General features: G+C 40.7%; 51 protein-coding genes (1 of these 51 cut by a window edge). 30 read left to right on the forward strand and 21 right to left on the reverse strand.

Features of this window, described 5'->3' with window-relative positions; genetic code table 11:
* On the reverse strand, nt 1-693 hold the 5' portion of the coding sequence (locus CH365_RS08165) for a bile acid:sodium symporter family protein (protein ID WP_100768087.1). The gene continues 189 nt to the left of window position 1, outside the view; the window shows 693 of its 882 coding nt (coding positions 1-693); the start codon lies at nt 691-693; its stop codon lies beyond the left edge, outside the window.
* A 259-nt stretch (nt 694-952) separates the two neighbouring features.
* A complete protein-coding gene (locus CH365_RS08175; protein WP_208861187.1) occupies nt 953-2,773 on the reverse strand; it encodes a sodium:solute symporter family protein in 1,821 nt (606 codons plus the stop codon).
* Nucleotides 2,774-2,912: 139 nt separating this feature from the next.
* On the opposite strand from CH365_RS08175, the gene CH365_RS08180 reads away from it, so the two are divergent.
* From CH365_RS08180 to CH365_RS08195, 4 genes are read left to right on the forward strand one after another with little or no spacing between them, the layout of a single operon-like run.
* Entirely contained in the window at nt 2,913-4,136 is a 1,224-nt protein-coding gene (locus CH365_RS08180) for an aspartate kinase (protein WP_100768089.1), read from the forward strand.
* A 40-nt stretch (nt 4,137-4,176) separates the two neighbouring features.
* Complete coding sequence (locus tag CH365_RS08185) at nt 4,177-5,223, forward strand: putative peptidyl-prolyl cis-trans isomerase (RefSeq protein WP_425268546.1); 1,047 nt, start codon at nt 4,177-4,179, stop codon at nt 5,221-5,223.
* A 38-nt stretch (nt 5,224-5,261) separates the two neighbouring features.
* Nucleotides 5,262-6,821: a spiro-SPASM protein gene (locus tag CH365_RS08190; protein WP_100768091.1), complete on the forward strand. Its 1,560-nt coding sequence runs from the start codon at nt 5,262-5,264 to the stop codon at nt 6,819-6,821.
* Complete coding sequence (locus tag CH365_RS08195; protein WP_100768092.1) at nt 6,796-8,445, forward strand: cytidylyltransferase domain-containing protein; 1,650 nt, start codon at nt 6,796-6,798, stop codon at nt 8,443-8,445. The genes CH365_RS08190 and CH365_RS08195 overlap by 26 nt, the downstream gene beginning before the upstream one ends.
* A gap of 48 nt (nt 8,446-8,493) precedes the next feature.
* Here CH365_RS08195 and CH365_RS08200 read toward each other — a convergent pair whose 3' ends face one another.
* Entirely contained in the window at nt 8,494-10,854 is a 2,361-nt protein-coding gene (locus CH365_RS08200; RefSeq protein ID WP_125226302.1) for a S8 family serine peptidase, read from the reverse strand.
* Between the two features lie 557 nt (nt 10,855-11,411).
* On the opposite strand from CH365_RS08200, the gene CH365_RS08205 reads away from it, so the two are divergent.
* From CH365_RS08205 to prfB, 6 genes are all read left to right on the forward strand, one after another.
* Entirely contained in the window at nt 11,412-12,149 is a 738-nt protein-coding gene (locus tag CH365_RS08205; protein ID WP_100768093.1) for a TetR/AcrR family transcriptional regulator, read from the forward strand.
* A 31-nt stretch (nt 12,150-12,180) separates the two neighbouring features.
* Nucleotides 12,181-12,561, forward strand: coding sequence for an iron chaperone (locus tag CH365_RS08210; RefSeq protein WP_100768094.1), 381 nt, complete (start codon nt 12,181-12,183; stop codon nt 12,559-12,561).
* 161 nt (nt 12,562-12,722) lie between these two features.
* Nucleotides 12,723-15,371, forward strand: a complete 2,649-nt coding sequence (locus CH365_RS08215; RefSeq protein WP_100768095.1) for a valine--tRNA ligase — start codon at nt 12,723-12,725, stop codon at nt 15,369-15,371.
* Nucleotides 15,372-15,402: 31 nt separating this feature from the next.
* On the forward strand, nt 15,403-16,674 hold the full coding sequence (gene purD / locus CH365_RS08220) for a phosphoribosylamine--glycine ligase (RefSeq protein WP_100768096.1): 1,272 nt from the start codon (nt 15,403-15,405) through the stop codon (nt 16,672-16,674).
* A 2-nt stretch (nt 16,675-16,676) separates the two neighbouring features.
* Nucleotides 16,677-17,522 (forward strand): hypothetical protein, encoded by an 846-nt coding sequence (locus CH365_RS08225; RefSeq protein WP_100768097.1) that lies wholly within the window; start codon nt 16,677-16,679, stop codon nt 17,520-17,522.
* 166 nt (nt 17,523-17,688) lie between these two features.
* A complete protein-coding gene (prfB, locus tag CH365_RS08230) occupies nt 17,689-18,792 on the forward strand; it encodes a peptide chain release factor 2 (protein WP_100768098.1) in 1,104 nt (367 codons plus the stop codon).
* On the opposite strand, the gene CH365_RS08235 is transcribed toward prfB, so the two are convergent.
* From CH365_RS08235 to CH365_RS08250, 4 genes are read right to left on the reverse strand one after another with little or no spacing between them, the layout of a single operon-like run.
* A complete protein-coding gene (locus tag CH365_RS08235; protein WP_100768099.1) occupies nt 18,789-19,352 on the reverse strand; it encodes a TetR/AcrR family transcriptional regulator in 564 nt (187 codons plus the stop codon). The two genes, prfB and CH365_RS08235, sit on opposite strands and share 4 nt — an antisense overlap.
* Nucleotides 19,349-20,023: an ABC transporter ATP-binding protein gene (locus CH365_RS08240; RefSeq protein ID WP_100768100.1), complete on the reverse strand. Its 675-nt coding sequence runs from the start codon at nt 20,021-20,023 to the stop codon at nt 19,349-19,351. The genes CH365_RS08235 and CH365_RS08240 overlap by 4 nt, the downstream gene beginning before the upstream one ends.
* Nucleotides 20,023-21,270 (reverse strand): ABC transporter permease, encoded by a 1,248-nt coding sequence (locus CH365_RS08245; protein WP_100768101.1) that lies wholly within the window; start codon nt 21,268-21,270, stop codon nt 20,023-20,025. The genes CH365_RS08240 and CH365_RS08245 overlap by 1 nt, the downstream gene beginning before the upstream one ends.
* Nucleotides 21,271-22,089, reverse strand: a complete 819-nt coding sequence (locus tag CH365_RS08250; protein ID WP_100768102.1) for an efflux RND transporter periplasmic adaptor subunit — start codon at nt 22,087-22,089, stop codon at nt 21,271-21,273.
* A 265-nt stretch (nt 22,090-22,354) separates the two neighbouring features.
* Here CH365_RS08250 and CH365_RS08255 point away from each other — a divergent pair, with 265 nt between their 5' ends.
* Nucleotides 22,355-22,726, forward strand: a complete 372-nt coding sequence (locus tag CH365_RS08255) for a DoxX family protein (protein ID WP_100768103.1) — start codon at nt 22,355-22,357, stop codon at nt 22,724-22,726.
* Between the two features lie 492 nt (nt 22,727-23,218).
* On the opposite strand, the gene CH365_RS08265 is transcribed toward CH365_RS08255, so the two are convergent.
* From CH365_RS08265 to add, 3 genes are all read right to left on the reverse strand, one after another.
* On the reverse strand, nt 23,219-24,577 hold the full coding sequence (locus tag CH365_RS08265; protein ID WP_100768105.1) for an adenylate/guanylate cyclase domain-containing protein: 1,359 nt from the start codon (nt 24,575-24,577) through the stop codon (nt 23,219-23,221).
* A gap of 40 nt (nt 24,578-24,617) precedes the next feature.
* Nucleotides 24,618-25,166, reverse strand: a complete 549-nt coding sequence (locus CH365_RS08270; protein WP_165782589.1) for a GyrI-like domain-containing protein — start codon at nt 25,164-25,166, stop codon at nt 24,618-24,620.
* A 114-nt stretch (nt 25,167-25,280) separates the two neighbouring features.
* Nucleotides 25,281-26,615, reverse strand: a complete 1,335-nt coding sequence (add, locus tag CH365_RS08275; protein WP_100768107.1) for an adenosine deaminase — start codon at nt 26,613-26,615, stop codon at nt 25,281-25,283.
* A gap of 119 nt (nt 26,616-26,734) precedes the next feature.
* On the opposite strand from add, the gene CH365_RS08280 reads away from it, so the two are divergent.
* Nucleotides 26,735-27,931, forward strand: coding sequence for a DegT/DnrJ/EryC1/StrS family aminotransferase (locus CH365_RS08280; protein WP_100768108.1), 1,197 nt, complete (start codon nt 26,735-26,737; stop codon nt 27,929-27,931).
* 28 nt (nt 27,932-27,959) lie between these two features.
* Nucleotides 27,960-28,193: a DUF2442 domain-containing protein gene (locus tag CH365_RS08285; RefSeq protein ID WP_279627751.1), complete on the forward strand. Its 234-nt coding sequence runs from the start codon at nt 27,960-27,962 to the stop codon at nt 28,191-28,193.
* Here the strand turns inward: CH365_RS08285 and CH365_RS08290 are convergent.
* Entirely contained in the window at nt 28,186-28,785 is a 600-nt protein-coding gene (locus tag CH365_RS08290; protein ID WP_100768110.1) for a hypothetical protein, read from the reverse strand. The two genes, CH365_RS08285 and CH365_RS08290, sit on opposite strands and share 8 nt — an antisense overlap.
* Before the next feature lie 95 nt (nt 28,786-28,880).
* Here CH365_RS08290 and CH365_RS08295 point away from each other — a divergent pair, with 95 nt between their 5' ends.
* Nucleotides 28,881-29,696, forward strand: a complete 816-nt coding sequence (locus CH365_RS08295) for a carbon-nitrogen hydrolase family protein (protein WP_100768111.1) — start codon at nt 28,881-28,883, stop codon at nt 29,694-29,696.
* Between the two features lie 74 nt (nt 29,697-29,770).
* Here CH365_RS08295 and CH365_RS08300 read toward each other — a convergent pair whose 3' ends face one another.
* The 3 genes from CH365_RS08300 to CH365_RS08310 form a co-directional block, all read right to left on the reverse strand.
* On the reverse strand, nt 29,771-30,736 hold the full coding sequence (locus CH365_RS08300) for an MBL fold metallo-hydrolase (protein ID WP_100768112.1): 966 nt from the start codon (nt 30,734-30,736) through the stop codon (nt 29,771-29,773).
* A gap of 2 nt (nt 30,737-30,738) precedes the next feature.
* Nucleotides 30,739-31,269 (reverse strand): TetR/AcrR family transcriptional regulator, encoded by a 531-nt coding sequence (locus CH365_RS08305; protein ID WP_244283049.1) that lies wholly within the window; start codon nt 31,267-31,269, stop codon nt 30,739-30,741.
* A gap of 170 nt (nt 31,270-31,439) precedes the next feature.
* A complete protein-coding gene (locus tag CH365_RS08310) occupies nt 31,440-33,029 on the reverse strand; it encodes an exonuclease (protein ID WP_208861178.1) in 1,590 nt (529 codons plus the stop codon).
* A 352-nt stretch (nt 33,030-33,381) separates the two neighbouring features.
* Here CH365_RS08310 and CH365_RS08315 point away from each other — a divergent pair, with 352 nt between their 5' ends.
* Nucleotides 33,382-33,918, forward strand: a complete 537-nt coding sequence (locus CH365_RS08315; RefSeq protein WP_208861188.1) for an inorganic diphosphatase — start codon at nt 33,382-33,384, stop codon at nt 33,916-33,918.
* A gap of 2 nt (nt 33,919-33,920) precedes the next feature.
* Here the strand turns inward: CH365_RS08315 and CH365_RS08320 are convergent, their stop codons facing one another.
* Entirely contained in the window at nt 33,921-35,828 is a 1,908-nt protein-coding gene (locus tag CH365_RS08320; protein ID WP_100768116.1) for an adenylate/guanylate cyclase domain-containing protein, read from the reverse strand.
* A 239-nt stretch (nt 35,829-36,067) separates the two neighbouring features.
* Nucleotides 36,068-36,889: an alpha/beta fold hydrolase gene (locus tag CH365_RS08325; protein ID WP_100768117.1), complete on the reverse strand. Its 822-nt coding sequence runs from the start codon at nt 36,887-36,889 to the stop codon at nt 36,068-36,070.
* 64 nt (nt 36,890-36,953) lie between these two features.
* On the opposite strand from CH365_RS08325, the gene CH365_RS08330 reads away from it, so the two are divergent.
* From CH365_RS08330 to CH365_RS08340, 3 genes are all read left to right on the forward strand, one after another.
* Nucleotides 36,954-37,904 carry a helix-turn-helix transcriptional regulator gene (locus tag CH365_RS08330; RefSeq protein WP_100768118.1) on the forward strand — a complete coding sequence of 317 codons (951 nt, stop codon included), beginning with the start codon at nt 36,954-36,956 and terminating at the stop codon, nt 37,902-37,904.
* A gap of 87 nt (nt 37,905-37,991) precedes the next feature.
* A complete protein-coding gene (locus tag CH365_RS08335) occupies nt 37,992-38,834 on the forward strand; it encodes a GGDEF domain-containing protein (protein WP_100768119.1) in 843 nt (280 codons plus the stop codon).
* Nucleotides 38,835-39,506: a class I SAM-dependent methyltransferase gene (locus CH365_RS08340; RefSeq protein ID WP_100768120.1), complete on the forward strand. Its 672-nt coding sequence runs from the start codon at nt 38,835-38,837 to the stop codon at nt 39,504-39,506.
* A 12-nt stretch (nt 39,507-39,518) separates the two neighbouring features.
* On the opposite strand, the gene CH365_RS08345 is transcribed toward CH365_RS08340, so the two are convergent.
* Nucleotides 39,519-40,058: a DUF4442 domain-containing protein gene (locus CH365_RS08345; RefSeq protein WP_100768121.1), complete on the reverse strand. Its 540-nt coding sequence runs from the start codon at nt 40,056-40,058 to the stop codon at nt 39,519-39,521.
* 284 nt (nt 40,059-40,342) lie between these two features.
* On the opposite strand from CH365_RS08345, the gene CH365_RS08350 reads away from it, so the two are divergent.
* A complete protein-coding gene (locus CH365_RS08350; protein ID WP_208861179.1) occupies nt 40,343-42,274 on the forward strand; it encodes a ricin-type beta-trefoil lectin domain protein in 1,932 nt (643 codons plus the stop codon).
* An 18-nt stretch (nt 42,275-42,292) separates the two neighbouring features.
* On the opposite strand, the gene CH365_RS08355 is transcribed toward CH365_RS08350, so the two are convergent.
* Together CH365_RS08355 and CH365_RS19975 are read right to left on the reverse strand one after the other, a co-directional pair.
* A complete protein-coding gene (locus CH365_RS08355; protein ID WP_100768123.1) occupies nt 42,293-43,498 on the reverse strand; it encodes an FAD-dependent oxidoreductase in 1,206 nt (401 codons plus the stop codon).
* A 1-nt stretch (nt 43,499) separates the two neighbouring features.
* Nucleotides 43,500-43,664 (reverse strand): hypothetical protein, encoded by a 165-nt coding sequence (locus CH365_RS19975; RefSeq protein WP_165782584.1) that lies wholly within the window; start codon nt 43,662-43,664, stop codon nt 43,500-43,502.
* Between the two features lie 125 nt (nt 43,665-43,789).
* Here CH365_RS19975 and CH365_RS08360 point away from each other — a divergent pair, with 125 nt between their 5' ends.
* The 5 genes from CH365_RS08360 to CH365_RS08380 all read left to right on the forward strand — a co-directional run bounded on the left by CH365_RS08360 (nt 43,790) and on the right by CH365_RS08380 (nt 48,899).
* Nucleotides 43,790-44,233, forward strand: a complete 444-nt coding sequence (locus CH365_RS08360; protein ID WP_244283050.1) for a MarR family winged helix-turn-helix transcriptional regulator — start codon at nt 43,790-43,792, stop codon at nt 44,231-44,233.
* Between the two features lie 135 nt (nt 44,234-44,368).
* Nucleotides 44,369-45,109 carry an SDR family NAD(P)-dependent oxidoreductase gene (locus tag CH365_RS08365; protein ID WP_100768125.1) on the forward strand — a complete coding sequence of 247 codons (741 nt, stop codon included), beginning with the start codon at nt 44,369-44,371 and terminating at the stop codon, nt 45,107-45,109.
* A 7-nt stretch (nt 45,110-45,116) separates the two neighbouring features.
* Nucleotides 45,117-45,836, forward strand: a complete 720-nt coding sequence (locus tag CH365_RS08370) for an MIP/aquaporin family protein (RefSeq protein WP_100768126.1) — start codon at nt 45,117-45,119, stop codon at nt 45,834-45,836.
* A 33-nt stretch (nt 45,837-45,869) separates the two neighbouring features.
* On the forward strand, nt 45,870-46,826 hold the full coding sequence (locus tag CH365_RS08375; RefSeq protein WP_100768127.1) for a glycerophosphodiester phosphodiesterase: 957 nt from the start codon (nt 45,870-45,872) through the stop codon (nt 46,824-46,826).
* Between the two features lie 33 nt (nt 46,827-46,859).
* Nucleotides 46,860-48,899 (forward strand): PP2C family protein-serine/threonine phosphatase, encoded by a 2,040-nt coding sequence (locus CH365_RS08380; RefSeq protein ID WP_100768128.1) that lies wholly within the window; start codon nt 46,860-46,862, stop codon nt 48,897-48,899.
* 3 nt (nt 48,900-48,902) lie between these two features.
* Here CH365_RS08380 and CH365_RS08385 read toward each other — a convergent pair whose 3' ends face one another.
* A complete protein-coding gene (locus CH365_RS08385; protein WP_100768129.1) occupies nt 48,903-49,364 on the reverse strand; it encodes a GNAT family N-acetyltransferase in 462 nt (153 codons plus the stop codon).
* Between the two features lie 126 nt (nt 49,365-49,490).
* Between CH365_RS08385 and CH365_RS08390 the strand changes: the two genes are divergently transcribed.
* Nucleotides 49,491-50,732 carry a TCR/Tet family MFS transporter gene (locus CH365_RS08390; RefSeq protein ID WP_100768130.1) on the forward strand — a complete coding sequence of 414 codons (1,242 nt, stop codon included), beginning with the start codon at nt 49,491-49,493 and terminating at the stop codon, nt 50,730-50,732.
* A gap of 1 nt (nt 50,733) precedes the next feature.
* On the opposite strand, the gene CH365_RS08395 is transcribed toward CH365_RS08390, so the two are convergent.
* Entirely contained in the window at nt 50,734-51,381 is a 648-nt protein-coding gene (locus CH365_RS08395) for a hypothetical protein (RefSeq protein ID WP_100768131.1), read from the reverse strand.
* A gap of 112 nt (nt 51,382-51,493) precedes the next feature.
* Between CH365_RS08395 and CH365_RS08400 the strand changes: the two genes are divergently transcribed.
* The 5 genes from CH365_RS08400 to CH365_RS08425 all read left to right on the forward strand — a co-directional run bounded on the left by CH365_RS08400 (nt 51,494) and on the right by CH365_RS08425 (nt 57,562).
* Entirely contained in the window at nt 51,494-52,495 is a 1,002-nt protein-coding gene (locus CH365_RS08400; protein WP_100768132.1) for a hypothetical protein, read from the forward strand.
* A gap of 334 nt (nt 52,496-52,829) precedes the next feature.
* A complete protein-coding gene (locus CH365_RS08410) occupies nt 52,830-54,113 on the forward strand; it encodes an imelysin family protein (protein WP_100768134.1) in 1,284 nt (427 codons plus the stop codon).
* 64 nt (nt 54,114-54,177) lie between these two features.
* The gene (locus CH365_RS08415) at nt 54,178-55,761 is read left to right on the forward strand and encodes a di-heme oxidoreductase family protein (RefSeq protein ID WP_100768281.1); all 1,584 of its coding nucleotides are present in this window, start codon (nt 54,178-54,180) and stop codon (nt 55,759-55,761) included.
* Between the two features lie 11 nt (nt 55,762-55,772).
* The gene (locus CH365_RS08420) at nt 55,773-57,026 is read left to right on the forward strand and encodes an imelysin family protein (RefSeq protein WP_244283055.1); all 1,254 of its coding nucleotides are present in this window, start codon (nt 55,773-55,775) and stop codon (nt 57,024-57,026) included.
* Nucleotides 57,027-57,145: 119 nt separating this feature from the next.
* Nucleotides 57,146-57,562, forward strand: a complete 417-nt coding sequence (locus CH365_RS08425) for an MAPEG family protein (protein ID WP_100768135.1) — start codon at nt 57,146-57,148, stop codon at nt 57,560-57,562.
* The last annotated feature ends 109 nt before the right edge of the window (nt 57,563-57,671 follow it).

Below are 57,671 nucleotides of genomic sequence, written 5' to 3' on the forward strand. Positions count from 1 at the left end.
CTGCTTCTCCGCAATCCCAAGTACCTTAGGAAAAAGATAACCTGCTATAAATCCGAATGTATTATGAAGAATGACCGCAAGTCCTACTAAAAGAACCATTTCTATAAAATTGTCTCTGTTCTTATACGTTACAAAAGCAACTACGAAAACCAAGAAGAGAATCGAGAAAATTTTATAAGGAGTTTCAATCTTCTGAGCAATATTAGGAAACTTATGTTTTACTGCCATACCTATGGAAATCGGAAGCACTATAATCACTACAACAGTTTTGAGCATCTCCACAAAAGAGATCTGCATTACACTTGCGCCGGTTGGGTCCAATAAGGAACCGAAAAATGTAACAATCACCGGAGTAAGCAATGGACAAAGAAGTGTAGAGAGTGCAGTGATCACAACTGCAAGAGCAACATCTCCCTTTGCCAAATAATTAACCAAATTAGAAGTAGTTCCGCTAGGGCAAGATCCCACAAGAATAACGCCTAACGCGAGTTCGTATTCCAAACCTAAGATCAATACAACTGCGTAAGCAGCCAAAGGCATAATCACAAAATGACCCAAGGTACCGACCAAGGTTTGGAGAGGAGTTGTAAAAATCCGCCTAAAGTCTCCGATTGCCAGCCCGAAACCCATTCCGAGCATTACGATTGCTAAAAGAGCCGGAAGTAGCCCCTTTTCGACTGCACCTAATTGCATGTTTCTCTCCTTAACATAACACCTGTTTTATTATTTTTATCTCCGAGAAGAATCTCGGATTTTCTTTCCGGAAACGTATCTTACTGACCGGAAAGCCCTGGTATGAAAAGCTTTTTTTCTCATCGATCCAAAGAGGTTTCTAATCCCAAAGCCCTAGAGTTTTAATCAAATTGTCAAAAGAAAACAACTCGGATCTATTTTATAGAAGTATTAGATCCGGATGGGCAGAAAATTGCGATCGTCAAAAAGACAATTTATATTAGGAAACTGAATCCTTCTTTCCCCATAACTTCAAAACTATAAGTCCCGAAATTACTCCGAATATAAGGAAGATACCGCCTAATGAATATTTCAATTGTAGAATATAGCCTATACCAAAAAGCCAAGCATATAAGGAGAAGATTGCTAATAACCAGATCCGAATTCGGGAATAGAATTTTTTACGAGCAGAAACTCCACCCCATTTTCCCCAGAAACCGAAAGGGTGTAACTTAGCCACAAATGCATCTAACACCTGATCCGGAACGGGAGCAGTCAAGAAGGTCACTAAAATAGAAACGATCACACTTCCTAATGCAGTGAAGAATAAAAGATAATCTGCGTTTACATCCGGATATACTTTATATAAAATTAATGAAAGAACGAGAGCAGTTCCCATTCCGGATAATTCTGTCCATGCGTTTGGTCTCCACCAGATCCATCTTAAGATTTGAGGTAAACCTAAACCGGAGGCCATTGCCAAGAAAAACTTCCAAGCAGATGCAATAGAGTTCATCTGAGTTGCAACTAAGATAGCAATCCCTGCCATGAGAACTACTGCGATCCTTCCTGCAATGACTGTTTCTTTATTTCCTGCATTCGGTTTTAAAAATCTTAAATATAGATCGTTCACTAGATAGCTGGCACCCCAGTTAATATGAGTGTCCGCAGTGGACATGAACGCGGCCATCAAACTCACGAACACCAATCCCAAACAACCTGCAGGTAAAACGATTTTCATAAGCACTGGATACGCGATCTCTCTATCGGATTGAACAACCACACCTTCCGGTTGAAATAGATCCGCATCTTGTAAAGGAAATACTACCAAACATACCAACCCAGTCAGTACCCAAGGCCAGGTGCGTAAAATAAAGTTTGCGATATTAAACCAAAGAGAACCTAGTTCCGCATCCTTAGGAGTTTTTGCAGTATGTAATCTTTGAGCTAAATATCCGGATCCGTCTGAATGATATTGGATCCACCATTGCACACCGATGAATATTAGAAAAACTTGAAGAGGAAGTCCATGCTCTTCTTCCCCTATCCTTGGCCAAAATGAAACGATAGATTCTGATTTTCCTGGATATAATATTTCTAATTTGGAATATAGACCTTCTAAGCCGCCCACGTATTGGATCGCAAAAATCGCAAATACGATTGCACCGCCTATTCCCAAAGCAAACTGGAATAAGTCAGTCAGGATTACTCCTTGGATCCCACCCATACTGCTATAAAACACTACAACTGAGAAAAGAATAAGAACTGTGAGTGTAGTATTCAAATCTCCTAATATTAGAAAGTTCGGCCAGGCTTCCGAGATGGATCCGAAAACTTCTGCACCGAGTAATACGTTCCAATCCAAGAAGGGAGCAGTGATCTTGGACATTGCCTTAAAGACCCAGCCCAATATGATGGAATTAAAAAGAATACTTAAGAAGAAAGCCTTGGAGGCCCTGAGTATCGCGGCACCCGTTCCGGAGTATCGTAATTCTACGAATTCTACATCCGTAAGAACTTCTGCCTTTCTCCAAGAAGCTGCAAAGAATACCGTAATAATCAAATAACCGATTGCCCAGCTCCACCAAAGCCAGTTCCCGCCAACCCCGTCCATGGCCACCATTCCTGTGATGACCAAAGGAGTGTCCGCAGCAAATGTGGTCGCCACCATAGAAGTTCCGAGCCACCACCAAGGAAGTTTTCTGTCTGCGACGAAGTAGGAGCTCAAACTTTCTCCGGCCTTAGAGGAAAGAAGAAGCCCAGCCGAAAAAGCGAAAATGATATAGGCTAAGATTAGATACCAATCGATAGGAGAAAAAATGGGGCCCCCCTTCTCCCGAAGAAGGGAGAACTCTCCATAAAGATCGGCCGACTTTCCCTGAAAACAAGGATTCTTTCCCTTCCTTCTTATTTGATTTCTCTTGATCCCCGCTCCGAGCCCAAAAAGATGGTAGGCAGCGATGGCAAACATAATCGTTCAAAAGTACGGGGGAACATCTGTAGGATCTCCTGATCGCATCCGGAACGTAGCCGGAAGAATTAAACGTTATCATGAAGAAGGCAACCATGTTGTCGTAGTCGTTTCCGCAATGGGGCATACTACGGACGAGCTAGTGGATCTTGCCGATAAGATCACCAAAAATCCTCCGAAGAGAGAGATGGACATGTTATTGTCTACCGGAGAGCAGGTTTCGATCGCTCTTCTTGCAATGGCTCTTTGGGAAGCTGGAGTTCCTGCAAAATCATTCACAGGTTCTCAGATCAAGATGATCACTGATGGGAACTTCTCCAATGCAAAGATCCAAGGAGTGGATCGTTCTAGAATAGATGCGGCGTTAAACGAAGGGAACGTCGTGATCGTAGCAGGCTTCCAAGGGATAGATCAAAACGAAAATATCACTACCTTGGGAAGAGGTGGCTCGGATACTTCTGCGGTAGCGTTAGCTGCTGTGCTTGGCGCAAAAGAATGTGAAATTTATACAGATGTGGACGGAGTTTATACTGCGGACCCAAGAGTGGTTCCCCAAGCCACGAAACATTCTCAAATCACTTATGAGGAAATGTTGGAACTCGCAAGCTTAGGCGCAGGCGTTCTTCATTCCAGAAGTGTGGAATTAGGAATGAACTATGACGTGGTAATTCATGTACGTTCCAGCTTTAATAATAATCCGGGGACTTTGGTTGTAAACGAGGACAAAATTATGGAAAAATTGAAAGTAAGCGGAGTTACCGCAAAGAACGACCAAGCCAGAATTACAATCGCGGATGTTCCAGATAAACCTGGACTTGCCGCAGTTCTATTCGGAGACTTAAGCTCTAAAGACATTCTTGTAGATGTGATCGTTCAATCTTCTCCTTATAATGGAAGAAACACAATTTCTTTCACAGTTCCTAAAAAAGACCTAGGCCAAGCTCTTCCTATTTTGGAATCCTTCTCTAATTCTCAAGGAGCCAAAAAGCCTGAGATTAACGAGGAGATTTCTATCGTTTCTGCAGTAGGCATAGGCATGAAATCCCATGTAGGTGTGGCTGCTCAAATGTTCAAAGCTTTGGCGGAAAAAGAGATCAATATTGAAATGATCTCCACTTCTGAGATTAAAATCTCCTGTGTAATACCAAGAATTCATGCAGAAATTGCCGTAAACAAGATCCACGAGACCTTCGGGCTGTCGAAAAACGGTTGAACAGGAGAGGATCGGGAACATCCTTTTCCCTGTGTTAGGAATTTTTCCCGGATCCTCAGCTTCATTTTCGCGTAAATTCGCCTTATTCTCCGGTATAGTTTCTCTAAGTGTATTCACTTCAGAGATACGGCCTGCTGAATCCTTGAATAGGATTATCGCAACCGTCGGAAACCAGTCCATCAGCGAATTGGATTTTGACGACGCCCAAGATAAATACCAAAGGCTTACCAAGTACCTCAAAAACGAGGACATGAGAAAATCTCTCCGCACTAGAATCATAGATTTCTTGATAGATAGAGCTGTAGTGGATTCTATTTCCGAAGACGAATCCATTCAGGTGAACGAAAAAAGATTAGAGAGCGAGATCGAAAAAAGAATGGAGTTTATGGGGATCACTTCTCGTAAACAATTCGAAAAGGCGGTCGAATCCAGCTCCGGAATGTCTTATGAATTATGGTATACGGAACTTCCATACCAAATCAAAAAAACTCAGCTCATGCAGTACAAGGTGCCAAACCACCCTCCTTCCGATAAAGATATCCGTGCATGGTATGCTCAGAATAGAGAAAAAGTAGGATTCGAAGTACAATACAGACAGATCGCAATCTCTCCTAATAATGATTCCATTACGGAAGAATCCAGAATCCACAAAGAAGCAACCGAGATTAAAAAAAGCGTTTTATCCGATCCCGCGTCCTTCGGCTTGATCGCAGGTTCTCCCAGAAATACCGATGCAGGCTTAAGAGCCAGAAAAGGACTTATCGATTGGATCTCTTCTTTCGAATTATATAAAACAAACCGTTCCGTTGCTGTGGCATTATCCTCAGTACCTGTCGGTTCCGTTTCAGAAGTATTCAGAGACGAAAGAAAACGTTATTGTATCGTTAAAGTAGAAGGTAAAAGACCTACACCTTTGGAAAACGTACGCCAAGGAATTGTAAATCTTCTCAGCCGTGAAAAAGAAGATGAAAATTTTATAAAATGGGTAAGAGAATCCAGGTCAACTGTGCCGATACAGATCTTCGACGAAGCGTATAAAAAAGAGAATAAGATCCCGGACCAACAAGAACATTTCAACTTGGATTAAGTTCGGAAATTCGAAGCGAAACGGATCTCGAACAAAATATGAAATATCCTCCCCAAGCAGTCGTATTTTATCGTCCCGAAGATCTTATTTCCGTAAAGGGAAATATAGATCAGCAGACATCTCTTCTGTATTTAGAACTTACTCTTAAGAAATTATCCTCCGTCTTAAAAAATATCCCAGTATATTCTAATCGAAAATTCGGGGCAATTGATGAAGTTAAAAAGATCTGCAGCAAATTAGAATATTCTGATTTTATAATTTTAGAATCCGGATCGGAAACCGAATTTTTCTCTAAAATCTGTGAAGCGCTCCCCGCCTCCAGGACTGGAGATCCGGAATGGGATGAGACCTGCTTTTTGGTTTTCGACGGATTTGCGCCTATATTGGACCATACTCTTACGGAAGAATTGATACTTCGTCATGAAAAATATCTGGCACAGTATTCTTATTCGGAAAATCTTCCTCCAGGTATTGTGCCTAGAATTCTTTCCAGAGAATTTGTAAGAAGTCTTCCGACAGGTTATGCAGGCGGAACCCAGGACTTTTTAGCCAAGAATATCAATCAATTCGATACAGAAATTTTTTATACATCTCCTGATATCCGACAATGGAGATTAGACTTCTCCTCAAATAATCCTAGATCGTTCAGACTTTTATCTTCTTTTTTAAAGGAGAAGGAAAACTGGAAGTATGATGAAATCCAATCCTTTCTGATCTCCCGTCCTGAAATATTTCGCTCCGCTCCTAGTTATTACGAAATAGAATTGTATAGAGGCTGCGAATACGAATGTAATTTTTGCCCTAGACAAAATCTAAAACCGGAAGAAGATAATATCACTTTAGATCCTCGGATCTTAGACAAACTTTTATCCCAAGCGGAAACTTTAGGACTCCCTTATAGTGTATGTTTCGGTGGATTGGGAGAACCTAGTCTCCATCCGAATTTTTCAGAGTTAGTCCAAAAGTCTCTGACCTCTCCGAATCTAAAAGAACTGTTTATCGAATCCGCTTTGTATGGTGATCTCTCCGATTTTATTAAAATGCTTTCTTCTTTAAAAGAAGAAGAAAAGAAGAAGATCGCGTTGATCGTAAATCTAACCACCAGAGACAAAAAAGTTTATTCCGGACTTTATGGGAAAGACAACCTTGACAAGGTTTTACAAAATCTGACGGCAATTTCTCAGGTCTTACCTAAATCTTCTATCCATTTGCAATTCCTAAAAATCCAAGAAATAGATACGGAATTGGATTCCTGGTATGAACAGGCCCAAAAAGAAGGATACGAGATCATTTTACAAAAATATAATTCTTACTCGGATATTCTTCCTCAAAGGAGAGCCTCGGATCTTACACCTTTAGGTAGAGATTTTTGCTGGCATATCTCCAGAGATCTATATTTAAATGCGGACGGCCAAGTTTCTATCTGCAAACAAACTCCCGGTTCCAAAAAACATTCTATCGGAAATTTAAATCAAGACTCCTTGGAACAGATTTGGGCAAAAGGAAATCCATTTTTCACTTCTTCTGCAAAAGGAGAACATGAAACCATTCCTGCCCCTTGTATTTCCTGCGATGAGTGGTATACATTTAACGCCTAAACCTAAGGTCCGTTCTTTATTCGCTTTTATACAGGCGAGGACCGGATCCACAAGATTTCCTAAAAAAGTAATCCGTCCAATTCCTCCCAATTCGGACAAAACGATCTTGGATCATATTCATTCCAGGGTTCTAAAGATCTTACCGAATTCCAGGATCATATACCTAATCCCGGAAGGAGATTTAGAACTGGAGTCTTTTTTAGAGAAGAACGGAATGCACCACTTCTTCGGGCCTTTGGAAGATGTACGACAAAGGTATATTCTTGCTTCCGAAAAATTCAATGCGGATGCAATCCTTAGGCTAACTGGGGACAATCCATTTTATGACACGACTCATTTAGATTTACTCATCCAAACGTTCATAGAATCTGATTCTGATCTGGCCTATTTTAAAGGATTACCTCTTGGAACCGGAGGAGAAGTTTTTAGGACTTCTACACTTCTAAATCTTTCAAACTCACAACAAGAAGAAAGACATAAAGAACATGTAAGCCTTCATATAAAAGAAGATCCGAATTTATACAAAATTACCGCTATCCCTAGTCTACTGACAAAAGAAGAAGTTTCCAGGCTGGCAAATTTCAGACTAACTGTGGATACTCCTGAAGACTTTGAAACCGTCTCTGACTTACTTACTCAGAAATCGTTCGAGTCTATTGGCAATTTTAATACGAAAGAATTTTTAGAATGGGAAAAAGAATCACCTTCTTTATTCCAAAAGAACCTGGATGTTCCTCAGGTAAAATTCGCTCTTCCTTCTCCGAACCAAACATATAAAGGAAAAGTCGCAGTATTGGTCGCTCCCGCAAAGGAATTCGGTTCAGGACATTTTTCTAGGACTTCTCTTCTGTATTCTTTCTTACCGTATAGAGGCTGGGAGCCTGAATGGCTTTCTACATTTCCGAAAGACGGAGAATATAATATTCTTCTAATAGATTATAGGGATATTAAGATCCCGATCTCTTATCAAAAAACGAAAGTTTTACTCTTAGATCATTTCGGAGAAGATAGGAGCTTGTTGGCTCCCGAAGCCCGTGACTTGGTATTGGCCGATAACATAAACTTTAAAACGGACTATAAACGGAAATACGATTTTTGGGACCTTCTTCCCCATCCAGGGAACGATCGTAATTTTAACTGGGAGCAAATCCTAATCCCTCCGAATCTGATCTCAGCCGCAACAAACGAAGAAAAAAGTTCTCATAAAGAGTATGAAATCTTTTGTTACGCGGGAAACCTAGGAAAGGAAGAATCTGAAAATATAGATAGCTTCCTTGTCCAAAATTCCTCTAAAAAAAAGATCCGGATCGGAGGAACTCCTCCTCAAACAAACGAGATACAATATTATTCTAGACTTTCAAGAGTCCAATACTTGCAAACATTGAGATCTTCCGAAAAATTCTTGGGATATTTCGGCCAAAGTCTGTTCGAGGCCCTGTTCTTAAAAATCCCTTCTGCAACCTTCTCCATTTCGCCTATTCATAGGGAACTTTCTCATATTTTAGAAAAATATAATATTCCATTTACGGACTTGAGGCAAAAAGTCGAATTCTCTTTAGGAGCAAAGACGGTCGGAGAGAATGGATATAAAGTTTTGTTAGATAAAATAGATTCTATTATTTAAACTACTTAATCTAACAAAACTGTTAACTAAAATATTCTGACAAAAGATCTACAAAGTAGATATGAAGTAGAAACTTCTGATATCCGAATTACCTCTTGCATCGGTCACTTTCATTTCAAAAGTCCAACCTGGTCCCCACCAGAAAGTCGCAGGCCCCCACATATAACCGGTGTTAGTATTGTACTGTGTAGATCCAGCAGCTCCGGGAAGCCTTCCGCTCACTACAGACCATGTATATGGCGGAAGGCCATCGGTTGCAGTAAACTGATGTGACCAAGGAGCTAAATACATTCCCGCCCAACAAGCCGGCTGCCCAGGTGCTCCACAATTCGACGTAATTTGAGGAGGAGGAAATTCCGAATTCATTGTAATCAGAGTATTTCCGACATTAAGCCTGCCACACCCGTATTTCTCAATAGCAGCTGCAGTTGTTCCTAAACTAGTCGCATTATTGCAGATTTTTTCTTTTACAATACTCGGATGTAACTCGGGTCTTAAACTTAAAACAAGCCCTGCAAGAGCCGAAACCATTGGAGCCGCCATGGAAGTTCCGGCTGCATAAATATATGAATTTTGTAATGTAGTAGAGTATATGAGATCTCCTGGTGCAGCTACATCCACTTTTCCATAATTAGAAAAATACGTTAATTGGTTATAACTCCAACCGTAACTTAAAGCACTAACCGAAATCACTTCCGGAAAACTAGCAGGATAAGCACCTGGTGCCTCTGCAGTTCCAGGAAAAGGAGAAATTTTCTTGGTTTCATTTCCTGCGGAAGCAACTAAAACAATCCGCTTGGCATACGCATAAGCAACTGCATCCTTTTCAGTTTGGTGCGAGAAAATAGTGCGTAAACAACCCAACTGGCATATAAAAAAACCTTCGCCCCCCAAACTCATATTAATCACTTTTGCGCCACGTCTTGCCGCTTCCAAGATACCAGTTCCGACCTGAAGATCAGTAGTTCTTAAATCGTTTTCAGAAGCCCAATAATCAAAAACTGGAATAGAAAGGATTTTACTATTCCAATTTAACCCCACTCCTCCTAGACTATTATTAGCAGTTGCGCCTATAATTCCTGCAACGTGAGTCCCATGAAAAGAAGAGTAATATAAAGGAAGTTTTGGAATAAAACTCGGACCCAATACGGTCTTTAAATAAGGAACGACTAAAATAGTCTTATCCCATACTAAGAATAACGTGTCCGTCACCAATCGAATGGAAGGGCCTTGGATTACTCGTCCCGCCAAATCAGGATGCCCATCGTCAATACCGGTATCTATAACTGCAATTGTGATATCTGGACTACCTTTGGTAATGTCCCAGCCATCATATGCACGAATCGGATCCAAATATTTTACCTGCTCTCTTCCGAATCCGCCGTATTTGTTTGCAGCCGGATCATTTGGAACAGTTTCGCTGGAATCCACAAAATTATTTAAACTAACCGATTCTACATTCGGATCCGCAGAAAGTTCAAATAATGCTTCGAGAATATCACGATCCTCCTTGAAGACCAAAAGATACGTTCGATCTAATCCGACAGCGGAACTTGCTTCCGTGTCCAGCTCTCCTAAGGAATCCGAAATTGGAAATATCTCACCGCATTCATATTTTTTCAGGATTAGGTCCGTGGATTCCAAACCGACAACTGCATATCCTTCCTCGCTAAAACTTTTCGTTATTACCGTTTTGAATTTTACGATAGCTAAGCCTTGCACGAAAGGGAGTGAAAGATTCGATTCTTTAAGACTAATTTGGGGAGTAAATGTGTATCCCTGACCGTCTATAAAAATAAGAGAACTAAAATCCGTTTCCAACATCAGATTTGTAGAAAGTCCGGTAACCAATTCAAAGGGAGAAGTTTGTTTTATGATAATTTCTTCGTTACCCGAAATAGTGACGGTGTATTCCTGACCGGACTTAACCGCCTTTCCTTCTAAATCCGATAATCTTAATTTAATTTGTTTATAAAAACCGGAGCCTATTGTTAATTTTTTTAAAAGTAACGCCGGATTTGCTTGGGCTTGTATCAAGTCGACAGACAATGCACTTGTAGCTTGAATCGTACTCTCGCCGGAAGAAGAAACGACTTCGATTTCCTTTAAATCAATCCATAATTGATCAGGCAAAGCTGAAGAACTTTCTGTAGAAACACCCATACTTACGGAAAGTCTAGAAGTTTGAGGGGCTCCCGGATTAATTTGGTAAGCTCCGGATCGGATCTTGTCCGCATACATATTAACTACTTCTTCAGAAGCGTTTACATTTCCGGAATTCTTTTGGCCTACGGATAAATTAAACGAAAAAATAGAATTAAGCCAATCGCCCTGGCTAATAGGCTTATTACAAGAAACCGCAAATAAAACGATACATACAAGCGCTGGTTTCAAAAATCTTTTCGTCATATTTTCACCTTTAACATTCGGTTAAACTTACTTTCAATTAACCGAAGTTGAACCCTTCAATTACCTTATCCGTCACAATTCCAACTAAGGCAAATATGTCTAAAAAAAAGCAGAATTTCGTTTTTTTAAATGCGTCTGATAGATGACATAGCAAACACGTTAGGCAAAAACCTACCCCTTTTGGGATAAATCATAAGGATTGAAATGTAAGCCGACGAACTATTCAAAAACATTAAAAAAATATTATATTCTAAAAATCTATCCTCCTAATTAATCGATTAAGTCAATTTCGCCTAACGTTAAAAACCGAGGGCAGCGTATTCTTTGAAAACGACTTGGAATTTAGATTCCGCCCTTCTCAAGACTAAATATTTCAAACTCGACCGACCGCCGGTTTTTCCGCCAGAAAGTCAGGAAACATTTTTCATTTTATTTGTTTCCTTTGTTGATTTTTTTGACCGTTGTTTTGAAATATGTTTGACCGACGCATAGTCGGATGTATTGTCAAAACCGACTAACGGTCTATACCGACCGTCGGTTTAGCAGGAGGAACCACGATGATCCCAGCAAAAATCTCCACAAAAGAAAGAATTCTCAACGAATCTAGACGGCTATTCTTCGAAAAAGGGTACGAAACCACATCCATTCAGGACATTCTATCCGCTTTAGATATAGCTAAAGGAACCTTTTACCACCATTTTCAATCCAAAGAAGAACTTTTAGAAGAGATCGCAGTTCAATTCGCAAAAGAAGCGCATGCAGCAATGCAAGCAGAGATTGGAGATTTGGGATTAGAAGGAACCGGCCTAGATAAACTCCGCCGAGCACTCATAGTTGCAAGAAACTGGAAAAAAGGTAAGGCAGAAGAAGTCCGCTTCCTCTTAGAATCCCTTTTCTCCGCCAGCAATCTTCAATTGAGAGATAAAATCAGACGCAAATCCGTGGACTTAAGTTTTCCGTTGTTTGCTTCTTTAATCGTAGAAGGCCAGCAGGACGAATCACTCAAAAGTGCATTAAGAGCGGATCACCTGACTTCCATTATTTTCGACCTAAGCGATGCTTTGGGTGAAAAAGTTGCTTTCTATCTTTTAGGAAGAAGTAAAGAATCCGAAGCCGATATCTACGACTTGATGCTTTCTTATCATAAAACGATAGAAGATCTGCTCGGCTGCCCGGAAGGCGGATTAGATTATTTTAGCAGAGAAGATTGGAGCGAGCTCGCTCAACTTTTCAAAGGTGGTGCGGTTTCTGCTCCAAGCTTGGAACCTTTACCATTGGTTGCGAACGCAGGTTAAGTGAAATAGGGTCCTGCCCCTAGGACAAAATATGTTACTTTATGCTTTAGTTCCTACACTCCCCAGATTGGATTCAAATTCAAATCCGGACGTAGAGGATTATTTAGAAAAAACTCCTTCCATAAGGAGTGAAAAATTAAAGGATTTGGTGGATTCGATCCGGGAAGAATTTTCGGATCTGAGAGAAAGTCTGAAATATGGAATGCCTACTTTCGAAAGGAATGGGCGATGGGTCGCATTCTCGAACCATAAAAACCATCTTTCAGTCTATTTCTGCGAAGAATCTTTTGTAAGGGCATTTCGTGCCAAGTTTCCAAAATCGGAAAACGGCAAGAACTGTGTGTTGATCAAGGACAAGGAGAAGTTCCCTTCTTCTTATCTGAAAACATTGCTCAAAAAGACCTTACAATAAGGAAAGATCAGTTCTCTAACTATCTCACTAATAAAATAGGTCTTTAGGTTTGCAAGGCCCTAGAATTCATCTAGGGCCTTTTTAATGTATTCTCACTTAATTACGGAGTCAGTACGACTTGACCTCTTCCTTCTACGGAAAATTCTATCCGAACGAAGGCTATGAAGAAACAAATCAGCGATCGTTACGAACCTACCAGCGTAGAACCGAAATGGATCTCTCTCTGGGAGAAGGAAAAAAGTTTTGAGCCCAACCTCAAAGCAGGGGAATCTTTTACAATCGTCCTTCCTCCTCCAAACGTGACCGGAAGCCTTCATATTGGTCACGCACTCAATCATACCATCCAAGATATTCTCACCCGTATTGAACGTAAAAAAGGGAAATCCGCTCTTTGGGTTCCGGGCACAGACCATGCTGGGATCGCTACTCAAGTAGTTGTAGAAAGAGAACTCGCCAAAGAAGGCAAAAAGAGAACAGATTTTACTAGAGAGGAATTCGAAAAGAAAGTTTGGGAATGGAAAGAACACTCAGGTGGAATGATCCAAAACCAACAAAAACTTTTAGGAGAATCAGTAGATTGGTCTCGTTCCAGATTTACTATGGACGAAGGATTGTCCAAAGCTGTATTCAAAGTTTTCAAAACACTATATGACGAAGGTTTAATATATAGAGGAGAAAGGATCATCAATTGGTGTCCTAAAACTCTGACTGCTATTTCGGATCTAGAAGTCGAACATAGAGAAGTAAAAGGTAAACTTTATCATCTACGTTATCCCATCGTTGGTCAGGCTGGCAAATATCTGATTGTTGCCACCACAAGACCTGAGACTATGTTTGGAGACGTTGCAGTGGCTGCGCATCCGGACGACGAAAGATATAAATCGTTAAAAGGTGCGGAGTTGGAACTCCCACTTACTGGTAGAAAAATTCCACTATTATTCGATTCCTTCGTAGATAAAGAATTCGGATCCGGTTTAGTTAAGATCACACCTGCTCACGACCCGAACGACTTCGAAGCTGGCCAAAGACTTGGACTCAAGCCATTACTCGTGATGAATCCAAATGCAACTCTGAATGAGAATGCAGGGAAATACGCGGGATTAGAAAGATTCGTAGCTCGTAAAAAAGTAATCGATGATCTGCAAACTTTAGGCCTCGTAGAGAAGATAGAAGAACATACTCATTCTATCGGCCATAACTCCAGAGGTGGAGAAATTATAGAACCGTACTTATCTACTCAATGGTTCTGCAAAATGAAACCTTTGGCTGAACTCGCTATCCAAGCAGTTCAATCCGGAGAAACTGAATTTGTTCCTAAACTTTGGGAGAAAACTTTCTACGAGTGGATGAACAATATTAGAGATTGGTGCATCTCTCGTCAGTTATGGTGGGGACATCGTATCCCTGCATATCATTGTAAAAATTGCAAACATATAGAAGTTTCCGAAACCAAAGTTGATAACTGCCCTAAATGTAATTCCACAGAAGTGGAACAAGACACTGATGTTTTAGATACTTGGTTCTCTTCCCAACTTTGGCCATTCTCCACTTTAGGTTGGCCGGAGAATACAGAAGATCTGAAAAAATTCTATCCTACATCCGTACTAGTAACCGGTTTCGATATTATATTCTTCTGGGTAGCCAGAATGATCATGATGGGTAAGAAGTTTTTAGGTAAGGCTCCTTTCCAAAAAGTTATTATTCACGGATTAGTAAGAGATAAAGAAGGTAAGAAGTTTTCCAAATCCATAGGTAATGTTATCGATCCTTTGGATATGATGAATAAGTACGGAACTGATTCTTTCCGTTTCTTCTTGGCCGCAACTTTACCTGAAGCAAAAGACGTTCTTTTTGACGAAAGCAGGTTAGACGGTTATCGTTCCTTCTGTAATAAGATCTGGAACTCAAGTCGTTTCATCCTGATGAATATGGATGCGGATTGGAAGTTAGAAGATCTGGAATCCAAATACAGTTCCAAATTAGAACCGATGGATAAATGGATCCTCCATAGGTTCAATGAAACTCTTGCTAATTACGAAAAAGCATATTCCAAATTTCTATTTTTCGAAATGGCTTCTCAAATTTATGATTTCGTTTGGGGAGATTTTTGCGATTGGTATATCGAGTTAGTTAAGCCCAGAATTTACGGCAAACTGGGCGAAGAATCCAAAGAAGTCGCAAAACAAGTACTTGCAAGTATTCTAATTAAGGCTTTAGGACTTCTTCATCCTTTTATGCCGTTCTTAACCGAAGAAATTTACGAAGTATTCAGCGATGGGGACTTCTTGATCCAAACTCCTTTCCCAGGCTCCTATAATGTTTCTGCAGAAGACGAAGGTGTTTTGAAAACTATTATTCTACAAGATGTAGTGACCCAAATCCGTGTTCAAAGAGCAGAGAATGGTGTCCCTTTGGATAAAAAATGTAAGGTGATCCTGAAATCTTCAGAGCCTTTAGTTGCTTCTGCAGTAAAAGACTTCGAGTTCTCTATCATACAATTAGCTCGTCTAGAAAGTATAGAAGTGAATGCAAACTATACTGGAGAAAAAACGGACTCAGTTGGTGCGTTCCGTTTCGGAGAAGTGATACTTCCTTTAGCTGGAATGATAGACTTCGAAAAAGAAAGAGCACGCTTAAATAAAGAATTACAGAAATTGATCCAAGAAGAAGAGAAACTCGCTTCTAAATTAGGAAATGAGAATTTCGTTGCAAAAGCGAATCCGGATGTGATCGAAAAAGAAAAAGAAAAACTGAAAAACGTCCGTGAGAAAAAAGAAGTTCTCCAAAAAGGTTTGGAAAAACTAGGTTAATTTTTCGGACTCTATAACCGCGGTAAATATTATGTCTAAGATCCTTTTAATCGGCTCCGGAGGTCGCGAAAGTGCTATTGCTTATAAACTTCGCCAGTCCCCTAAACTCAGCCAATTGTATGTTTTCCCGGGGAACGGAGGCTTTCCTGATTCAGAAGTTTTAGCCCCCAATTCTTTCGATCTAAAGAACAAATCCTCAGTCCAAAGCTTTATTCAAAAAAATGAATATGATTTAGTAGTGGTCGGCCCCGAAGATCCATTAGTTGACGGCATAGTAGATTGGCTGGCAGAGATTGGAGTCCCGGTTTTCGGACCTTCTGCTTATTGCGCTCAGATCGAAGGCTCCAAAGAATTTGCAAAAGCATTGATGATAGAAGCTGGAGTCCCCACCGCTAAGTATGCATCTTTCGAAGATTATGAATCCGCATATTCTTATGTTCAAAAAGAAGGAGCACCTATCGTAATCAAGGCGGATGGTCTTGCTGCAGGTAAGGGTGTAACTGTTTGCACTGAACTCTCTCAGGCTACACAAGCACTAAAAGAGATCTTTTTAGATAATAAATTCGGAAAAAGTGGATCCAAAGTTGTTATAGAAGAGTTCATGGAAGGACAAGAAGCTTCTATCTTTGCGATAAGTGATGGAAATACTTATTTTACTCTTCCAGCAGCCCAGGATCATAAAAGAGCGTATGACGGAGACGAAGGACCAAACACAGGTGGAATGGGTGCCTACTGTCCGGCCCCAATCGTCACGAAAGAAACATTAGAAAAAGTAAATACACTGGTCTTTCAACCTGTATTCGAAATCTTCCGTAAGAAAGGAAATCCTTATAAAGGCCTTCTATATGCCGGATTGATGATAGATGCAAAAGGAAATCCGAGAGTTGTAGAGTTCAATTGTAGATTTGGTGACCCAGAGACACAATGTGTCTTACCCATGTTAGAAGGTGACTTATTGGAAATTTTCCAGGCATCTGCCAAAGGGGCACTCGGAGATGTAAAAATAAGTTTGAGACCAGGAGCATCTACCGTAGTCGTTTTGGCCGCAGAAGGTTACCCCGATTCTTATGAAAAGAATATTCCTCTGAATTTACCGGAAACGAATAGTAAAGATCTTGTAGTTTTTCATGCGGGCACTTCAAAAAAGGATGGAAACTTAATATCGACGGGTGGAAGAATTCTAGGAATCTCTTCCTACGGTAAGGACTTAAAAGAATCTGTGGATAAGGTTTATTCTTATCTCGGCGGTTTCAAAATTTCCAAAACCTTCTTCCGTAAGGACATAGCGAGTAAAGCTCTTTAATTATGCCCTTTCTAGTTTCTGGAAATATCGATTTAGTCGAAAGGTCTAACCTTCGCAAATTAGAAAAACATCTCGGGATCATTCTATCTCCGCATCAATATCCTTTAGAGCAGTATAATTTAATTCGTGCTTCCTTAAAACAAAAACTAGATTCGGATACTCTGATCCGTTCCATGACGCGCAGAGAACTATTATCTTTTATTTATATACTTACTCAATTCGGTGATGTAGTCCAAAAGGAAACTCCTGACGAATATCTAGATGTAGAGAATGTTCCGATAGTAATAGAATGGCAGGCAGGCCATTACATGATCCCATACGAGGTTTTGGATTTTCTGGCACAATCTAGAGTATTCAGAAATCAAAACTATCTATTCGCATTAATACCTGCACTTCCTAGCAAAGAAAAGAAAGCATGGTTAGAATGGATTGGTGCAGGTTACGGCCGGACCTTTCCGAGAGAGATCAATCACGAACTATATTTCCAATGCAGACATCTGCAAAAACCTTTCCAGGGCAAAAGTTTGGTACAAGAGGAGTCCATCAGATTAGAGCAACTTTGGGCTCCAGGCAAAAACGAGACCGTAGATTGGTTTTATAAAGGGATCATGCCTTTTTATTCTTCTATGAAGGAACTACAACGTTCCGAAAGGGATCCATTCCTACTTCATGTTTTGGATCTGATCCGTTCCGGAAAACTTGTCCTAAAACGCCTTCCGGAAGAATTTGGCAGAAAGGAAGAATATCAATTGGTCTCCACGGTGGAAGGAAACACTCCCCAACTCAGAGACACGGTATTTAGCTGGGAAGAAGCCAGAGAAGAAAGAGAAGATTCCCTTTTTCGATAAGAATCTGCCTAATAGGGCGGACTCCTGAAGCCCAAGATTAGATATGTATAGGTAAACTTAGTTTTGTGACGGACTATAGACACTTTCTCCTTTTACAATAAGATCTCGGGTCGCAATCCCGGAAATTTGCAAATTAGATTAATATTATATATTTTATTGGACCGAAATGGAAGTTAAGAACGCCAAGGAACTGAAGCGCCTTTCTAAAGAGCTTCAAGAGAATTTTTTAAATCGATGGAAACTTCTGAACCTGGACAAAGACCAGGATCAACTTAAATCCTTTAATGATCGTATCGCGGAACCTAGTTTTTGGGACAACCCGGACCAAGCAAAATCGATCAGCCAAAAAAAGACAGAATTAGAAAGAAAATTAGACCCTTGGATCAATATCAGAAGGGATATATTAGATTTTCCTGATTTAGTAGAACTAACTTTCGACGAAAAAGGAGAAGAGGGAGTAGACGAACTCAGCTCCGAATACCAAAGATTAAAGACCGAATTCGAAAGATTGGAACTTTTAGGAGCCTTAAACGAGCCGGAAGATATGAAACCTGCATTCTTAAATATCCATCCTGGTGCAGGCGGAACAGAAAGCCAAGACTGGGCAGAAATGCTTTTTAGAATGTATCTGAAATATTTCGATAAAAAAGGATACCAATATAGCGTTGTAGACTTCCAAGAGGGAGACGGTGCCGGGATAAAGAATGCCACCATACACGTGATAGGCGATTTTGCATACGGATTTATGAAATGCGAGAATGGAGTACATCGTTTGGTGAGGATCTCTCCTTTCGACGCGAATAAACGTAGACATACTTCCTTTGTTTCTGTTCACGTTAGTCCAGAGTTGGACGACGATATAGATATCAAAATTGAAGATAAAGATATCAGAGTCGATGTGTATCGCTCTTCAGGCGCAGGTGGACAGCACGTTAACACGACTGACTCTGCGGTTCGTATCACACATATTCCGAGCGGAATCGTAGTCGCTTGCCAGAACGAAAGGTCCCAGATCAAAAACAGAGACACCGCTTTTAAAATGTTAAAAGCAAGACTTTACGAACAGGAACAAGAAAGATTAAAAGACGATCTGGAAAAAAAATCGGGAGAAAAAAAGGACATCGCTTGGGGAAGCCAAATCCGCTCCTATGTATTCCATCCTTATAATATGGTAAAAGACCACCGCACGGATCACGAAACCGGAAACATTCAGGCGGTAATGGACGGAGATATAGAGCCGTTTATCATGGCGTATTTAAAAACTCTTTAATGTTTCTCCTGTACACCTTCTAAGAAGATGGTAACGATCGCGTCGAATGCCATTGTATTCGAGTAAGGGCTTTGGAATAAGTAAGTCGGATTTAATATCCCGTCTACCGCAGCTAATAAAATGTCGATCGTCAGCTCAGGTGTAACGTCTTTTCTAATCTGTCCTGCTTTTTGCCCTTCCCGGAGAAGGTCCGCTAAACTCAATATCCTTTGTTTCCGGAAATCTCTCATGGTAATGAATAAATCCGGGCGTACGGTTTCTATATCCTTTGCAAATGTTTTGGATATTTTAGAACCCAAATCGGAAATAAAGAATAGAATCTCCTTTAGACGATCGATAGGATCCTTAGTCTTATCCTGCAAAACCTTGTCAAATTTTGCCTGGACCTTAGATCTCATAAGTTCAAAAACGGAATCGATGAGCTTATCTTTGGTATCATAATATTTATATAATGTTCTTTTACTTATACCGATATGTTTTGCGATCTGATCCGTATTCGTTTTTGCAAAACCGGAGGATAAAAATAGGAGAAAGGTTCTTTCCAAAATTCTTTCTATCATTTTTCCCCCTTCCCGTTGGAGATCATACCATCCACAAGTTTGATCTGTCTCTTAGCTGATTTAGCAAAATCAGGGTCGTGAGTGACCATGATGACTGTTGTCCCCTCCGTTTTATTGATATCCCTAAAGATATCCATAACGATCTTAGCGTTCACAGAATCCAGGGCGCCAGTAGGCTCATCCGCAAAAAGATATCTCGGCTTCATTACCAAAGCTCTTGCAATAGAAACCCTTTGCATCTGTCCTCCTGAAAGTTTAGAAGGAATATGATCCAATTTATCTCCCAAATCGAATCGTTTCAAAAGACGGATTGCATCCTCTCTTTTCTCTTTGAGTTTTCCCGCTTTTAAGGCAGGCATCAGAACATTCTCTAAAGCGGTAAATTCAGGGAGAAGATAATGAAATTGAAATACGAATCCCATATGAAGATTTCTAAAAGAATGCAGATCTGTTTGAGACAAGGAGCTGATCTTTCTTCCATCTATGCTGATGTTACCTTGGGAAGGATCATCCAGGCTACTGATCAAATATAAAAGAGTACTTTTACCGGAACCGGATTTTCCAGTTAAAGAAACAAACTCGCCCTCTTGGATATCCAAGCTGATATCCTTGATCACTTCCGTCGGAGGCTTTCCGAAACTCTTTTTAACGTTTTCTAATATGATTCCCATTATTCCCCCCGAATAATCTCGATTGGAGAGAGTTTACTCGCCGATCGAGCAGGAAAAATACTCGCAATCAGAGTTGCAATGAACGCGAGTAAAAACGCCTGAAAATAAATAGAAGGTGCAAAAGATACCATCATCATACCTGACTTAGTTTGCATAAGAGGATTGGAAAAAGACACATGTTCCAGTCGTCTGCAAATCAGGTTTCCCAGAAACATTCCTAAAACTCCGCCGGCAACTCCCAATATTAGTCCTTGGATCAGAAATATTTTCAAGATGTCATTCGCTTCATATCCGATTGATCGAAGAATTGCAATTTCCCTTCTTTTCTGTCCGATCACAATGTTTAGAATATTATAAATTCCGAATCCTGCTACGAGAAGAATAGTTCCTACCAAAGCATAACGAATCGCATCCTGCATTTTAAATAAGGAAATAAATGTAGCGTTTACGTCTTCCCAGCTTTGCACTTTTACATCTCCGGATTCGGCCCATTCTCTTGCTTTTAAAGTCGCTTTAGAAACATCCTTAAGACGAACTGCAATATCGCTGATGCGGTTAGGAGTCTGGCCTAAATTTTGGACATCTCCCAAATTTGCAAACGTTGTGGTTTCATCGATTGCCTTGTTTCCCATTTGAAAAGAAGCAGCTATTTTAAAAGGAATCGGTTCCGATTTTCCAGTGCTGACATAAACAGTGTCTGAAACTCTGGCGCCGAGTAATAATCTCAGTCCCTCCCCTATTACAAGTTTGTTCCCGCTTTCTTTGATTTCTAAAAAATCACCTTGGATGATATTCTCTTTGATCCTGGCAACCTTGGATTGAAATTCAGGTTTGACTCCTATGATCCTTCCTGCCTCGGCAATCTTTCCTCTTCTATATATTACTTTTATCTGAAGTTGGGGGGAACTTGCCTCTACATCCGGGTCGGAAGCGACTTTCTTTTGCCACCCTGCCTGATTCTCGATCTGTTCGGTATCCCTTCTTCCTGAAGGAGGAACTGACCAAAAAGGAATTTCCTTTGAACGGAAAAGCACCTGATCCAAATCCTTCTCGCCGATAATTTTTACCTGAGAAGAAATTCTTATATGAGCATCGTTATTCACAAGCTGGTCAATCAGATACTCTCTTAACCCCAACATAATCCCGGAGATGACTATATAAGCGGTTGCGCCTAAGATAATTCCGAGCAAGGTTAAAACGGTTTGTTTTTTTCGAGCAGACATCTGCCTAAGAGCGATAAACAACATCTACTTATCCTCCTGGACAAGCACCTTATCTCCTAACTGTACATCCCCAGAAACAAGTTCGGCATACTCTCCGTTCATTAGTCCGGTCTCGATCTCTTTGATAAGAATTTTACCGTTTTCTAATACTTTAATTTTTCCGGACTTGATACCTTTAATCGGCACCAATATCACGTTTTCCTTACTCGAAGTCTCTATCGCAATATCTGCAGTCATGCCTGGAAGGATCTCAGGCGGAATTCCGATCGGAATGATATGCACTTGGAATTGTCCATCTGCAGGATATACAGACTTCACTTCTCCCTCGAAGTTTTTATCTCCCAATGCTTCAAAACGTATGCGAACTTTTTGTCCCTTTTTGACCCGTACGGCCCCCTTCTCTTCCAAAGAAACAGTCAGATATCTTTTTTTAAGATCCATTACTGTGACCACCGGCGTTTGAGGAACCACAGTTTCCTTGGTCTCATAAGCAACGTTAGTCACAATTCCTGAGAAAGGAGCTCTCATAGTCCCGAAACTATCAAACTCTACGAGAGGAGTTCCTTCTTGGACCTGATCCCCTTCTTCCACATAAATTTTTCGGATGGCAGAAGGAATAGCAACTCTGAGATGATACACCTCCGAAGAACTAACAGTCGCAAGACCATATACAGATTCTATGATGGAACCCTGAATAATCTCGGAAGTGTCCGTGTTGGAATTCCGACTTCTCCAAATAAAAAGAATCAAAAGTAAGGTTGCTGGAAGAATCCACCAAACAAGAAGTTTAGGCCTTTCCTTGAACTGAAGGATCCAACGATCGAATGGAAGAGAAATTTTCATGGCTTTATCCTAATACCACTAGGACGAAACAAGACCAGAAAAGTAAACTATTTTATTGCATTTTAGTTTACACATAAAGATGCCAAATTGTCATTATCAGCTATCTTTGACTTTTTTTAAAAATCGAGTCTTCTTAGAACTAGGTTGTTGAACCGCAGTGTAAGAACTCCAACGGCAGATGAGCGATCAACATTCTAGTTCGATTTATATTTACAATTGAATATGAATTTATAACTATATCGAATCTCGAAATCAGAGGATCTATATGAACAAAACTGTTATAAAAGTTTTATATTGGGCCACCACAGGTCTTATCGCTGTTGGAAATTTGTTCGGAGCCTACGCCTACACAAGCCAGAGCCCGCAAGTTTTAGAAGGACTCGCTCATCTCGGTTATCCTGCATATGTAGCTTTAATTTTAGGACCTGCAAAGGGCTTAAGTGCACTCGCTCTTCTTTATCCTAAATTTCCAAGACTGAAAGAATGGGCTTATGCGGGAATCACCTTTAACGTATTAGGTGCCGGACTATCTCATCTTTTCTCAAAAGATCCGAACTTCGCGACTCCATTCATTTTCTTGGCACTGGTTGCAGTTTCCTACATCACTTGGAGAAAATTAGAAGCTGAGAAAGCGTAAGGGCGGCCCTTTCGCAGCGGCTATAGGGAGCGAGAAAACGACCGCGTATGCGAGTCGGTGGCCAAGGGTTATATAAAACCGCTGCTCGGGTCGCGCTGCTTCGATTTCGCTAACGCTCATCCGGACGCCTTGCGTCCGGACTAAAGATCTGCGCATCGCTGCCGCGGTTACTAAAACAAGAATATAAAGTTCAAGAAAAATTCGAATGTAGGAATTCCAACACGAGCTGCAAAATTCAGTTGCCGGAATTAGAAATTTCTGATATGCGAAGGGCAGGTCTCCCACAAGCCACTCCCCCCAATCCCAACGCAGGGTGGGGGCCATTCTGATTCATGTTGTAGGAGCTCCTACAACATGAATTTACTTGCACAATGATTACTTTCTCCATTTCCCGCGAGGGATCGAGCCGTGGTCAAAAAATTGCGAAGGCAGTTTTTTGACCGGAGGTGAGAGCCCGGCCCGAGCAAAGCGAGCGGCGCGGCCAAAATATTTTTAGTATGAAATAATCGGCTCTCTTCTTCCGAATTGTTTTCCGTATTCTTCCCAAAATTTTCCGTTCGGGTTTCGAGGATTTTTTCTGTCTCTGAATTCCGGCTTTAATCCTAATAGAAAATACATTGCTGTTTTTTCTTTGTTCTTCACCGGAAGTTTTCCGCGGGATTTAAATTGGAAGTATTCATCGGTTAGATCCACGATGGATTGAGTTACGTTTACTTTGCCGGGTTCACTATTGGATTCCATTCGGCTCGCGAGATTGACTGTGTCTCCCCAAACATCGTAGGAAAATTTTCGTGCGCCGATCACTCCTGCGACCAGGGGGCCCGAGTGGATTCCTATTCTTGCCTTCCAGTTAGGGCCTTTTTTCAATTTGGATAATTCTTCTAAACGTTCCAACATTTCTAATGCAGCAAGCAAACTGTCAACTGCATGAGAAGATCGATAAGAAGGAACGCCGGCTACACACATATATGCATCTCCGATCGTTTTCAATTTTTCTAATCTATGAGTTTCGGTTACCGAATCGAAATGTCTAAAACAAAAATCTAATTCTTTTACAAGATCGTTAGGGGTAAGTTTTTCCGCGATAGAAGTGAATCCGTAAAAATCCGTGAATAACACGGTGGCTTGGGTGATTAGCCTTGGTTCGGAACTTCCCGTTTTTTTGAGTTCTTCCGCTGTTTCTCTGGGAAGTATATTCAATAGAAGTAATTCTGTTTTTGCTTTTTCTTCTTTGAGAGAACGGTCGGCCTCCCAGGCAGCCTGTGCCAATTCTTTTCCGATAAAGGAAAACCATGCTACCACAAGGATCAAACTGGTAAAATAAAAGTAACTTCCGTATTTGGGATCCAAACTAAGTATTGGATCGAAAAAATAAGGAATAATATGTACGGAAACGAACAACAGAGCAAGCGCAGTTTCCATCATATAAATGTATTTCTTTTCTTCTGGGGGGAAGATATAAAATGGAAATGCAAAACTTGCAAGAATGTATAGATCCAATCCTGCTTCCTGAGGTAAGATCCTTGAGATCATCAAAAGTTGCATTGTCCCCACAAATGCCAACAGTAATCTTGCTGCCTTATGAGAACGTATAAAATTCAGGAAGAGCACGAATGCATATCCGAATATATTTACTGTCCAAAGCAGATATAACCAGATCGGGAATAATAATCCAAAACTAGTAAAGATAATATAATACACTAATGTAAATAGTGCGGTGATCAATACTACCGCGTTAGTGGCTACTATATATCTTGCTCCGGGCGCGTCTTCCACTCCAATCGATAATAGTCTTTTCCAAATCCTTTCCGGGATCCGGCAATATTCGAACCAGGTTTTAAAAACGCTCATAGGCGACTATTTCGCCGAAATTTTCGGATATTGAAAATACTTATTTATCCAATGGTAATAGATATTTCGTCTGTTTTTCTATAATCGGTTCGTAAATCTCCATGGAAGGTTGATGGTCTAAATCGCATCCTCTTTGTTTACATGCCTCGAATAACACCGGATATACTTTAAAAATTCCGAGAAAGATTGAGATAAAACTTCTGAGGGGAAAATCTACAGTTAAGTATTTTTTTCTTTCGATTGTTTTAGATGTCAATTGGATAGAAAGTCCGACAGGGATCTCTGTGACAGGTTCCGAAAACAAGGCCCCTACTTCGCATCTTAATTTTTCTTCCGGAATTTTATTCGGATCATCCTTATAGATCGCAAAAAGTTTATAATTTTTAACTCCCTTCTCAGGAAATTCTTTCTGGATAGCTTCGAAAGTTTCTCCTACTTTTCTATAATTCCCCACCCTATCATGTGATAGGATATAGAACGGTCCTAAAGTTTCTTCTTTTACTTGGACCGTATCGAATGCACCCAAATAATAAAAATACCCGATCCCCGAAACGATTAAGACAAGAAGTACGCCTAAGAAAATTTTCAATTTCATTATAAACTCCGGAAGGGAAGTCTAAACGAAATATGATAACGATTGCAAGAAAGATTTTGACTGAATTTGAATCTGTATCGGATCGATTTAAGCGATTAGGAGTAGAATTTATCGGACGCTAGGTTCGAAAAGACCGTATTTCTCTTTTACTTTTTTGATCTGCACTTCCATATCCTTCCAAAGTGTTTCTTTTTGAGGATGGAAAGTGGCATATACACCTTGTCGGATCAGATCCACAATCTCATCCAAGGAGAAGTCCAAAAATCTCCAAAGTTTAAAATATTCATAAGTCAAATTGACATTAAATATTTCAGGGTCATCCGTATTGATACAAAGCGGAAGGCCTTGGTCATAATAATAACGAACAGGATGGTTCTGTTCTTTACGCACATATTTTCCGGTAAACACGTTAGACGTAACACAAATCTCTATCGGGATCTTATTTTCTCTTAGATAATTTACCAGTTCAGGATCTTGGATGGCAGAAGTCCCGTGACCGATACGCTCCGCCTTACAAAGTTCTACAGCTTCCCAAATCGCCCAAGGACCGTCGTCTTCTCCGGAGTGAGCAACTGTTCTCAGTCCTGCTTCTTTAGCTTTTTTGAATACTTCTGCGTAATCTCTGGCAGGTCCCATGAGCTCAGCTCCACCTAAACCGATACCGATTACTTCCTTATGTTTGAGCTTCAGCACCCTATTCAAGTTGTTCATCGCATTTTCAGGACCGAAAGATCTAGAAACGTCCACAAGAAGTCGGATCTCAATGCCATCCTTCTCCTTTTCTTCTCTAATACCTTCCACAAGTTGGCTTACCATTTCGTCGAAGTCCAGACCGTTTTGGATAAACTTAGAAGGCGCAAAGAATACTTCGGTGTATAAAATTCTGTTTGCCCTCATATACTCCGCGAGGCTTCCCACGAAATGATAAAGGTCAGCAGGCTCTTTCACCAAACTTTGGATAAAGAAGAATACTTGAATAAAACCGTTTAGATCTTTGAAATTAAACTTAGCTTCGAACTCTTCGTCGCTGAGTTGGATCCCGTTTTTAGCCATGAGTTTTTTCATGGTATCCTTATTGACGCAAGCTTCCAAGTGAAGATGGATCTCCGTCTTGGGCAATTCTCGGATCAGGTTGATAACATCCTGGTCTTGTAATTTTTTGGAGGAAAGGTCCGCAGGTTCCAAAAACGCGGAAGCTGTTCTTTGCCCGGAATCGTAAGCGTCCGTGTCTCCTAAAAGCCAACGAGGCGGATCTGAAATTTCCAAATCCAAAAGTCGGATCCTTTCGTTCAGAAGATTATTGATCTGTTTATCGAAAGAAATTTGAAGAGAAGAAGAATAAGGTCTATCTGCGGGGAGTCTGCTTTTCAGACGGTTCAATTCGGAGACATCCCGGTCTAAGATCCGGATTCTTTCCAAAATTTCTGAGAAGGTCACGCCCACGGGAGCAGGGTAAGTAAAACCCCGTCGGATTTCAATTCGGAAAAAGATTCCGAAGGTTTTCCCCTTATCTTTTCTGAAAATCTTCCGATCCTAAAAGAAGCGCCGGAGGATTTTGTCTCATGATCACAGCAAGAAAAACGTTTTTACCTTTCGCACTCCCCTCGATTTCCGAAAAGGCAATCGAAGAAGTAGCGGCAGTACTTCGCTCCGGCTGGATCACCTCAGGACCAAAAGTAAAAGAATTCGAAGAAGAATTTGCCAAATATACCGGAGCAGATTTTGCTCTGGCCATGAATTCGGCAACAGCCGGGCTGCATCTCGCATTGGAATCCATAGGACTTTGTTCCGAGGACGCAGTGCTTGTTCCTACAGTAACATTTACCGCGACCGCTGAGACAGTCTGCTATTTTGGCGCCGAACCAATCCTGACTGACGTGGACCCAATCTTCAACCTGATGACTGAGGCTACCTTAAGGGAAACCATCCAAAGAGAATGTGTATTTTCCAAAGGGAATCTGGTTCATAAAAAAACCGGAAAGACGGTACGTGCAGTAATGCCGGTGCATCTTGCAGGTGCAGTCTGCGATATGGATTCCATCAATTCACTCGCAAAAGAATATCATCTTTATGTAATTGAAGATTCTGCCCATGCCTTCCCCGCAGTTCATAAGGGAGAAAGGATCGGGACTCACGGTGATTTTACGGTATTCAGTTTTTATGCAACTAAAGGAATCACCACCGGAGAAGGTGGAATGGTCACCACTCGTCATGCTCACTTTGCAGAAAGAATGAAACTGATGAGACTTCATGGAATCAACAGGGAAACTTACGGACGTCCCGGTTGGTACTACGAAGTGGTTTCTCCAGGTTATAAATATAATATGAGTGATATCGCTGCCGCCCTAGGGATTGTGCAGCTTGCAGAGGCGGAGGACCTTTGGAGAAGAAGGATCCAAATCGCTGAAATCTACCGCTCTGAATTTGCAGACTTGCCTTTTTTACATCTACCTCTTCCAGCGATTGACGGAGAACATTCTTGGCATCTATTCAGAGTCGAAGTAGATACTGTTCCAGGAAAGATAAACAGAGACATTCTTTGTTCTGAATTACAAAAAAGAAATATAGGTTCCAGCCTACATTTTATTCCTTTATACGAACATCCATTCTACCAAAGATTCGGATACGAAAGAAAAAATTATCCTAATTCAGACGCGATGTATAAAAGAACTCTTTCTCTTCCTCTATTCGCTGGGATGACAGATGGAGACATCGAAGATGTTGTTACTGCGGTGAAAGATATTTTTACAAATCTGTAAGAGTAGAATTTACGTTAGAACCGCCGGAATCAAGGTCTGGGTAGAGAATCGAATGATCTATTTAGAGTTGAGCGACGGTAGAATTTTAGGCTTCCCCGCTGATAGATTCAAATTATTAAAAGCTGCCTCGGATTCACAACTCCAAGAAGTTAAATTAGAATTAAAAGGCCATGCACTTCGTTGGGAAAACTTGGACGAAGATCTAACCGTCCAAGGAATTTTAGAAGGGAAATTTCAACTTCCCTTAGAACCTTCTACTTAAAGAAAATATAAAATAAGAACACCTTCACAAAAAGGACGAGAAAACCGTCTTCCAAGTCGGAAGCTTCTTCTGCTTTTTCGAAAGAAGAAAGCGCGATGATCCATTCCTCCACTTCTTCCGCGATATCGGAATCGTCAAAGGCAGAAAGATCTATCTTTTTATAACCCGCTTTCGGGATCTCAACTCCACATACCAAACAAAGATCTGAAATAATATCCAAAGACTCTTCTCGGACCAGTTCGGAAAATTCTCCCATTTCTTTGGTTTCTATTAAAACCGATTGTCCGAGCTCCAACACATCTTCCATTACGGATTCGGAACCTTCTTCATCCGCTAAATCTCTCCAAGAACGTAATGCTTCCAGAAGAAGGTCCGCAAGTTCCAAAACTTTTTCGGACGCTTCTTTCTTGTCTTCTTCCGACAAATTCTCAGGAAGGCCCTGTAACCAGGACGTTTGGACTGCTTGGATAGCCCCTTCTCCGCTACTTAAATATCGTAGGAGTAAATAGACGAGGGCCCAAACATTCTCCTTATGTTTTTTTTCGGAGTAAAAGTTTTGGATAGATTTGAATTCTTTCAGGGCGAATGCCATAACTTCTCCTAAATTTTGCCGGGAAGGAGCTTAGACAAGCAGAATGTAAAGAATATCATTTTGCATTTTGTCCGAGGATCTGGAATACTGAGTCTATGCACCGTTTTCTTTTAGGACTGATCCAATTAAATAGCGGACCGGATATAGATCTGAATCTGCAAAAATGCGAGAACTTTATTCGTGAGGCTGCTTCGGAAGGTGCAAAACTTATCGGTCTTCCCGAAAATTTTCCTTTTTTAGGATCCGAAAAAGAGAAATTAGAACGAGCAAATGAGATCGCCACTAAAACCGTAAACCTTCTTTCTGATATTTCAAAAAAACTGAATATAACTATTCTTGCCGGCGGATTTCCGAATCCTGCTCCGAACGGAAAAGTTTTTAATACCTCCATCATCTTCGGGCCGGACGGAAAAGAAAAATTCGAATATCATAAGATCCATTTATTCGATACCGATCCTGGAGACGGGATAGAATACAGAGAATCCAGAACTGTGGAGTCCGGCCAAATCGTCCCGGAAACATACAAAAGCCCGGAGCTTGGAAATATTTCCTCGGTGATCTGTTACGATTTGCGCTTTCCTGAATTGTTCCGAGAGATCATAAAGAAAGATACAGAAATGATCTTTGTTCCTTCTGCTTTCACCAAGATCACAGGACAGGCTCATTGGGAAATTCTACTGAGAGCAAGGGCAATCGAAAACCAATGTTTTATATTTGCACCGGCCCAAACCGGAACTCATCTAAAAGGAAGAGAAACTTACGGACATTCTTTAGTGGTAGATCCCTGGGGGAACATTCTCGGAGACGCAGAAGAAGGAGAAAAAGTTCTATTAACAGAAATAGATCTGGAAGAAGTGCAGAAGGTCCGTAAAAAAATACCCGCACTAAAACATCGACGTATTCATGAATAATGCTGTGCCTCCAGATATTTCCGGAGGCGACTCAAACAATTTTAAAGAATAGATTCGATTTTATTTGAGAGAACTCATTCTGTCCAATGAGGATACAATCCCAAACGATCGATCACTTCTCCATCGTGAGCAGGAATAACTTCTAAATTCGGATATACTTTTAAAAGAGAATGTACTCTATAGATTTCCTTTCCGACTAATTCCTGGTCTCTGTCTACGATAGATCTCAATAGCCTGGTCCTATGTGAAGGAATTTCAAAACCTTCTTTTGCCCAGGTTATATCCCCAGTAAAAAAGAATCTTTTTCCAGAAGGTAGATTCAAAAACATCCCTATATCTCCTGCAGTATGTCCTTCCATAGGAACAAATACAACTGACCCATCTCCGAACCAATCCAGGCTCTTGGAATAGTTCTCATAAGGTTTAGAAGAAAACCCAAGATTCTTCCATATTATATTTTCTGAATCTAATTGTTTCGGTAAGTATCCTTTCTGAACTCCAAACTCTTGTAGATGTCTTCTGCCTTCTTCCGTGGACCAAATCCTTGCCTTAGGAAAATCTTCTACTCCGCCCGCATGGTCCCAATGTAAATGAGAAAGAACGATATCTCCTATCTTGTCCGAGTCAATCCCGTTCGCTTTTAATTGAGAAACCAATGGATTCGGATTTTGATAAGCAACCATAGGTTTTACATAAAATCTATGGTCCTTGTATTGTTCCTGGATCTGGGTCCCGAGCCCCGAATCGAATAAAAAAGTTCCTTTGGGATGTTCAACAAAAACAACACTATGATAGATCTGTTTTCTGTGAAATAAAGGTCCGCCTTCGAATATGAATGCGGAAGAGGCCTTCTTCTCCCCTGTTTTAAAGATCGTAAATTTGAGTTTGGATAATCCGGAAGGATTTTCCAATCTGGGGTCCTTGGATAATTTTTCCAATTCAGGGATTTCTGAAACTGCTAATTTAGGAATTCCTAATGCAGTACAAAATACTAAAAGTAAAACGGCGAGTATCGCCGAAAATGTGATTTTAAGTTTCATAATTATTTCTCCGAAACGAGAAGTTTTGCCGTTTTAGAAGCGGAGCGTATCGCGTTCGTATTTCGGCTAGTCCTGGAAATCAGAATGGCTCCTTCCAATAAGGAAAGGATACTTACTGCGAGTTCAGAAGATCTGTTCTCCTCGAATCCGTTCTTCCGGAAAAACGAATCCAATATGGAGATCCAATCTTGAAAAACCGCAGAGCAGGTTGAGTTCACTAAGGAAGGTTCCGAGGCTGTCTCGGAAGCCGTGGTCATAATTGGGCAACCCTTGGAAAAATCGGAAGACACGAGCCTATATTCTAAGGCTGAAAATATCCTTTGGATTCCTGAAGGAACCGATTTGGCAGAATCCAAAACCGCCTTCAATTCCTTGGCCAATTCGTTGCCGGATACCAGAAGAGCTAAAGAAGCCAATTCTTCCTTTCCACCAGGAAAATGGAAATAGATAGATCCTTTGGGGGCCTTTGCATCTTCTACGATATCGTTTAACCCAGTTCCCGCATATCCCCCGATTTCCAAACGTTCCGCCATGGCGCGGACCATCTTTTCCTTAGCGATTTCTCCCTTCTGACCCATAGGATCTTTAGATCAGATAAAAATAGACCGGTCAACATATTTTTAGAAAAAAAAGCAAATCTTAAACCAAGGGCCTAAAATGGATTTCGGCTCGGGTCCTTCTATTTTTTAACGAATAAAGATTTTTAGGATTTGCCTTCTAGAATTCCGGCCATCTGCTCACGGACTTCTACGATCAATTCTTCTTTGAGCTTTTGTCTGATAGCACTAATCTTCTCTTCGAATTTCAGTTTTTCGCCCATTTGGTGATATTGGATATCTCCCAACTCTCGGAAAACATCGGTTAGCATGTTTCCTTTAAATCCTAAAAAGAAAGCCAGTCTTCGATACCAAGGAAATGTATGGGCAAGGCAGCTATACCCTACGTTCCTAAAATCTTCCGCAGCGGATTCATCGGAGAGTAAAGGAAGAAGTTTGTCCTTATTTTTGAAAAGCATCAACAGGAAGCTCAGGCTGGTCATATTATTAAATGCGAATCTTTCGGACAATTCTCGGAGCATATTTTTGATCAAAACCTTGTCCCAAGGGCAAATGAACAACTCCGGACCTTCCTGGCTGTAATATATACAGCTCAATAAACTAGAATCATGTTGTACGGATTTAATAACTTCCGAATCAAACGGGACGTCCCTTCCGATTGATAAAGACATATAACGTGCCATAGCGCCTTTTCCGCTCAGCACCACTTTTTTGAGCCCGTTCTCCACACTCTTTTCCCTGGCTCCTTTCAAAAACATATCACTTTCCAGAGATTTTTGAGTGATCACTCTGGATAAACGGAAGAAGTCGGAGTAAGCTCCTTTGTTTCCCGAAAGTTGGGTCAGTTTTGCAAACTCTTCCGAGTAAATTGATTTTCGGATCAATAATGGATCGTCGTTCAGTAGACCGGATTCGTCGGAAAGAATGGTTTCTCGAATTGAGATCAATTGTTCCGCTAATTTAGGATTTTCTGTAACTAATTTAGGGATCACTCTCTTTTCGTATAATTCGGATACCTGCGTGAATAATGTATCAGCATCCTGATCCGGAACATGAATATAACCGCAGGTAGAAGTCCTGGTCAGGATCCCCTCTTCCTGGATAAAGGAATGGATCAGCTTATAATAATCATCTATCAAATCCTTATGCATTATGTTTTTATGATATATTTTCCCTAATAATTCTTTGGCTTTGTCCGCGTAAACGTATTTAAAATGAGGAGTATTTCCATCCGCTAAAGAATACAACACTTCGTTCAAAACGATCTCTCTATCGTTTTGCGAGGTGATCTCGAAATTTCGGATCGTTCCAGCGGATTTTCGAGCGATCTGGAAAAATATATCCCTTACTGTCTCAGGACTTCCTTTTTTGGAAGATTTAGCTCCTAATACATGAAGAAGTATCTCCAACTCACCCGTGTTCTTTTTTGCATAGATCCTCGGAACTACTAATAATAGACCTTTAGAGATCAGTTCGCTGATCTCCTCCACGAACTTGTAATCCAATTCAGTGGCAGCAGGATATGCCGGGAGCTTGCCGGAGTTTAAACCTTCGCTATTCGTAGACTCTCCAGCGAGTAACAAAAGCCTTTCCATATCAGGACTGAAATAAGGCCTTTCATCATTAGGGTATGAGTCTTTGGATTTGATCTGTAAATATATAGGTCTAAAAGATGCGAATTTTCCAAACTCAGTCGTTGGTTGGTTTTGTCGATCAGGTGTTATCATTGTTTCCATTTGAACATCCCGAAAAGAAATCAATAAATTTCTTCCTAAAGTAGGAAGACGATGAGAACGTAGAAATTATTCGGAATTTTAAGATAATATAATAAATTAAAAAATTATTTATGTTAAGTAAAATTTTATAAACGTTCCAAAATTAGTTCATAGTCATTATTTTATTTATAAAATATGTCTTATTATATTTTTCGAATAGATAGAGTATACTTACCGAAATGGAAACTATAAAGATCGTTCGTTTTAAAATCCTTCTGCGAGTTTTGACTTTATCCCCGATGTTGGAATTCCTACAAAATTGTAGCAGGAATATGCTTGCTATACATCCATTCGGTTCCAAGATCTCCGCATGATACAACATCCTTGGCACGAGGCCAGTCCCGGCCCAAATCCTCCTCACGAAGTTCATGCACTTGTGGAAATTCCTTCCGGAAGTAAGGCCAAGTTCGAAGTAGATAAGGACTCCGGGCTAATCAAGCTAGATCGTGTACTTTTTGCTTCCGCTCACTATCCTGCTCATTACGGTTTTATTCCCCAAACCTTGGGAGATGATAAGGATCCTTTGGATATCCTAGTACTTTGCTCGGAAGAAGTTCCCCCACTTTGTTTGGTACCTGCCAGAGTGGTCGGGGTCATGAGAATGATTGATAGAGGAGAAGGTGACGAAAAGATCCTGGCTGTCGCTTCAGGAGATAGAAGTTTTGACGGCGTAGAACATGTCTCTCAACTTCCGAATTCTTTTAGAGCAGAGTTGACCCACTTCTTCTCCGTTTATAAACAATTAGAAAAAAAAGAAGTCAGGGTAGAAGAACCAGAAGGCCCAGAGGTAGCAAAAGAGCTAATCCTCAGAGCATTAGATTTTTATAAACAGAAGTTCCCTAAAAAGTGAGGTCAGCCCAAGACCTCGTATACTTCGCTGGACTTGGATTTTCCCTTCACTTTTACTTTGCCTAATTTTTTGAAGGAATACTTTCTGCGATTCTTCAACTTGCGGTATGTGCTTTCGCTAAGTAGAAGGTTCGCATGAAACTCCTTGGTCAATCCTTCGATACGAGAAGCGAGATTGACTGCGTCCGAGATCACTGTCCCATCCATTCTTTCTTCTTCTCCAATCGTTCCGAGCATCAATGTTCCCGTATGAAGTCCGATACCGATTTGGATCGGTTCATAATGTCGATCCGCCCTGGATTGATTTAGGCTTTCCAATTCTCTGAGCATCTCCATTGCAGCATCCAGAGCTTGGTCGGGCAGACTAGGAAAGAGTGCCATGATCCCATCACCCAGATATTTATCTATGAAACCGCCGTGTTTACGGATAATCGGTCCCATTTTTCTCATATAAGAATTCAAGAAGTCGAAATTATCCTTAGGAGTCATCTTTTCGGAAAGTTGTGTAAAGGATCTGATATCCGAAAAGAGAATAGTCATTTCTCTTTGGACCTGATCTCCTAAGCCGATCTCTGTGATATCGCTCTTGTTCAAAAATTTCAGAAATGCCAAAGGAACGAATCTACTATAGGCCTTGTTCACTTCCAGTAAGTTGTCAGACAGACGTTCTATATATAAGAACGCCTGGGAAAACCGGAAGGAGAGAAGATAAGACTGCACGAATATAAAAACGAATAATCCCAACGGTAGATAATATCCGGTATTGACAACCGCCTGCGAATACAAACTATCATTAATAGCTGCAGCAGTTAGCGCGATCACTCCTCCAATTGCCATTAGAGAACCTTCTGCCCCACTTCTTACCAAACGAACTAATACGAAGAAGATCCACAATATTACAAAAATTAAACATACTTGGAATGGGATCAAAGTGTGAGTGTAAATGCTTGCAGGCGTAACCACCACCATTGCGGATACGACCAGGTTAAATCCTATAAAAACCTTTTTTAACTTAGCGGAGAATGAATGCGGATACAATGCATCAAGATAATAGATGAAAAAAGGAACGGCCAAGTAGAAGGAAATGTATTCTAGTTTATTAAAAAACTCCCAAGGCAAATAAGGGAATTTTTGGATCAGGAATCTTTCTCCTGTTACAAAGATCCTGAGACAGATGCTAGCGCAGAATGCTCCGAAAAATAATCCGGTCATGTCCCTTCTTCTTAAAGAATACAGACCAAAATGATATAATGCCATTATGATAATACTTCCGAACAAGAACATCTCGCTAAAGGCACTATTGTCCCGGAAGTTCAGAAGATCGGCTTCCGTTCCCAGCCTAAGAGATTCCCAAAGACCTCCCTTATAATGATTAAAATTCGAGATCTCTGCTTGGATTAGGATTTCTTTATTTGGTTGTCCAATTGCAACATACAGCGGAAGATACTGAGGACGAGATGAGTTTTCGTCAGGACCCACTACTCCATTTCCCATGATCTTCTTTCCATCTACATAGATAGAAGCTGCGGTCCCTGCCCCCTGGAAGTGCATCATTAGTCTTCCTTGATTTTGGCCCGGAATAATTTTTAAAGTATAAGTCCCATATCCGAAAGCCATCAAAGGATTCATCCCATCCAGTTTGGGGATTTGGTTCCAGTTGCCCGGAACATTAACTATATGAGTTTGAGCATCTTTTAAGCCCAGGTCCGGTCGAGAAACCCCAAGTTTCATCCACTGGAATTTCCACTCTCCGTCTAGTTTTACGATTCCATCTTCTGCGAAGTTCCAATCTCTCAGATCCAAAACTCCGTTTTCTGCAAGTGGAGAAATTTTAGCGGAATTTTTACTACGACAAGAGAATAACGTTAGGACCAAAAATAATACGAGCGGAATAACTTTAAAAGATTTCATAAAACTTTAATTCAAAATTGGACGACGGAATGTCCTTGTTTCCTAGGATCGAAATATGAATTTCCCGGCCCTTCTACGGAAAGCGGGAGCAATACTAATAAATTTCCGTAATCAATTAAATCAGAAATTAGGAAATTCCGCGGGATTTTTGAAAAAATTTTCCAAACAAGAACCTATAACTCTCGTTCGATGAAAATCTTATAGAGGCCTCCCGGACGAATATCCGGGAGTTTTGTATGTTAGAATTTCTGTAAGAAGGTTTCCAAGATATTGCGGAATTCTTCCGGTTGGTCCAATTGCAACCAATGTCCCGCATTTGTAACCACAGTATGAGGAAATCCTAAATGTAGCCTATGCAATGCAAATTGGTCGTCATTTTCGGGAGTGACTATCGCAAGCTTTGGCCCAACGTATCTTTTTAAAGAATGGTTTGGATCATAATCCAATAATTCGGAAGTAATCTTGATCACGGTATCTTTCGGGGCTCTGGTCAATTCACCCATTAATCTTTCTTTTATTTCGGGTTTAGAATTCGCCAGTAATTGTTCCCAATATGCTTCTGTAGTTTGCACATACGCGTCTGAATATAATGTATTCTTGATTTGATTGCGAACTGCTTCAGGTAATTTTTTCGGATCACCGTTAGAATCTACAAGAACTAGTCCTGCTACTCTACTTGGATTTTCTCCTGCGTATTGTAATGCTACACTTCCTCCCATACTATGCCCAACGAGCACGAATCTTTGTAGTCCCAAAAGATTTACTACTGTGGCCAGATCCTGTGCCATAGAAGAAATCCTATAATCTCCATCTTTAGGGAATTCGGAATCTCCGTGACCTCTGAGTTCTATCCGGACAACTCTTCTATTCGGGATGAGCTTCTCTTTGATCTCTTCCCAATGAGAAACATTCCCACCGAAAGAATGGATAAATACCACAGGCATTCCACCGAATCCCTCGTCTTTATAGGAAATTTTGCCGGTAGGACCGTGGACTGAGGTTTTGATAATTTCACCCTTACAAAGAACGATGCCAAAAACGGAGGTTGCTAAAGTAATCATAAAAACAAGTATGCCAGAATATACATGACAAGTTCTGTCATATTTAGAGATTTATACTAAATTTATGAGAGCTGATAGGCTTCTAAATATTCTACTGCATCTACAGGCCAAAGGAAGGACCACCGCTAAGGAACTTTCCAAAAAATTAGAAATTTCCGAACGCACAGTGCATAGAGATATGGAAGCTCTTTCTTCGGCTGGTATTCCAATCTATGCGGAAAGAGGGGTCGGCGGAGGTTGGACTTTAAGCGAGGGTTATAGGACAAACCTTACAGGTTTTAAAAAAGAGGAAGTAATCTCCTTATTATTAGTACATTCTTCTCGGGTATTGGAGGACCTAGGCAAGAAAAAGGATTTCGATTCTGCATTCGTCAAACTCATGGCTTCTCTTCCACCCGCTTATAGAAAGGATGCAGAAACCGCTAGACAAAGAATTCATATAGACGGCCTAGGTTGGGGGCGTGCGATCAGAGAACTTCCACTTCTTCCCATACTACAAGACGCAGTTTGGGAAGAAAAAAAAGTAAAGATCATTTACGAGAAAGATGGTGGAAAACCCGAGCCAAGAATCATAGAACCTTACGGACTCGTAGCCAAGGACACGATCTGGTACGTAGTTGCCAAACGTGGAAAAGAAATGAGAGTCTATCGGATCTCCCGAATCAAAGAAGCCACAATAACTACGGAAAGATTCGAAAGACCTAAAAAATTCGATCTAGGAAAATATTGGGAAGAATGGATCAAAGAATTTAAATCTAGAGTCCCCAAATATCTGATCAAAGTTAAGGTTACGGATGCCACCGCAGAACATATCAAAAGTATTCCTTATATGAAATGCCTAAGCCATAAACCTATGGCAAAAGGTTTTGCCGAAATGGTAATCGATATGGAAACCAAAGAATGGGCGTTAGGAAGTATGTTGCAATACTGTGATTCCGTTTTTGTTCTGGAGCCTTTGGAATTGCAGGATGCAATTCGACATAAGGCTAAAGAAATCCTGAAAATTTACGAATAAAAACTTCTTCCTGATCGAATTTTTAGAAAGTCAGAAGAAGATTGATTTTCCCGCAAATCCTGGGTAATTTTTTGAACAGAATTTTTCATGACTTCTTCTCTTAAAAACTATTGGATCCGAAACCAGAACTTTCTGGAAAACCAGGAAGATGCGATACTAATCTCCGATCATAAAGGAAAACTTTTGGATTCGAATTCTCAAGCAAAAGAGCTTGGGCTTGTTCCTGAAAAAAACGATCTAAAACATTCTTCTTGGTATTCAGAACTTTCAACGGTGGATTCCAAAAAACATTCTCATCTTACCTTACATCTATCTTCAGGTAAAAAAAGATTCATATGCAGGACGATTCCCATCCTAGTAGATGATAAAGAACCGGCAAATGCATTCTATTTCAGAGACATCACGGAAAGATCTTTTTTGGAAGCAAAGGCTAAAAGATATGAGACTCTTTTTAGAAGAAGAGAGAACCGGATTAAAGAATTAGAGATCCGTGATAAACTTACAGGTCTTTTCAATCGAGAATATACCGTCGAATCCTTCCAAGCAGAACTTTATAGAGCAGAAAGAAGTGGCACCAGCATCGGCGTGGTTCATTTAGATATAGATGGGCTAAAAGAGATCAACGAAACTTTCGGGAATAGCGGAGGAGACCTTCTTCTGAAAGAAATGGGAAGAATACTTTTGGAAAATTCCAGAAGGAGCGATATCGCATCTCGGATCGGAGGCGAAAAATTCTTACTTCTTCTTCCTGGAGCACAAAAGAATATAGTTTTGGAAAGAGCGGAGAAAATCAAAAGATTATTTTCGGAATCCAGTTCCAGCGGTTCTTGGGGAAAGGTGAAAATCAAAGTATCCTTAGGAGTTGCAATGTATCCGGAAGATGGTTCCACATACGATGTTCTTCTACAAAAAGTCCAAACAGGAAATTAAATGAGCCACGTAGAAAAGTTCGAAGGGGAAAGGGCAAAGGTTTACAACAGAAGGATAGGCAAAATGATCCCATTTTACTCAGGGATTATGGAATTGGTAGCAATCTATCTTTTAGAAAATACCCCTGAAAAAGGAAAGATCTTATCGGTAGGTTGTGGAACCGGAGCAGACTTTGCTAAATTATTGGAAGTTTCTCCGGATCGGTTTTCGATAACCGGTCTGGATCCTTCTCCCGAAATGATAGAGCAGGCTCAGAAAAAATTCCCCCAACTTAAATTTATCTGCGGAACAGTGGGAGAACTTCCACTCGTAGAAGAATACGATTCCGCTACTCTATTATTCGTTTTACATTTTCTTCCGGATTCCGGAGACAAACTTTCTCTGTTAAAAGAGATATGCGGTAGATTGAAAAAAGGTGGAAGTTTGGTCTTATTCGATCTATTCGATCCCGAGCCAAAAGAATCTAAGACCTTATTCCAAAATATAAAATCGTACTTAATCAATTTCCAAGGCTGGGAAGAAGAAGCAGTCGAAATCTATCTCAAAAGGGTGTTTGAACTGCATCGTATTGAAAGCCCCAGATACGGTGAACTTTTTTTAGAAGCAGGATTTTCTCGAAGTTCTCAAAAATTCAAATCTTTGCATGTAGGGGGATGGATCGTCTCAAAATAAGAAACTTCTGATTTAACTTCTTTTGCTAGGCTTAAAGGCAGATGTAATATTTTTAGAAGCTAACTTCTTCTCATAAAATTCTTTGGAAGCGGCATAGATCGTTTTTTCGAAGGTAGCATATACCGTCCCTTCTTCATCCTCGTATTTTGCGGGAAGGTCGAAAACAATTTCACCTTTTTCTAATATATCTCGTTTTGTCTTTTCGATCAACTCTTCTGTGATCAAAAATCGGATCTTTACTTTGCCTAGGATTGGTCGAACAAATTTCACTTTTGCTGCTTTGTCCCAGACCACGTAATCCGGCCCGAGTATCCACATCATCATTAACATATAGTATGGATCTACGGAACTATAGATACTTCCTCCGTAAATTGTCCCTACTCGATTCAATGTGCGAAGATTTTTTTTTAAACTTACATGAAGCTCTCTTAGATCCGAAGAGATGAATTGTATTTTCCCTCCTGTGCACCATAAACAAGGCCAATGGTTTAAACGAAAACGCAGCCACCAAGAACTAAGAGATTCTTTTTTATCGCTAGAGTATAATTTCATAATGGATTCTTTGCTGCCAGATTGAAAGTAGCATTCTTCTCGGCAAGGCGATTTCTCCTGTTGCTCATTCCCGAAACCTTCCCTTATATTCCGATTATATTAAGATAACAAATCTAGAACGTAAAAATTCTTTAGAAAACGATCGTTATGTTAACTTTTTAAAAATATTGGAAAGGACGTTGACAGGGATTTAGTTTCGAGTATTTCTTTTTCTACTCCGGATATCCGGGCCAAGCATTAAACTTTTATAATGCAGAAAAATAGATCATTTGAATGGTGAAAAAATGAAAAGTTCCAAGACACTTCCTTCTCGGATCGTCGCAGTCGCATATCTTTGCGCTCTGTCCCTGATCGGAGCCGGATGCAAAGATTCCTCCTCAAACTACGATTCTTTGTTATTTTTAGTCCAGGCTAACGGCAAATCCGGAGGCTCTCTCCCAGCAGACATAAATTATAAGGCAGAATACCTGACTCCTGCACCTTTGGACCAACCAAGCGGGATTCCTTTCGAGGGTGGAGGTACTAAGGGTAAAAACGGAAGAAGTCCTATCCCTGTGTATGCTCCAAAACTGCAAATCGATCCGCAAGCATGGATGAGTAGCGGATACCAGTCCAGATCCAATACCCAGCTCAGAAACATTTGTATCCCAGGAACTCACGATTCCGGAACCTATGGAATCCAGGGAATTGACGAGAATATTTCCCAAACCCAGGAATACACAGTGGGGGAACAATTATCTCTGGGGTATCGTTACTTCGATCTTCGGATCAAAAAGATAGACGGACAATTTAAGATCCATCACGGTTCTAGTGTTTCTGTTTCCGCTCAGGAAGTATTCCAGCATATCTCCAGTTTCGTGAATAATCGTAAGAAAGAAATCGTATTCGTTCACATCCAGAATGTGGATAGTATGAGCGACGCAGAACATTATGAACTAAAAGACCAACTGGTTCTTCCTTATTTAGGTTCCAGAATGGCGCCTCGCAATTTAGGAAATTCTGTTAGTTTCTCCCAACTTTGGGACCTAGACAAGAACGTAATCCTGATCTGGGGTGGCGGAAACTATGCAGACTTATCCCAGCTATATTGGAACCAAGGCCAGACAATGAAGAGCGACTGGCAGAATACAGGAAGCGAATCCGATCTAGTGAATGCGCTTAGAGCACGCATCAAGGACAATAGAGAAGGTAAATTTTACGTAGCTCAAATGATCCTAACCCCAAATGCGGCTCAGATCATCTTTCCACCTTACTGGGGAAGTATCGAAGATCTTACCAATGATAAATTGGATCATGCAAGTTTTGTTTATGACTTGGATAGAGAAGCCAAAAAATCAGGACAACGTATTAACATTGCAATGGTAGACTTTGCGGGTCCTCGTTTCTCTCAATATGCATTCGAAGCATGTATGGATGTGAACGATCTAGAACCGAGATACTTCACTTTAAAAAGTAAACAGTCCAATCTATGTTTAGACGTAAGTAATAGCAGCACCGAGAATAATGCTCGCGTCCAAGTTTGGAATTGTAATAACACCAACGCTCAAAAATGGTTCTATGAACATTCTACAAGTTATCTTAGAAGCAAACTGAATACAGATAAGTGTTTGGATAACGGGGCGGAAAATTGGAACGGAGGAAAGATAGTCCTCTGGGATTGTAAAGATATGAATAATATGAGATTCGATTTTTACGACGATTCAATGAGAGTTAGACAAAACGAATCTATCGCCGTGGATGCTAACGGTTCTACCAGCGGTTCTTTAGTCAGCCAATGGACCTGGCATGGAGGAAACAACCAACGTTGGGAGAAAAATTATGAATCTCCGTATTTTGCTCTGGTTAACCAAGCTTCTAACCTTTGTTTAGATGTAAGCAATAGCAGCACTGCAAACGGAGCAAGGATACAAGTTTATAATTGTAACGGAACGGATGCTCAAAAATGGTATTACGACTCAAGCAACAGTTTCCTCAGAAGCAAACTAAATCCATATAAATGTATGGATAACGGCGGAGAAACCCGTAACGGAGGAAAGATTGCTCTCTGGGATTGTAAAGACATGAACAATATGAGATTCGATTTTGTAGGAGACAGTATCCGAAATCGTATCAACTCATTGTATGCCGTAGACGCAAACGGAACTTCCAGCGGATCATTAGTGAGCCAATGGGAATTCAAAAATACCAGTAACCAACTCTGGAAAAAATCATATTAAACTAAGAAGGGAGGGAATCTATTTGATTCCCTCGTAATTGTACATCCAATCCTGTCCTTTCTTAGCGAAACTAGGTAAGGCCAGGGTTAGGATCCTATCTCTAATCCAACAAGCGATAGGGCCCAATTTTTTCTTTCTGTTCCCATTCCTTCTGGATTCTTCTATAATCCTTTCTACTCTCGGTCGTCTGATCGTTTCAAAATTTCTAAACGCCTCCTGAACTGAATCGGATCTTTCTAAAAGTGAAAATAAAGTATGAGAATCTTCCAAGGCCATAGAAGCTCCTTGGCCGGTATGAGGACTCATTACGTGAGCCGCATCTCCCACTAATAGAACCTTATCATTTCCCCATTCAGGTAGACTCCTAAGGTCATGAACGCTTCCTTTCAGGATAGTGGAAGAGGCCCGGATTATCTTTTCGATAGGGTCATGCCATCCTTTATGTATTTCTAATATTTTATCTTTCCAAGCTCCATCATCCAAAGAATTCATTTCTTCCCTGGTATATTCCTTATCTCTCGGAATATTGCTCCACCACATCCATGAAGTATCCTCGGTATTTCCACAGGCCGCGAAACCGAAAAAACCTTCTGGTCCAAAAGTAAAATGGATCGGTCCTCTTTTGGAATATTTTTCGGGGATCACCTCGGCGGGAACGAATCCACCTGCATTTAAGATCCCCGTATATTCAGGTTTTGGAAAATTAGGAAAAAGAAAACTACGGACTTTTGAATGGTTCCCGTCGGCTCCGATCAGAAAATCCCCTTCTACAAAACTTCCATCCTCGAATTTTGCGATCACTCCTCCATCTAAAGGAAATTCCGCATGAGAGAATTTTTTTCCGTACTCGGTGGGAATTCCCTCCTTCTCCGCAGCTTCCAATAGTAATAGATGAAATCTTGCACGAGAAACTACGATTGCAGATTCTCCGAATTGAGAAACTGAACCGTTCGGGATCATTGCAAGAACCCTTCCTGTATGATTCCTGAAAATCATCTCATCGGAAAATGTCCCGATCTTCGACACTTCTGAAGTCAGACCCAATTCTCTTATCACCTTCATCCCGTTAGGTGCAATCTGGAGAGCTCCTCCTATGTCCTCTGCAGGGCGAGAATAGGATTCCATCAGACGGACTCCATACCCTGCCCTTTTTAGAAATAATGCAAGAGAAGGCCCTGAAATTCCGGAACCTACGATTATAAAATTGGGCCTCTCCCGTTTCATATTATCCTCCGAATGCGGCCTTGATCACTGTGAACGCAGATACCAAGGAATAAGCAGTCACTGCAAAAGAAACGGAAAGGGAGATCATAGCGACCCCGAGCCCTATCGGAGATCCCCAAGAATACCAAGGGTAATCCGGAATTTCGTTCTTGCTATTTTCTGGCATATTTGTTCTCCTTAAATCGAATTAACTCGATGATTAATTATCTTGATTATCGAGATATTTGACGGTCAAAATAATTGCAAGACAAAAAAATCCCAAAAACGAAGCCCGAATTGATGGAATCCATTATGACCGATTCCAAAAACCTGAGCACCGTATCCATTTTATTCCACCAAACCATCGCGGATCGGCTTGGTCTCCATATCACAGATCACAAATGTGTGGACTTTCTATTTACACAGGGACCTCAAACTGCGGGAGAAATCGCTAAAACAATGGGGCTCAGCACCGGTGCCGTAACTTCTCTCATAGATCGTTTGGAGAAGAAGGGACTTGTAGAACGTAAGAATGATCCTAGCGATAGAAGAAAGGTGAGAATCTTCCTGACCGAGGATATGGCTGCTATGCAAAAAATCGGAAGCCTATTTGAAAGTTTGGCCAAATCAGTTTGGGAACAACTTTCAGCTTATACTGCCGAAGAACTAAAGGTCATTTTGGATTTTACCCGCAAATCGATCAGGATCATGGAAGAAGAAAGAGAAAAACTTCTGCAGAACCGACCGAACGTATAATTCTTAGAAGGATTCTATTAATCTATTCGTATTTTTTTAAGCTTGCTCAACTAACCGATCTTGTAGAACAATTCTGCGAAAACTTTTAGAGCTAGGAATTTCCGACAATTTCGGAATTTTTTAGGGGAGGAAAGGATGAAAGCATTAGTCACAGGAGCCAGTGAAGGGATCGGAAGAGAGTTTGCAAAACAACTTGCGGCAAAAGGTTATAAGATCACCGCAGTTGCAAGAAACGAAGTCAGACTCAAACAACTGATAGATGAACTTGGAAAAGGCCATACAATCATCGTCGCCGACTTATCCGATCCGAAATCAACCGCAAAGATCCAAAAAGAATTGGAAGAGAATCATTACGATTTATTAATAAACAATGCAGGGTTCGGCGTTTATGGACCTTTTCACAAGGCAGATCTACCTAGATTACAAGCGATGACTCGTCTTAATATAGATTCGCTTGTTTCTTTGTCTTACTCTTTCCTAAAAAATTCCCAGTCAGGAGATTCTTTGATGAATATATCTTCTACCCTGGGCCTTGTTCCTATGCCCTCTTCCGGTGTGTATTCTGCAACTAAAGCATTTGTAACTTCTTTCAGCGAGTCCTTATGGTATGAGCAGAAAAAAAGAGGGGTCTACGTTATGGGTCTTTGCCCCGGAGTGACTGTTTCTAACTTTTTCGAAAGAGCAGGAGGAGATCCGAAAGATTTTCCTAAGGCGATCGCTCAATCCGCAGAAACTTTAGTAGAATATGCTCTGGCGGCTTTGAAAAAGAGAAGTTCTCCTACGGTCGTGTCCGGACTTCCGAACAAGGTTTTAGTAAAAGTTTCTAAGCTGATCGGTAGAAAGGCAACCGTTAGGCTAATGGGAAAAATGAGGTAATATATAGATGGCGTCCCCTTTTTTTGGAGAATTTTTAGGCACGTTTGTGCTCATACTTTTAGGAGACGGAGTAGTCGCCGGAGTTCTATTAGAAAAATCTAAAGCAAAAGATTCCGGCTGGATCGTGATCACTGCGGCCTGGGCATTTGCCGTAATTCTGGGTGTTTTTACTGCAAAAGCGTTCGGAAGTGCTGACGCACATTTAAACCCCGCAGTTACTGTGGCGTTTGCAGTACAATCGGGAGAATATTCTAAAATTCCGATATACCTGCCTGCACAGTTTTTGGGAGCTTTTTTAGGAGCAGTGGCTGTGTATCTGCATTATCTTCCTCACTGGAAAGAAACCAAGGATTCCGGAAAAATTTTAGCAGTATTCTCAACGGAACCTGCAATATCCAATCCGCCTTCTAACTTTTTTAGCGAGTTTTTGGGGACATTCATTCTGATCTTAGGGATACATTCTATCTTCTCCGCTCAAATCGCGGATGTAACCACACCTATGGGAGTTTTTTTCGTAGGTATTCTAGTTTGGGTGATCGGACTCTCTATGGGAGGAACCACAGGTTATGCAATCAATCCTGCCAGAGATTTAGGTCCTAGGTTAGCGCATTATATTCTTCCTATCCCGAACAAAGGAAACTCTGGATGGAAATATGCATGGCTTCCGATTCTTGCTCCTTTGATTGGAGGAGCAATTGCAGGAATATTTTTGAAAACTATATTATAATTCTCGAAAGCATAATAGGATCGCATCAATCGTATGAAATCATTCCATATCAAACAAATATTCTCAATATTCTTTTTAATGTATATATCTTGCGGAGGAGAGCAGATCCGAAACAAGCCAATTGAAGGAAATCTGGATCTACAAGGCCATCGAGGAGCCAGGGGATTAAAACCTGAAAACACCTGGCCAGCATTCGAAGAGGCTCTTTCCCAAGGAATGACCACGATCGAATTAGACACTGTTCTGACCAAAGATCAAAAAATCATAATACACCATGATTCTGAATCCAATCCTACACTATGCACAAAAAAAGACGGATCTGAGATCATATCCAAATCCATATACCAGTTAACTCTTGCAGAATTAAAAGAACTAGATTGTGGAACCAAAAAAAATCCCAAATTCCCCGAACAGATTTCCGTTCCAGGAACCGAACTTTTGACCATCCAAGAATTTTTTGAAAAAATACAAACCTGGGAAAGAACAGGAAAAAGAAAAGTTATCCCTAAATTTAATATAGAGACAAAATTTCCGAATGATGCGGAGTCCAAAGTTTCAAATGAAATTTTAGAAACACATGTAAATCTTTTGATCAAGGCGATCGAAACTGCTAAAGTTACGGATCGGACTACGATCCAATCTTTTTATCTTCCTGCAATCTCATTGGTGAAGAAAAAAAATCCGAAAATCCAAACTTCTGCGTTATTCTCTCTCACTTATCCTCAAGGAGCCGCAATGAAATTCGGGCTCGGTGGTTCCAGAAGAGAACTTGTTTTAAATCAAACAAAAGAACTAAAAGCGGATATTATTTCTCCTTATTTCTTATACGTAACTGACGAATTCGTTTCTAAGGCTCATTCTTTAGGAATTAAAGTGATTCCATGGACTGTAAATGATACGGAAGAAATGGAAAGATTAATTAGAACGGGTGTGGACGGAATTATTACCGATTATCCGGATCGATTGAATTCAGTTCTAAAAAAACATTAGACACGCTTTTCGTTCTGCTTATCCTAACGGGAAGTGAAACGGTCTCTTTTACTTCTTTCGGCTTTTTGTTTTTGTTTCTCTTTAGAAGCAGCGCCAATCCAAGACGGAGTATTACAAATCTCCTCTCAAGATCTTGCAGAACATTCCGAACTGATTCCATTAAGCGGAAACTGGCAATTCTTGTACGGAGAATTTGTTCCTCCTGAAAAAAGCCAGACAGTTAACTGGGACTTCTTATCTGTTCCACATTCTTGGCAGGATACAAAAAAAGGAGATCAAGTACTTCCACGAGAAGGAGCGGCAAGCTTTCGTTTATCTATCGTTTTTTCGGAAGAAGATCTGAAAAAAGAAATCGGGTTATTGATGCCCGACTTTGCCTCCGCTTATAAATTATACTATAATGGAAGATTAGTATACTCATCAGGTGTACCGAGTCTCATCACCTCTTCTGAAATTCCTAAGATCAAATCCGTATATCTTCCCTTAAGAGTAGAAAAGACGAATACGGAAATTTTGATCCAAGGTTCTAACTGGATCAATAATTTCGGCGGCTTTTGGCAGGTTCCAAAATTAGGAACCTTAGAAGCAATTTATAGAGAAAAGTTAATCACTCAATCCAGAGAATCTTTTTTGTTCGGTGGACTTCTTCTTATCGGGCTTTATCATACCGGTCTTTTTCTTTTTAGAAGAAAAGAAAAATCTGCATTCTATTTTGCATTATTTACGTTTTTATTAACTTTAAGAGTGGCATTGATCGGTAATCGTCTAGTTCTGGAAATTTTTCCCGACTTTCCATGGGAGTCCGTTTTTAGATTAGAATTTTTCTCTTTTTATACCGCAGTCCCTATCTTTTTGATGTTCCACCGTTCCTTATTTCCCGAAGATACATTCTCTTGGGTGCCTCCGGTTGCTTGGGTTTTAGCTATCGTTTACAATATCACTCTATTATTTCCGATCGGATTTTTTACAAAGATCGTGGGTCCTTTTCAAATCGTAACCGGTATCGGACTACTTTATGTTCTGTTTACTGTATGTTTGGGAGTATGGAGAAAAAGAGAAGACTCGCTCTTATTCCTCACGGGATTTTTCGCATTCGGAATTACAGTAGGAATCGATCTACTTTGGGATAAATTAAATCTAAGAGGAATCAATCTTTCTCCGTATGGACTTCTTGTATTCACCCTCTCCCAATCATTGGTACTTTCCCGAAGGATAGCAAGGGCATTCAGAAAATCTGAAATACTTAGTGAAAATCTCAGGATCACGAATAGTGCATTAAACATTCTAAAAGATAATTTAGAAATTCTAGTTCGAGAAAAAACTTCCGAATTAAACCATTCCCTAGAAAGGATCAGAAAAGATTTACTTGTAGCCCAAAGAATACAAAAGAAACTTTTTCCGGAAAATGTAGAATCTTATAAAGAACTGAAATACGCAGTAAAATATCTTCCGAGAGACGAAGTTGGCGGAGACTTTTATGATATTTTCGAGGTTTCTCCAGGAGTGTATCGGATCTTTCTCGCAGATGCAACAGGACATGGTGTCCAAGCTGCGTTAGTCACAATGGCAATCAAAGCAGAATACGAAGGGATTAAATTTGGAGCAAAAGATCCGGGATTCTGCCTGGATCTTTTAGATGATAAATTCCAAAGAAAATTCTCCTCCTTAGGAACCATCTTCTCTTCCATCATCGTGGATATTTATGCCAGAGAAAACAGATTAGTATATGCATCCGCAGGACATCCGGATCAGATTCTGGTACATTCTTCCAATCTTATGAATTTAAGAAGAACAGGTGCCATCATAGGTTTGAAAAATAAAAAAAGTTACGAGAACCAAGAAATGGATTTTTCCAACGGAGATAGGATGTTCCTTTTTTCGGACGGCGTATTCGAACAATTCAATTCCAAAAGAGAAGCATGGGGAGAATCCCGACTCAGAAATCGGATCTCTGAACTTTCAGAAGAACCCATCGAAAATATTCCAGACATGGTGATGAAAGATTTGGATCTATGGCTCGGATATTCCCAACCTCAAGATGATATCAGCTTGATTGCAATCGAAAGAGTCTAACGACTATATCAACTTTTCGTAACACCAAGCGGTTTCGTCGGAAGCCCATTTCCCGAAGGAATCAATACGGCCATATCCATGTTTTTCATAAAAACGTAATGCTTCCGGTTGGGGAGCACCTGCCCTCAATCGTATAGATTTAAATCCGTTTTCTTTGGCAAATAATTCCAATCCGTTGACGAGTTCGGAAGCAAGCCCGGTTCCTCTGAATTCAGGATCCACATACATTACATCCAATTCCGCAATCGAATCGTTCCAAGGAGTGATTGCAATACTTCCGATCGGGCGATTATCAATTTCTGCCACCCAAAATGCATATTTAGGACCTTTAAAATATTCACCCTTCATCGGATTAGGTGCTTCGAAACCGTATCTCGTCTGTATTTCTTTCCACAATGCATCCATCATTAAGATTGCCGAATTTGTTTCCGGGTCGTGGAGTTTGATCTGTATTTTGGGATTCATTTTATTTCCAATTCCATATCTCTGTTTCGGATTCTGATTTACGAAATATTTTTACTATAGGCTCATAGTTATCGTTTCGAATTCGAAAGGATTATTTCTAGTCTACAAGACCTGAAAATAAAAAATATGACAGTCCAAAAAAAGTCCGCACTTCAATTTTTACTTTTTACGTTACTCATCGATTTTATCGGATTCGGGATCATCATTCCTGTGGTTCCGAATCTTCTAAAAGATATGTTGCAAGGTGACTTGAGTACAGCTGCGGTTTATGGAGGACTTCTATCCTTCACTTATGCGATCACTCAATTTTTCTGCGCACCTATTATTGGAGGTTTAAGTGATAGATTCGGAAGAAGACCGGTCTTATTAGCCTCCTTGTTTGGATTGGGCATAGACTACGCATTCTTAGCATTGGCTCCGAACGTATTTTGGTTATTTATAGGAAGAATTATCGCCGGAATCACAGGAGCAAGTTACGGAGTCGCAGGAGCGATCATTGCGGATATAAGTCCTCCTGAAAAAAGATCTCAAAATTTAGGACTAGTCGGAATGGCATTCGGAATGGGATTTATTATCGGTCCGATCATCGGAGGTTTGTTTTCCGAATTCGGTCCAAGAGCTCCATTCTGGGTGGCTTCTTCTCTTTCTCTTTTGAATTGGGTGTATGGATATTTCGTTTTACCCGAAACTCTTTTGGAAGAAAACAGAAGAAAATTCAACTGGGTTATGGCAAATCCGTTCGGTTCAATCGTGGGACTTGTTCGTTATCCTGGTCCTTTAAGCGGTTTAGTACTTTCTTTATTTCTAATATTTGTAGCTAACCATTGTATGGAGACCAGTTGGTCCTATTTTACGATGAACAAATTCAAATGGACCGCTACAAAAATAGGATTCTCTTTGGCGGTAGTAGGCGCCTCACTCGCTATAGTGCAAGGAGGGCTTCTCAGGATTATCATTCCTAAATTAGGGCAAAAAAATTCCGCTTATCTTGGTATTTTTGCGAGAGTTGTCATGAGTGCATTATTCGCATTTGCTTGGGAAGAATGGATGTTATACGCGCTACTCGTTCCATTCGCCTTTTGTTTTATTGCAACTCCGGCAATCCAAGGTTATATCTCCAATCACGTTTCTCCCACTCAACAAGGGGAGTTCCAAGGAATTATGGGCAGTATGATGAGCCTAAGTTCTATTTTAGGCCCGCTACTCATGAGTTTTGTTTTTTCTTATTTTACAAGAGAAGGTAAGGAACCTTATTTTCCGGGAGCTCCATTTATAGTGAGCTCCCTTCTAGCGATCCTGAGCTTATTGATCGCAATCATTTCTTTTAGAAAGGAAAAACTTAGAGTGGGAGAAAAAGTTGGAGAGTGATCTATTCTTCGTCTTCTTCTAAGCCCAAATAAAATAAGGCCCAAAGAGTATCGAATAAGATTTGCATTAACAACGCGAACCTTTCTTCCCTATCTTCTACAGTTTTGAAATCTTCGATCAAGAAGGTAACGAAAGGTTCCAAGATCCTTCTCTCTTCTAAATCGGGGATCGAATTCAAACTTTTGATGGAAAATTCTTTTTCAACAGGAACATTATGAAAATTTAAACGACTGTTCAGAACAAGAACTGCTATTTCCAGAAGTTCTCCGTCAGACATTGTTTTTACGCCTGCGTCGTTTAATCCGGAAAGTAATCCAGAAATCGCCTCGTCGGTGATCTCCTCACTTTTTTCCTCATCCTCGTCGCTATAAGCCTCTGAAATTGCGATAAGAACCGCAGTGGCTTGGTCCCAAAAAGAAGACAATACCTCGTCTAAACGAGCCTCATCCTCTTCGGTTAATTCCCTTTTGAATCCCGAGTCTAGATCATCATAAAAAGGTTCAGGATCATCAGTCTCGCATGATGCGGAAACGAATGTACGAACAGTAATCCAGAACGGGGATTTTTGGTGGCCGATGCGAAGAATTTCCTCTGCAAATCTGGCGACTGTGGCCCTCCAACTGGAAGGGGAATAGGAAGGAATCTCCATATTCAAATATTCCCTTTACTCTCCAAACTCGTCGACACTATAAATCTTTTCGTATTATTTTTTAAGGAGAATTTTCGGTTGCTCCTTCTTAGAAAGAATCGAATATTCTCTCATGAGTATTGACGAAGATTATGATTTTCCCAGATTTCGTTCTGATTCGAATGCAGGTCATTACGAGAGTTGGTTCGTAAGAGGAAATCATCCTGTTCGTCCTCTAGCAATTTGGATCCGTTATACTATTTTTTCTCCGAAAAATTCTCCTCAAAATTCAATAGGAGAATTATGGGCGATCTATTTCGACGGAGAGAATGGAAAACATTATGTTTCCAAATCGGAATATCCGATTTCCGAATGTGAATTTTCCGGAGATCCATTCCAAGTCCGGATCGGCTCTTCCATTCAAGATCATAAAGGACTCAAAGGAAAATCAGGAAATAAACAAGGTTCTACAAATATAGAATGGGACTTAAACTTTTCGGGAGGAGATAAACCTCTTTTTCTTTTTCCCCAAAATTTATACTCCGGAGGTTTCCCTAAGGCAAAGGTCCTGGTCGGAAACCCTTCTTTATTACTTAATGGATTCATAAAATTAGAAAATAATAAAATAGAATTAAAAGATTGGAGAGGTAGTCAGAATCATAACTGGGGTCCGAAACATACGGACCAATATGCCTGGGGGCAAGTAGCAGGTTTCGACGGAGAAGAGGGTTCCTTTCTGGAATTAGCCACTGCAAAGATTAAGATTGGCCCCCTCTGGACTCCTGCAATTACTCCGATCGTTTTACGTTTGCATGGAAAAGAATATGCACTAAACGGTTTACTCTCCTCTTTCGGAAGAGCAAGTTATCAATATTTCGATTGGAAATTTCAGGCTTCTTCTCCTGAAATAAAAATAGAAGGAAGAATTCACGCAGATAAAAAAGACTTCGCTTGCTTACGTTATGCGAATCCGCCAGGCGGTTGGAAGTTTTGTTTGAACAGTAAGATAGCAAGAGCAGAAGTTTTAATCCAAAGAAGAAAGGAGACTTCTCCCCTTCGACTCCGATCTGCCAGAAGTGCAGCATTTGAAATACTTACAGAAGATCCTTCGCACGGTTTATTGACTGAAGTTTAAGAATCTTTTACTCCCGACCTTTTTGGGATTGACCAGGTTCCCTTTGTCGAAAATTTTGAGAGTCAGCCTCAGTTTCTTTTAAGGCAAAAGGGTTATTTCCTTCTGCTAGATTGAAGCGAAACGGGATTTTAAATAAAAATGCCCTGAGGCGGCCTGAGATGGAATATTGAGCGAGGCAAAATCCTTCTTGACTTTTTTTGAGACTTATTCTCACTTGCAAAATCAAGCCGGTCCCTGTCCCAGGAGCCGGAGGGAGTCATCCCCACAGTTCATCTCTGGCCCCGGCCGGGTTTTTCCGGACCGGGGATTTTTCCCAAATTTTAAGGAGATTTCCATGCGGAACATCCACACAAAAATATTTTCAATTCTGTTCAGTATGACCCTGTTCGGTTCCTTGATTTCTTGCGAGGGCCCGGGTAGTGATAATTCAGCCGCGGCGATTTTAGGTTTGGATATCCCTGCCAGCGCAACTAAGTCTGAATTTTTAAATCGATATGCGGCACTTGCTTTCGAATCCTATACCCAAGCGGAATTAGATGCTTCTAACTTATCGGCAGCGGTAGATACTTTTGAATCTAATTCGGCCCCGAGTGAAACTGACCTTACAAATCTTAGAAATCTTTGGGTAAAAGCTCGTGCAAGTTATTTGATTACGGAAGGTTTCCGATTCAGCAAAGGACCAATCGATGAGGCCCCTGTACTCGAGTGCGAAACTGGTTCTGCTTGTGAAGGTCTTTTGAATGCTTGGCCTTTGGATGAAGATGCGGTAGATACTTATATTACCAGTGGCAATAGTGTAACTAGCTTTGCTTCTATCTATGATAAGATTGGTGATACAACATTAGGCACAGAAGATGATTCAGAAAAAATTGTGCTAACTGGATACCATCCGATAGAATATATACTTTGGGGAAAGGATACTAGCAGTACTGGAGCAGGAAATAGACCTGCAAGTTATTTTAACGGAACCGGCACAACCGGCCACAAAAACAGACAATATCTGAAAACAATTACCAATCGGTTAGTTGTTCACTTAGCTTTGATCAAAGCCCAATGGGATCCTAGTACGGGAGCCTTTCGAGCAACCTTCTTAGATCCGGCAAATGAACATGATTCTCTTGAACATATTTTCAATGGATTAGGTTCTTTCATGGCTGGAGAATGGGGTGGAGAACGTCTCACCGGTGTGATCGGAGAAACCCAAGAAGAGGAACATTCTTGTTTCAGTGACACTACTAAAGCTGACTTCTATTACGATGCTCAAGGTGTATTGAATATCTGGACCGGAAATTATAGCATCCAAAAAGGTGTGAATATTAGCTCAGGACCAGGACTTTCCGATATATTAAGCCTTAAACAACAAGGTGGAATCCAATCCGAAATCGAAAGTTCCAGAAACCTTTTCTGTATCAATCTTTCCGATACTGAATCCGCAGATCCGAACTTCACTACCAGCTGTCCTGCAGGAAGTTTAACTCATAGATTCGACCAAGCAATCTCCTCTGCAGATAGCCAGCACGGAAAATTAGTGAATGTTCAGAGATTAATCGGTTCTACATTGAATAGAGATTTTGTTAGCGCGGCAGCAGCTATCGGATTTGAAGTTGTTCCAGAATGAAAGGCCTTTAAAGAAATATAATGCAGGTTCGGTCCCTGCGAAAACTTCCGAAAAATATAAAAATATGAACTGTGATAAAAATTTAAACTTCGGTTCCGGAACCGCAAATCCGGAACCGAACCCATCTCGGAGACGTTTGAACAAAACGATCCCGATCTTAGCGTATATTCTTCTTAATTTCTTGTATTGCGGTGGAAGTAAAGGTGGAACAGACCCACTTGGAATCGCAGCAATCATCGCAAGCCAAACGGCTATTTCGCCTGATCCGGGAGAGGCCTTCTCCGGAGGATATGGCACCCGATTTATTTCCAATGCAACTTCTTTCGATACTCCTGTTGTAAACATGAGTTCCGATGGAATACAATTCAATACAGGAAATAACTTCTTTAATAGGATTTGGGTGGCAGAAGGTAATAGTGCATCCTCCGGGTTAGGGCCAACTTTTAATACAACTTCTTGCCAGAATTGCCATGCAGGAGATGGAAGAGGAGCCCCACCGACCGGAGGCGGATCATTGTTTAACTCTGTCGGAATTTTAATACGACTTTCTAAAGTAGGAGTTTCCGATCCGACTACAGGTGGGCCTGTAGGCTTGGATTCTTTCGGTCTACAATTGAATCATAAGGGGATTGGATGTACTTCCCCACTCAATTACGATTCCAATTTTGATTGTACCGGCTCCGCAGGTCCGAACTTTACACCACCAGAAGGTGTTGCATCCGTATCTTATACCGGTACAGCTATCGTAAGAAATTATACATCGGGTGGATCTGTGACTTTAAATCCCCCTGTATATTCTATAAGTTGGAATCCGAATCTGGGAGGAGCACCTTCTTCCTTTAATTTTTCTCCGAGAACCGCTCCTATGATCCCAGGTTTAGGCCTATTAGAAGCCATTCCTGAATCTACCATCTTGAGTTGGGCAGATCCTACAGATTCGGACTTAGATGGAATATCAGGAAAAGTGAATATGGTTTGGGATGCCAAAAATCATAAAAAGGTTTTGGGGCGTTTCGGCTGGAAGGCAAACGAACCAAGTTTATTCCAACAAAACCAGGGCGCTTTTTTAGGAGATATTGGAATCACGAGTCCATTATTCTCTACGGATAATTGTCCAAGCTCTCAGGCCCAATGTTTGACAACCTCTTCCGGAACGGCAGATCCTGAAATCACTGCATCTATTGCTGAGTCGGTGAATTTTTACACCAGATTGGTTGCGGTTCCTGCTAGAAGAAATTTATCCGATCAGGATGTGATCGACGGAAAGGTAATATTCTCTTCTATCAAATGTGATGCCTGTCATAAATCTTTGGTCCTCACGGGAAATGTTTCAGGATTTCCGGAACTTTCTTACCAATATATCAAACCATATACGGATCTACTCTTACATGATATGGGTACTGATCTTGCAGACGGAAGACCTGACTTCGATGCAAGCGGACAAGAATGGAGAACGCCTCCTCTTTGGGGACTCGGCCTGATCCAAGCAGTAAACGGACATTTAAAACTTATGCACGATGGAAGAGCTAATGGGATAGAAGAAGCGATCCTATGGCATGGAGGAGAAGCCGATGCCGCAAGGACCAGTTTCCAGAATCTATCTTCCACAGACAGACAAAAGCTGATCAAATTTTTGGAATCATTATAGGAGTATCGGCGATGAAATCCATATTATCTAATTCTTTATTTAGAAAAACATTATACTTAATTTTTACATCTGCCCTTATCTCTTGCGGCGGAGATGGTAAAGATCCTATGCTGCTTTTAGCAGGGCCTGGCAGTTCCGCGTTCCTGGAACATACCGGTAAATTTGTGATTATTCCAAGTTTGGAAAAATTGACTACTGATACGGCAGCATTAGAGGCGGCCGCAATTACTTATACTACTTCGGGAAGTACCAATGAGGCTAATCTTGGAGACCTACAGGACGCATGGGATCAAGTAAGGACTTCCTTAAAAAAAGTGGAGCCTTATTATTTTGGACCGGCCACAAATCCGACCGAGTATTATACTAAGATGGACGGATTTATCAAATCCGGAGCCAGGCCAAGCGCAAACTTAGTGAAACAGATTGTAGACGGCACTGTTCCCGTGTGTACTGCTACGATTACTACTATCAATAAAACAAACTTAAGCGTTTGTCCTCCAAAATATAAAGGAATTGAGTCCCTTGAAATCCTACTTTTCGATTCCGATTATAGCAGAACTACGATAGATTTAAATAACAGTGTTAATACTGCAAATGTAAACAGCACAAGAAGAACCGCTTATATTTTAGCACTTGCTCAGGTAATCAATCAGGATGCATTAGATTTATATAATAAATGGCTTCCTACAGGCGGAAACTTTCTGAAGGAATACACCACCGGAACCGGGATCCAATTCCGTTCTCAAGGAGAGGCTTTCGATACTTATATCCAGTCTCTTGGAAATTTAGTGAACCAGATCCAGGATAATAAATTAGGGAACGCTGCTTGTTTAAGTGTTTCTTGTTCCGGAGCAGGGAAAAGACAAGAGCCGGATGCAGTCTTCTTAGAAGCAATCTATTCCAGAGTAGCTTATAAAGATCTAAGAGATAATCTATTAGGCATCGAATTTGCTTATTTAGGTGATCCTGCGGACCCTAAAATCAGCTCTATGTCCAAACTAGTTAGGGCTCAAAATTCTTCGTTAGACGATGATATTCAGGCTGAGATCACAAACTTCAAGAATATGATCGATGCGAAGATCGGCGGTAATGCAGATTTATATGCAGAGATTGACGCAGACGGAACCACGATGAATGGAACGAGTGTTACTGCGAATGTAAAACCGATCTGGGATCAGGCAAAAATCTTAAAAAACCTGATGACACTCGATGCATTCTCCGTTTTGGGAGTTCCAAATCTTCCTTCTTCTAACGACGGAGACTGATCCATTTATAAAATACTAATATATATTGTTTGAGATAAAAACGATATATATTAGTATTCCATTCTAATCTTTCAAAATTGTCTTGCCAATCCCTCCGTTAGACTTTTCTCTATCGGACTATGTTTAGTTCTCTATTTCCATTAATTGCTTTTACCGCCTGGACCATTCTACTTGTGCTAATAGTAGTATCTTTTCGAACAGTTCAGGTACTGGCAGGCACCAAAAAATCCAACGAGTTCCCTGCTTGGATACAACATGGTTCCGATCTCTACTGGAGGATTCACCGAGCTCACTTAAATTGTGTGGAAGGTCTTCCTGTTTTCGGAGTTTTAGTTTTAACTTTTATACTTTCAGGATACCAAAACGATACTTTCGATCTGCTCGCTTGGATTGTATTCGGAGCAAGAATCTTGCAAACCGGAGCACATTTGAGTGGAGGAGGAGTTTGGAACGTGAACGTGAGATTTACAGGATTTATAATCCAATATCTTTGTTTCACTGCAATGTTAGTGATATTAGTACGTTCTATTCTTTAATTTCCAAACAACCGGGAGGGAATGTCCCGGTCTGAACGCGACAGCGATGTGTAGACCTTTAGTCCGGGCCTTGCCCGGATGAGCGCGAATGCGCGAAGTCGAAGCAGCG

The sequence above is a fragment of the Leptospira neocaledonica genome, assembly GCF_002812205.1.
GTDB lineage: Bacteria > Spirochaetota > Leptospiria > Leptospirales > Leptospiraceae > Leptospira_B > Leptospira_B neocaledonica.

Excerpts from the sequence above, each read along its gene's own strand:
- CH365_RS08390 (WP_100768130.1), top strand. The coding sequence starts at position 49,491 with ATGACAGTCCAAAAAAAGTCCGCACTTCAATTTTTACTTTTTACGTTA.
- CH365_RS08255 (WP_100768103.1), top strand. The coding sequence starts at position 22,355 with ATGAACAAAACTGTTATAAAAGTTTTATATTGGGCCACCACAGGTCTT.
- CH365_RS08295 (WP_100768111.1), top strand. The coding sequence starts at position 28,881 with ATGCACCGTTTTCTTTTAGGACTGATCCAATTAAATAGCGGACCGGAT.
- CH365_RS08345 (WP_100768121.1), bottom strand. The coding sequence starts at position 40,058 with ATGAAATTATACTCTAGCGATAAAAAAGAATCTCTTAGTTCTTGGTGG.
- CH365_RS08310 (WP_208861178.1), bottom strand. The coding sequence starts at position 33,029 with ATGGAAACAATGATAACACCTGATCGACAAAACCAACCAACGACTGAG.
- CH365_RS08400 (WP_100768132.1), top strand. The coding sequence starts at position 51,494 with ATGAGTATTGACGAAGATTATGATTTTCCCAGATTTCGTTCTGATTCG.
- CH365_RS08355 (WP_100768123.1), bottom strand. The coding sequence starts at position 43,498 with ATGAAACGGGAGAGGCCCAATTTTATAATCGTAGGTTCCGGAATTTCA.
- CH365_RS08410 (WP_100768134.1), top strand. The coding sequence starts at position 52,830 with ATGCGGAACATCCACACAAAAATATTTTCAATTCTGTTCAGTATGACC.
- prfB (WP_100768098.1), top strand. The coding sequence starts at position 17,689 with ATGGAAGTTAAGAACGCCAAGGAACTGAAGCGCCTTTCTAAAGAGCTT.
- CH365_RS08250 (WP_100768102.1), bottom strand. The coding sequence starts at position 22,089 with ATGAAAATTTCTCTTCCATTCGATCGTTGGATCCTTCAGTTCAAGGAA.
- CH365_RS08215 (WP_100768095.1), top strand. The coding sequence starts at position 12,723 with ATGAAGAAACAAATCAGCGATCGTTACGAACCTACCAGCGTAGAACCG.
- CH365_RS08320 (WP_100768116.1), bottom strand. The coding sequence starts at position 35,828 with ATGAAATCTTTTAAAGTTATTCCGCTCGTATTATTTTTGGTCCTAACG.
- CH365_RS08330 (WP_100768118.1), top strand. The coding sequence starts at position 36,954 with ATGAGAGCTGATAGGCTTCTAAATATTCTACTGCATCTACAGGCCAAA.
- CH365_RS08385 (WP_100768129.1), bottom strand. The coding sequence starts at position 49,364 with ATGAATCCCAAAATACAGATCAAACTCCACGACCCGGAAACAAATTCG.
- CH365_RS08245 (WP_100768101.1), bottom strand. The coding sequence starts at position 21,270 with ATGTTGTTTATCGCTCTTAGGCAGATGTCTGCTCGAAAAAAACAAACC.
- CH365_RS08360 (WP_244283050.1), top strand. The coding sequence starts at position 43,790 with ATGACCGATTCCAAAAACCTGAGCACCGTATCCATTTTATTCCACCAA.
- CH365_RS08365 (WP_100768125.1), top strand. The coding sequence starts at position 44,369 with ATGAAAGCATTAGTCACAGGAGCCAGTGAAGGGATCGGAAGAGAGTTT.
- CH365_RS08425 (WP_100768135.1), top strand. The coding sequence starts at position 57,146 with ATGTTTAGTTCTCTATTTCCATTAATTGCTTTTACCGCCTGGACCATT.
- CH365_RS19975 (WP_165782584.1), bottom strand. The coding sequence starts at position 43,664 with ATGCCAGAAAATAGCAAGAACGAAATTCCGGATTACCCTTGGTATTCT.
- CH365_RS08325 (WP_100768117.1), bottom strand. The coding sequence starts at position 36,889 with ATGATTACTTTAGCAACCTCCGTTTTTGGCATCGTTCTTTGTAAGGGT.
- CH365_RS08265 (WP_100768105.1), bottom strand. The coding sequence starts at position 24,577 with ATGAGCGTTTTTAAAACCTGGTTCGAATATTGCCGGATCCCGGAAAGG.
- CH365_RS08350 (WP_208861179.1), top strand. The coding sequence starts at position 40,343 with ATGAAAAGTTCCAAGACACTTCCTTCTCGGATCGTCGCAGTCGCATAT.
- CH365_RS08375 (WP_100768127.1), top strand. The coding sequence starts at position 45,870 with ATGAAATCATTCCATATCAAACAAATATTCTCAATATTCTTTTTAATG.
- CH365_RS08200 (WP_125226302.1), bottom strand. The coding sequence starts at position 10,854 with ATGACGAAAAGATTTTTGAAACCAGCGCTTGTATGTATCGTTTTATTT.
- CH365_RS08305 (WP_244283049.1), bottom strand. The coding sequence starts at position 31,269 with ATGGCGGAACGTTTGGAAATCGGGGGATATGCGGGAACTGGGTTAAAC.
- CH365_RS08415 (WP_100768281.1), top strand. The coding sequence starts at position 54,178 with ATGAACTGTGATAAAAATTTAAACTTCGGTTCCGGAACCGCAAATCCG.
- CH365_RS08205 (WP_100768093.1), top strand. The coding sequence starts at position 11,412 with ATGATCCCAGCAAAAATCTCCACAAAAGAAAGAATTCTCAACGAATCT.
- CH365_RS08210 (WP_100768094.1), top strand. The coding sequence starts at position 12,181 with ATGTTACTTTATGCTTTAGTTCCTACACTCCCCAGATTGGATTCAAAT.
- CH365_RS08420 (WP_244283055.1), top strand. The coding sequence starts at position 55,773 with ATGAAATCCATATTATCTAATTCTTTATTTAGAAAAACATTATACTTA.
- CH365_RS08335 (WP_100768119.1), top strand. The coding sequence starts at position 37,992 with ATGACTTCTTCTCTTAAAAACTATTGGATCCGAAACCAGAACTTTCTG.
- CH365_RS08370 (WP_100768126.1), top strand. The coding sequence starts at position 45,117 with ATGGCGTCCCCTTTTTTTGGAGAATTTTTAGGCACGTTTGTGCTCATA.
- CH365_RS08180 (WP_100768089.1), top strand. The coding sequence starts at position 2,913 with ATGGCAAACATAATCGTTCAAAAGTACGGGGGAACATCTGTAGGATCT.
- CH365_RS08280 (WP_100768108.1), top strand. The coding sequence starts at position 26,735 with ATGATCACAGCAAGAAAAACGTTTTTACCTTTCGCACTCCCCTCGATT.
- CH365_RS08395 (WP_100768131.1), bottom strand. The coding sequence starts at position 51,381 with ATGGAGATTCCTTCCTATTCCCCTTCCAGTTGGAGGGCCACAGTCGCC.
- CH365_RS08235 (WP_100768099.1), bottom strand. The coding sequence starts at position 19,352 with ATGATAGAAAGAATTTTGGAAAGAACCTTTCTCCTATTTTTATCCTCC.
- CH365_RS08190 (WP_100768091.1), top strand. The coding sequence starts at position 5,262 with ATGAAATATCCTCCCCAAGCAGTCGTATTTTATCGTCCCGAAGATCTT.
- purD (WP_100768096.1), top strand. The coding sequence starts at position 15,403 with ATGTCTAAGATCCTTTTAATCGGCTCCGGAGGTCGCGAAAGTGCTATT.
- CH365_RS08290 (WP_100768110.1), bottom strand. The coding sequence starts at position 28,785 with ATGGCATTCGCCCTGAAAGAATTCAAATCTATCCAAAACTTTTACTCC.
- CH365_RS08340 (WP_100768120.1), top strand. The coding sequence starts at position 38,835 with ATGAGCCACGTAGAAAAGTTCGAAGGGGAAAGGGCAAAGGTTTACAAC.
- CH365_RS08225 (WP_100768097.1), top strand. The coding sequence starts at position 16,677 with ATGCCCTTTCTAGTTTCTGGAAATATCGATTTAGTCGAAAGGTCTAAC.
- CH365_RS08300 (WP_100768112.1), bottom strand. The coding sequence starts at position 30,736 with ATGAAACTTAAAATCACATTTTCGGCGATACTCGCCGTTTTACTTTTA.
- CH365_RS08240 (WP_100768100.1), bottom strand. The coding sequence starts at position 20,023 with ATGGGAATCATATTAGAAAACGTTAAAAAGAGTTTCGGAAAGCCTCCG.
- CH365_RS08195 (WP_100768092.1), top strand. The coding sequence starts at position 6,796 with ATGAGTGGTATACATTTAACGCCTAAACCTAAGGTCCGTTCTTTATTC.